Consider the following 57372-nt stretch of genomic DNA (forward strand, 5'->3'; position numbering starts at 1 on the left):
GCGCAGCATCCCGAAGAAAAGTGCGACGGCGGGCAGGGCGCAGATCGCGAACATGATGCGCCAGACGCCGCCGACGTTGCCGAAGACGTTGCCGATGATCGCGTTGACCACGAAGGCCGCGAGCTGGCCGACCACGATCGCGAGCTCGTTGCGGCCCGCGAGCGAGCCGCGGATCTCGAAGGGCGCGAGCTCGGCGAGGAAGACCGGGACGACCGTCGAGGCGCCGCCGACGGCGAGGCCCAGGAGAATGCGGCCCAGCACAAGGACTTCGAAGTTCGGCGTGAAGACGACCGCGAGCGTGCCGGCGAAGAAGAGGACGGCGAGCAGGATGATCATCTTGCGGCGGCCCCACGCGTCGGAGAGGCGACCGCCAAAGATCGCGCCGATCGCGGCAGCAAAGACGAGCGAGGCGGTGACGACGCCCTCCGTGATCGGGGTCAGCCCGAGTTCGGCGGACATCGGGCTGAGCGCCCCGTTGATGACGCCCGTGTCGTAGCCGAAGAGCAGGCCGCCGAACGTCGCGACGAGCGCGACGAGGCCGAGGCGCTTGCGATGGGGGCCATCGGTCAGGGGCGGGAGCGGGGCATTCGACGCTCCGAGCTGCGTGGGTGAACTAGCCATCAAGACTCCTTTGTCGGTGCAGCGTGCGGGCCGTGACCTCGCACACAGAACAGACTAACGCGCGAAAGACTCAAATGTAAGGTCAAACTCACAAACTTTTCAGAAGGTTGTCCCCGACCCCGTGCGACGGGTGGGAGGATGAGGGCGTGACACGCCAGACCGCCAGCGATCGCCGTCGTCCTGCGACGCAGGAAGACGTCGCGCGCGCGGTGGGGGTCTCGCGCACCCTCGTCTCCTTCGCCTTCCGGGGCGCGCCCGGCGTGAGCCAGCAGACGCGGGAAGCCATTTTCGAGGCCGCGGCGAGGCTCGGCTATCGTCAGAATGCGGCGGCGGCGGATCTTGCGAGCAAGAGCGCATCCGCCATCGGCCTCTATCTCCTCGACATCAGGAACGAGACGTATGCCGAGATCCTGACCGGGATTCGCGATTCCCTCGAGGACGTCCGCAACCGGCTCGTCCTGAGCGTCGCGCATTCGCGGGGCGGAACCGAGCAGGCCGGGATCGAATCCCTCATCGAAGCGCGCGTGGGGATCGTCATCGGCGCAACGCTCCTCGATTCGGACGATCACGTGCGCGAACTCTCGCGCAGCGTGCCGGTCGTGAGCGTCGCGCGCCGCATCGAGGGCGTGGACAGTGTGTACTCGGACGATCGCCTCGGCGCGCGGGCCGCCATGGAGCACCTCCTGAGCCTCGGCCATACTCGCATCGCCCACTTCACGGGCCCTTCTCCCTTCGGCTATCAGGATCGCGAGCTCGCGTACGAGCAGGCAATGCGCGAGGCTGGGCTGTCGCCGTGGGTCGTCGTGGGGGACGACTACACCCAGGAGGCTGCAGAGCGCCTCGCGCTGCGCCTGTTCGAGACAGAAAGCCGTCCGACCGCCGTCTTCGCCCACAACGACCAGATCGCGCTCGGGATCCGCGAGGCAGCCTACGCGAAGGGCCTCCGCGTGCCCGAGGACCTCTCGCTCATCGGCTACGACGACTCTCGGCTGGCGCGGCTCCGGGGGATCGATCTCACCTCCGTCGACCTTGGCGCCCTTCAGCTCGGCCGCGTCGCGGGCGCGGCGGCGCTCGAGCGCCTGCGGGCTCCCCACGCACCAGCCGTCGATGCGAGGAGCGAGCCGCGCCTCGTGGTCCGCGCGTCGACCGCACCACCGCGCCCCGGCCGCCGGGGCTGACTTTCCACAGCGCTTGTCCACAGTGTGGGTAACTTACACGCCTGTAGTTATGGGAGCCCCACCCGCGTCCTGACACGTTGGGATGCGCTATAGGGAGGCCGGAGGCAGAAGGATTGTTCACAGCTGTGGATAACTTTGGGGATAGCACCTGTTGGAAAGTGCACAACTCTGGGCCGTCGGCTGGGTGCCGGGGAGGACGACGGCGGGGCGCGCCTTCGCGGGCACTCCTCGCCGCTGTGGGTCCCAGCCGATAGGCTCGGGGCCAAGGAGGCTTCCATGAGCAATCTCGAACTCGACCCCCAGGAGACGCTGTGCGGCGCCGAACATGCCGCAGCCGCGCCCGCCGTCGAACTCATCGAGCCGCGGGACGTTCCCCTGGGAGGCCCTCGTGCGATGCCGGTGCGCCGCACGCTGCCCTCCAAGGAGCGGAGCCTCATCGGCGCGTGGTGCTTCCTCGACCACTACGGCCCGGACGACGTCTCGCGCACGGGCGGCATGCGTGTCCCGCCCCACCCCCATACGGGTCTCCAGACCGTGAGCTGGCTCTTCACCGGCGAGGTCGAGCATCGCGACAGCGCCGGCCACCACGCGATCGTGCGCCCCGGAGAGCTCAACCTCATGACCGCGGGCCGCGGAATCAACCATTCGGAGTACTCGACCCCCGGCACGACCGTCCTCCACGGAGCCCAGCTCTGGACGGCCCTCCCCGAGGGATCCCGGCACGTCGATCCGGGCTTCGAGCGCTACGTGCCCCCCGCCGTCGTCCTCCTCGGGCGTGACGGCGAGACGGCCGGGGAGGCGAGGGTCTTCCTCGGGGACCTCGCAGGCAGCGCGTCCCCCGTCCGGACCCACACGCCGCTGCTCGGCGCCGAGATCCTGCTCGAACCGGGCGCCGCCGTCGTCCTCGCTCTCGACGAGCGCTTCGAGCATGGCGTGCTTGCGGACAACGCCCCGGCGGTCGTCGATGGCGCCGACGTGCCCGAGCGGTTTCTCGCCTACGTTTCTCCGGGCCGGTCGGCGCTGCTGCTCGCTAACCCGGGCGGGGAAAGGCTCCGCCTCCTGCTTCTGGGCGGCACCCCGTTCGACGAGGAGATCACGATGTGGTGGAACTTCGTGGGGCGCGGGCACGAGGAGATCGTCGGCTTCCGGGCCGCGTGGCAGCGGCAGATCGGCGCGGAACCGGGGGCGACCGCGGACGACGGCGAGCCCTTCGGCCCGGTCGTCGAGGCTACGGGCGGCGACTCCGCACTCCCTGCTCCCGAACTCCCCCATGTTCGCCTCCGCCCGCGCGGTGGCTCGCGAGAAAGGAACGCCCGGTGACGGACCGGATCGAGATCGTCCACGTGCCCGACCACCATCGCTATGAGCTGCGGGATGCGGGCCGGCGCATCGGGATGACGCTCTACCGAGTGCAGGACGAGGGCGCCGTATACGCGTTCGACCACACGGAAGTGGACGAGGGCTACTCGGGCCTCGGGCTCGCGGGACGGCTCGTGACGTTCGCGCTCGACGACGTGCGCGCGAGAGGCCTGCGGATCCGGCCCTACTGCCCATACGTCCGTGCCTTCCTCCGGCGCCACGCCGACTACCGGGACCTTGTCGTCGACGGCTTCGTGGCACCCGAGGACTGACCGATCCACAGCCGTTTTCCACAGGGATTTCCCCAGGTGGATAACTTACAGCGATGTGATTTGGCGGCGGAGGTCGGGGAAATCTCCTCCTCCACAGGCGGCGCGGGGAGCTTTGTGGAGTAATCATCCCCAGTGAATCCACAGGCTGTGGATAATTTGTCGCACAAAGTTCACACACTGTGGACGTCGGCGGCATGTACGGCACCGCTTCCGGTGCTACGGTGCTCTCCGGTGACCCGGCCCTCCCGCCCCAGAGGAATCCCCATGAGCATCGTGTGGAAGCCCATCGAGCCCTCGGACACGCCCTCGTGGGCCGAGCTCAGCAACCTCCTGGCCACGGCCGACGGCTCGGACGAGCATTACGCGCCCGAAGACCTCGCCGAGGAGCTCGAGGAGCCCGGAGTCGACCCGATCCTCGACACCCTCGGGGGATGGGAAGGCCGCGACATGGTCGCGTACGGGCAGCTCCGGGTGGGGGCCGGATTGCGGGATGGCATCGCGAAGGCATTTCTGGGCGGCGGGGTGCACCCAGGGTGGCGCGGCCGAGGACTCGGCCGCGCCGTCATGGACTGGATCGAGCCGCGCGCGGCCCAGCTCGCGGGGACCCGTCATCCCGGGGCGCCCGGCCTGCTCTCGGTCTGGGCGGGCACGCCGGGCTCGGCGTCCTCTAGGCTCGCGGCCGCTCGGGGCTATCGGCCGGCCCGGTACCTCCAGGATCTCCAGCTCGACCTCGCTGATTGGTCGCCCCAGCTGACCGATCTCGGCCACAGCGGCGGACTGCGGCGCCACGCGACGGGGCCGGGCGTGCCGTTCGACGTCGCCGATGGAGACCTCGCCGAGGGGACGCGCCGCGCGCACAACGAGGCCTTCGCCCAGCATCGCGGCACAACCGAGCGGGATCAGGGGCTGTGGGCGGCGCAGCTCTCGGGGTCGACGTTCAGGCCAGAGCTCAGCCGTGTGGCCCTGAGCACGGACGGCGCTCTCGCGCCCCGCGACGCCGTGGACGGCTACGTGCTGTGCGGCGAGTACGTCCCGGGCGAGCTCTACGTGTGCTTCGTCGGGACGAGGCGGCGAGCCCGCGGGCGTGGCGTCGCCACAGGCCTCCTCGTGGACGTGCTTACGGCCGCGAAGGAGGAGGGATTCCGGGTCGCGGCACTCGGGGTCGACGCCGAGAGCCCGCTCGGCGGCGTCGGGCTGTACGAGCGGATCGGGTTCAGGCGCGTGCGCACCGACGTGGTGTACGAGAAGCCGCTCGCGGCCCACGCCGAGATCGCCTGAGCCTCCCGCCCTGTCTGTACTGGCCGGGAGGCTCAGGCGGATGCCTAGTGCGCGGACTGTGCTGTTTCTGCCCCTTCGGCACCCGCCTCGACGGCGCCGTCGGCACCCAATCCCTCGGTGGCGGGCCGGTTGCGCAGGAAGGCCGCGAGCACGATCGAGGCGATTGCGACGCACGCGGCCATGAGGAACGCCCCGCGGAACCCGGCCATCTGGGCCTCGAGCGGCGAGGACACCGAGCCGGACGTCGCGGCGGCCTGCGACTGCGCCGCCATCACCCCGACGAGGAGCGCGGTCCCCGCAGCGCCCGCGACCTGCTGGAGCGTGCTCAGAATGGCCGAGCCGTGGCTGTACAGATGGGGCGGAAGCGGGTTGAGCCCGCTCGTGAACGAGGGCGTGAAGAGCAGGGCCAGGCCGAGGGACATCGCGACGTGGAACGCGAGGATGAGCCACACGGGAGTGTCCGTCGTGAGCAGCGCCAGCAGGAACAGGACCGCCGTCATGAGGATCGTTCCGGTGAGCGTGAGGGGGAGCGGCCCGACGCGGTCGAACCACTTCCCGACGGTCGGCGAAAGGAGTCCCATGACGAGGCCGCCCGGGAGGAGCAGAAGCCCCGTCGAGAGGGTGTCGAGGCCGCGCACCTGCTGCAGGTAGATCGGCAGGAGGATGATGACGCCGAACAGGGCGATCATGCCGACGACGAGCAGCGCCGTCGCGATCGTGTACATCGGGTAGGTGAAGGCCCGGAGGTCGAGAAGCGGCGAGCCCGAGCGCTGGAGCATGAGCTGGCGCCCCACGAACAGCGCGAGGCACACGACGCCGACGGCGAGCGGAATGACGGGGCCGAGGCCGCCGTGGCTCTCGCCCCCGAGCTGGCTCAGCCCGTACACGACCCCGCCGAACGCGGGCACGGTGAGGACCACCGAGAGCAGGTCGAGGTTCGGCTTCTCTCCCTCGGGGGAGCCCACGAGCTTGCGCGCGCCGAAGACGAGCGCCGCGAGCGCGATCGGCAGCACCGTGAGGAACATGAACCGCCAGGAGAGGAACTGGAGGATGAGACCCGAGAGCGTCGGCCCGATCGCGGGCGCGACGGAGATCACGATGCTGACGGTTCCCATGACCTGCCCGCGCCGCGCGATCGGCACGAGGGTGAGCACCGACGTCATGAGCAGCGGGAGCATGATCGCCGTCCCGCACGCCTGAACGACGCGGGCGAGGAGCAGCACGCCGAATCCGGGCGCGAGGGCCGCGAGCAGGGTCCCAGCGCTGAAGAGGCCCATGGCGAGGATGAAGACCGTGCGGCGGGAGAGCCTCTGGAGCAGGAAGCCGGTCGTCGGGATGACGACAGACATGGTGAGCATGAAGGCCGTCGCGAGCCACTGCACGGTCGGTGCGTCGATGCGGAGTTCGGCCATGAGGCGTGGGAGGGCGACGTTCATGATCGTCTCGTTGAGGATCACAACGAAGGTCGCCGTCACGAGGGCCGTGATGATGAGACGGTTCTCGCGGGAAATCGGATGAGCGGACGCGGGCGTCACGGGATTCTCCTGTGGGAGTTCGGGCGCGGAAAAGTGAAGGTGTAAACACTGGTCGTCGTGCAGAACCGGTGCGGCAAAGAGGGACGTGGGGCCCCCGACACAACAGTCCAACAGCCCAGTCTGCCGGAATGTTCCGGGGCACGCCAGAGGACACGAAGCCCGCCGTTCCGTCCGATTCATTTTTCCCAATCAGTCGGGCTAACGGCGTGTCGCGGGGTATCGGCGTGTCGCGTCCTGAGAAGCGGACTGGAGAGGGCGGCGGTCGCGAGAGTCACAGTCGTAGTGAACCTTTGGCCAACTCTGTCTTGCTAAGCTCTTAAGGCTCGGCCGCGGTGGCGGCCGAACCCATCCCCCACCTCCCTCATCCGGGACGTGCCCCCGCGCGCCCCTTGGATGCCCGCGCCGACCTCGAGGAGAACCTGCAGCTCATGACAGTCCTGGCCTCGCGCTCCGCCTACGACGACTACGACGAGGACTACCGGTCCGACCTCGATTCCAAGTACGAGGAGGGCTTCGGCGAGGCACCCGAGCTGGACTACGACGACGGCGACACCCTCGACGATCTCTTCGCGGGGCTCTTCGACGACCTCGATGACGAGGACGACGACGAGCCAGCGACCGAGCGCAAGGCACCCAAGGCGAAGGGCGCGGCAGCGGGGACGGCGAAGCGGACGACGACGAAGCGGACGACGGCGGCAGCCTCGCCCGTCGTCGTGCGCACCGCGGAGACCGCGGTCGAGTCGCGCGGATCCGTCAAGGAGAAGGACGCGACGGCGACGATGGTCGGGACGAGCCGCGTCTCGGCGTCGGGCGTGGTTGTGACGCTCGCCTCGCCGACTCGCCTCATCGTCACGAAGGCCGATCCGATGACGGCTCCGCCCACGCCTTCCTCGGGCGCGGTGAACCTGGCCGACGCGAGCCCTGCGACGGACCACATTGTCGACGAGGCCGACGCCCCGGAACCCGAGAACCCCGTGGATCCCGCGCTCCTCGCGCTCGCGGAGGCCGCGTCTCGAGCCCGGGTGGCGGCCGAGACGGCGGCGAACGCGGCGAAGCGTGCCGTGACCGAGGCGGTCGCGAAGGCGGCGGCGGCGAAGGCCGCGGCGGCGGAAGCGTCGGCCGCGGAGGAAGCCGCCCAGGCGGCGCTTGCCCGCTCGGCCGAGGCCGAGACTGCGGCGCGGGCGGCGGCCGATCGCCTTGCCGAGGCTCAGCTCGCGCACGGGAGCCAGACGACCAGTGCCGTGCAGGTGCGCGAGGACGCTGCCGCTCAGGAGGGTGAGCTGGTCGAGGCCGCCTCCGTTGAGGCGCGCAGGGGCGAGCCGGGTGCCGGGACCGAGGCTGGCCGCCTCACCGAGGCGAGCACCCACGAGACGGGCGCGCCTGCCGGAGCCGGCACTCCCACCGAGGCGGGTGGCACCGAGGCGGGTGGCACTGAGGCGGGTGGCACTGAGGCGCGGGTCGAGACCGAGCCGAGCGGCGCCGTCGTCCCTGAGCCCGCCCTCGTGACGGACCCCCTCTTCGCCCCCGCGATCGCGCCGGTCAACGAGCACGTCGAGTTCCTGCGCAAGCTGCGCCCCGACTTCGACGTGCCCTACGTCGACCCGATGCATTCGGTCGAGGAGTGCCGCATTGTGAGCCTCTTCTCGAACACGGGCGAGGCGAGCCCGCGCGGCTTCGTGTGGGCCGGCGACGACGCCGCGTCGACCCGCCTCCTCGGCCTCCAGTTCCAGCTGGGCCTGCGCCCGGAGTGGATGATGCCGTGGAACGTGTACCCGTGGTTCACGCCTGGCGAGGCCAACGGCAAGCTCGCCCCCGAGCAGGTCAACGCCGGCCTCAAGCCCCTCCTCGCGCTGCTCAAGCTCCTCCCGCGCGCGTCCGCGATCGTGGCCCACGGGCCCGAGGCGAACCGCCTCGCCCAGATGCTCCTCAAGACGGACAACCCGCTCATCTGGCGCCGCGGCCTCAAGGTCTACAAGGCCCGCTCGCTCCACGGCCGCGCGTTCGCCGGCTCGAAGGAGCGGCAGACGGAATGGCTCATCGAGATGGGGAAGTCGTACGCGGACGCGATGGCGCGCGCGGGCCTTCAGCTCCGCCGCGCCTGACCCGGGCCTCACAGGAACGCCCCGGCCTGCGTGCAGCAGGTCGGGGCGTTGACGGGCGGGGTCAGCGGCTGCGCGGCTTGCGGAGGTGAGCCACCGGGTCGGCGTTGAGGCTCGTCTCGCGCTTCGCCTTCTTCTCGGCCCGCTGCTCCTTGATCGATTTGGACGGCTTCTTGTGCTGGTCCTGGTGTGGCGACTTGTCAGGCATCTCGGCTCCTCAGGCTCTGCCTCCATGGGGGTTTCCCCCATGACCCGACGATACGCCGCTAGACTTCTGGGCACCATGGCCTCTTCGCATGCCCCTGCTTCCTCGAACTCGACGGTCCGGATCGACGCGTGGCTGTGGGCGGTGCGCGCCTATAAGACCCGTTCGGCGGCGACCGAAGCGTGCCGCGCGGGGCACGTGCGCCTCAACGGGAACCCCGTCAAAGCGTCCCAGACGGTGGTTCCCGGCGACACGATCCGCGTCCGGCAGCCGGGATTCGAGCGGGTCCTCGAGGTGCATGTCCTGATCGCCAAGAGGGTCGGCGCCGAGGCGGCGTCCCGCTGCTACACGGACCACACTCCTGAACGCCCGCCGGCGCCGTTCCTCGGCCTCCCGCAGCGTGACCGCGGCACAGGGCGCCCGACGAAGAAGGACCGTCGGGACATGGAGCGGCTGCGCGGCCACCGCTGAGAGCGGCTAGACCTCCAAATGCGGCGGAATCTTCGTCACGTTCTCGATGTCCGCCGCAGTCGCCTCGATGAGCTGGTGGGACAAGTCCGCAAGGGCGCGGGCCACGGCCAGTTCGTCCCCGATGGCGGGGACGTCGAGGTCGGTCGGATTCAGCCTCGCCAGGCCAACGCCAACCATCTCCGGGTGTCCGTCCCCGAACAGCTGCGCCTTGGCACGCGTCCGGCCTTCGTGTTCGTCGATGGCGATGCTCACCGACCAGCCCTTTTCTGCCTTCATGGTCGCCTCCTCGAATGAGAGCCCATGGCTTCGATTCTCGGCGTCGGACGGCCGTGGTGCCAGAAGCGGAGCCGCCCAACCTTCGCCTCACGCACTCTGGAACCGCAGGATGCGTTCGACGGCGGCGCTCACCGCCGCGGGACCGGCGGCGAAGCTCAGGCGCACCGAGCGGTGACCGGCCCGCGCGTCGAAATCTGTGCCCGGTACCAGGGCGACGCCCTCGGCCTCGAGCAGCGCCCGGCAGTACTCGCGCGAATCGCCGAAGCGCTCGAGGTGGCCGCCGAGCTCGGCGTAGAGGTAGAACGCGCCGTCGGCTGGCGCTGCCGGTCCCCAGCCGAGGGCGCCGAGGCTTCCGAGCAGCGTGCGTCGCGTCTCGGCGTATTGCGCGACCCACGCGTCCGCCTCGGCGTAGGCGCCGGGCGAGAACGCCTCGATCGCCGCGAGCTGCGACGGCGCGGGCGGGCACAGGGCGACGTTTCCCGCGAGGGCGTCAACCGCGGGGACGAGCTCCTCGGGCAGGAGCATCCACCCGAGCCGCCACCCCGTCATGCCCCAGTACTTCGAGAAGCTCGAGATCACGATGGATTCAGGGTCGAGTTCCCAGGCGCACACCCCGCGTGGGCTGTGCTCGTCGAGGGGCGCCTCGGGGTACGCGATGCCGTGGTAGATCTCGTCGCTCACGAGCCGCGCGGCGTGGTCTGAGCACCAGTCCGCAATGGCCGCGAGCTCGGTGCGGCTCACCATCGTCCCGGTCGGGTTCGCAGGCGAGGCGAGCACGAGCCCCGCGAGCGGGCCATGCTCGCGGGCGGCCGCGTCGAGGAGCTCGGGCGTGGGCTGGTAGCGGGTCTCGGGCCCGCAGTCGACCTCGACGACGTGGCACCCGAGTGCCGCGAGGATGTTCCGGTACGCGGGGTAGCCGGGGCGGGCGAGCGCGACGCGGTCGCCGACTTCGAACGCCGCGAGGAAGCCGAGGAGGAACGCGCCCGACGATCCGGTCGTGACGGCGACGCGCGCCGGGTCGACATCGAGCCCGTACCAGCGGCGGTAGTGGCCCGCGATGGCTGCGCGCAGCTCCGCCGTCCCGAGCGCGGGCGTGTACGTGAGCGCGCGGCCCGAGGCGTGGATCTCGGCGGCCTTCGCCGACACGGCGGACGGCGCGCCGCCGGACGGCTCGCCCGCGCACAGCGAGACGACGTCGCGGCCCGCGGCCCGGAGCTCGTCGACCCGCGCGAGGATGTCCATGACGGCGAACGGCGGGACCTGGGAGCGCGACGAGGCTGAGAGGCTCATGGCCTCCAGCCTGCCACAGTGCGCCGGCGGCCTAGCGTCCGCGGCACTTCGGATCCGCCGGGCCTGCCGGCGCGGGGGAGGCGTCGGGTAGCGTGAAGGCATGCCCGCGAAGCCCACCCAGCAGACCGCGCTCGTGACGGGCGCCTCGAGCGGCATCGGAGCGGCCACCGTCCGCGCGCTCATGGCGGCGGGCTACACCGTGTACGCGGCCGCTCGCCGCATCGAGCGCATGCAGGACCTCGCGGACGACGGCGCGCGCGTCCTCGCGATGGACGTCACCGACGACGGGTCGATGGTCGACGGAGTCGCGCACGTTCTCGACGAGGCCGGCCGCATCGACGTGCTCGTCAACAACGCGGGGTATGGGGCCTACGGCTCGCTCGAGGACGTGCCGATCGACGAGGCGCGGAGGCAGTTCGAGGTCAATGTGTTCGGCCTCGCGCGCCTCACGCAGCTCGTGCTGCCCGGCATGCGCACGCGCGGCGTGGGCACGATCGTCAACGTCTCCTCGATGGGCGGGAAGTTCTACGAGCCGCTGGGCTCGTGGTACCACGCGACCAAGTTCGCGGTCGAAGGGCTCTCGGATTCGCTCCGGATCGAGCTGCGGCCGTTCGGCGTGCGGGTTGTGCTCATCGAGCCCGGGCCGATCCTCACGGAGTGGAGCGGGATCGCGCGGGACTCGCTCGTCGACGCCTCGATGGGGACGGCGTACGAGGCGAACGCGCGCAAGGTCGCGAGCGTGCTCGAGGCCTTCGACCGCCCGGGCCGTGCGTCGGAGCCCGAGGTCGTGGCCCGCGCCGTCGTCCGCGCGGTCCGCTCGAAGCATCCGGCCGCGCGGTACCCCGTGGGCGGGAACGCGGGCCTCGTCCTCGCCGCGCGCAAGGTGCTTCCGGACAGGGTGTTCGACGCGATCGTCGGCTCGATCTACGGCCATTGAGGACTTGAAGAGATCGGGCGGCCAGGGGGAAGGAACGCGATGGAAGAGCTCGACGGCCAGTACAGCGAGGAGGACGGCCGCGCGTCGGTCACCTTCGTGCGCTCCTACCCCGTGCCCGCGTCCGAGGTCTGGGCCGCGGTCAGCACGCCGGAGGGCTTCGCGGGCTGGTTCCCTTCCGCCGTCGTCATCGATCACGACGCCGGAACCGTGACCCTCACAGGCGACCCCAACCTGCCGCCCGCCGTCGAGCGCATCACCGAGTGGGAGCCGCCGCTGCGCTGGGCCTTCGAATGGGGCGAGGACACGCTCGAGTTCCGGGTTGAAGGCTCCGACGCGGACGCCGAGCTCACACTGCGGAACTGGCTGGGCGACCTCAATGCCGCCGCCCGCAACGCCGCCGGGTGGCACGTGTGCCTCGCCGAACTCGCGGTCAAGCTCGGCGGGGGCGAACCGGGAGGGCCCCACAGTGCCGGCGCCCTCGCGTGGCAGCCGCTCTACGACGGCTACGTGCGCGAGGGCCTTCCGTTCGGCGCGCCCATCCCGGGGCAGGGCTAGGGCACCTATTTCGTCAATGCGCGGTGAGGGCGGGCTCGTCGCCCGCAGGCGCCGGGGCAGGTCGGGGGAGGAAGAAGACCGCGGCCGCCGCGACGAGCACCACGACTCCCACTCCGAGGTACAGGCCTGCGGGCGTCCAGCCTGCGTCGAGGAGAGCCCCCGTGGCTGTCGGCGCGAGGATCGCGCCGGCCCTGCCGATTCCGATGCCCCAGCCCACGCCGGTGCTCCTGATGGCCGTCGGGTAGACCGACGGCGTGATGACGTACAGGCCCGCGATGCAGCCGTTGATGAGGGCACCGAGCACGACGCCGACAGAGAACGCGAGGGCGAGGATGCCCGCGGCGGAGATGAAGACGGCGGTCGCGAGGGCGCCGAGGACCGTGAACCAGATCATGACTGACCGGCTGGCCCATCTGGCTGCGAATGCGCCGAAGAGGACCGAGCCGACGGTGCCTCCGAGGGTGAGCGTGAGGCCGCCCACTACTCCTTGACTCTCGGTCATCCCGGCTGTGACGAGAAGCTTGGGAGTCCAGCTGTTGACGAAGTAGAAGCCGAACATGACGGCGAAGAAGGCGAGCCACACCACGAGCGTCGTGCGGCGGTTGGCGACGTCGAACAGGCGCACGAGCGGATTGCGAGGCGGGGCGCCCGAGGCGAGGGGCGTCGTCGTCGGGCTTTCTTCTGCCACGGCGCCGTCCGCAAGCCGGAGACGGCGCGCGAGCCGCTCAAGCTTGGCCTCGTGCCCGCGCGGCCGCCGCGTGACGAGGAAGTCGACGCTCTCCGGCGCGAATCCGAACGTGAGGGCTAGGAGGACGAGCGTCACGAGGCCGCCGCCGAGGAAGACGGAATGCCAGCCGAACTGGGCCTGGAGCCACACGGCTGCGCCGCCGCCGAGGGTCGCCCCGACCCCGTAGCCCGCCGTGACGATGCTGATGGCGAGGCTGCGCGAGCGCTTGGACGAGAACTCGCTCACGAGCACATTGGTGCAGGCGAGGATGCCGCCGACGCCGAGCCCCGTGACGACCCGCCACAGTCCGAGCGGGACGGCGCCGACGGCGGTCGCGGAAAGCAGCATGCCTGCCGCGGAGGTCCCGACGGAGACGAGGAGCATCGGGCGCCGCCCGGTCCTGTCGGCAATAGGCCCGATCAGCAGGGAGCCGAGGGCCATGCCGACGAGCCCGGCGCTGAGCAGGAGGCCGAGTTGGCTGCCGTTGAGGCCGAAGTCCTTCGACACGCGCGCTGACGTGAACGCCATGGCGAGGACATCGAACCCGTCGACGGCGTTCAGCAGCGTGCAGAGGACGACGACGGTCCACTGGCCCGCGCGCATGGGCGACGCCTCGATGCGCGCCCGGATATCAGTGGTCATGGTTCAACTCACCTCGATGGTGACGACGGCGCGACCGTTCTCGCGAGCGACGGTGCCGGAACCGATGGGGTCTTTGGGGATGACGCGGGAGACGCAGCAGCACATCTTGGCCGAGGCCTCCTGTTGGCGCTGGCTGTAGAAGACGTCGCGGTGGTCGATGTCCCCGGTCAGCTCGAGAACGTCCACCTCGCACAGGCCGCATTCGCCCTTGCGGCAGTCGAACATGAGGTCCGCCCCGGCCGCTTCGAGGGCCTCGAGCATGGAGCGGTGCTTCGGCACCACGGCCTCGAGGCCGAGGCGGGGGATCCGGACCACGAACTCCTCGGGGTCGAACCAGCCGCTGTTCCCGAAGGTCTCGTAGCGGAGGTTCGGCAGGTCGAGCCCGGAGTCCCGCCAGGCGCGCCGCACGGCGTCCATGAGCCGGATCGGGCCGCACATGTACAGCTCTGTGTCGACGTCGAGCCCGCCAACGAGGGACGCGACGTCGAGCGGGGTGCCCTCGGCGTCGACGTGGACCTCGATCCGGTCGCCGTGCTCGGCGACGAGCTCGTCGAGGTACGCCATCGCGTCGCGGCTGCGCCCCGCGTAGACGAACCGGTAGTCGGCACCGATCCGGGCCAGCACGCGGGCCATCCCCAAGACGGCCGTGACGCCGATCCCGCCCGCAAGGACGACGTAGCGGGCGGCGCCGACGCGCAGGGGGAAGTTCTGCATCGGCTGGGTGAGCTCGACCTCGTCGCCCTCGGCCAGCCCGTGCATGAAGACCGAGCCGCCACGCGACGCCGGCGTCCGGAACACGGACAGCGCAAGGCGCGTGCCGCCGTCGTCCGAATCCACGACGGAATAGGAGCGCACCTCGCGCGCGCCGTTGAGGACGACGGCGACGTCGACGTGGGTGCCGGGAGCGGCCCGGACCGGGGTCTCGGGCTCGATGACGATGCGCCGGATGTTCTGGGCGACGTCGCGGAGCTCGACGATGCGCCCGCGCTGCCAGACCGTGCTCGAATTGGCGGCCATGGCTCAGGCGCCGACTCGAGCCGGCTGGGGCTCCTGGGTCGCGGCGAGGCGTCCCTCGGCCTCGAGCATGCGCTCGATGAGCCTGCGGACCCACATGCCACCCGCGTCGATGTTGAGGCTGTAGAACTCGTAGTCCGGGTTCGCGTCGATGGCTTCTTGCTGGGCCTTGAGCATGGCCTCGTCCTCGCCGAAGACCCCGTGCACGCCGTTTCGGAGCTGCGTCGTGATGAGCTGGCTGTCGAGGCAGTAGTTGCGCATGAACGCCCAGAAATAGTGGCACGTCTTGTCCGTCTCGGGAGAGATGGTGTTCATGACGTAGCCGTTGACGCCCTGGCCGCGGTCGCCGTCGGCCGCTCCGGTCCCGGCCTTGGCGACGCCGACGTCGATGGTGATGGTCGACGGCGCCTCGAAGTGGATGATCTGCCAGCGGTCCACGCGGCCCTCGAAGCCCGGGAACTTGTCCCGCATGTTCTTGAGCCAGAACGGTGGGGCCTCGATGTCGAACATCCAGCGGGCAACGGTCACGGTGCGCTCGTCGTGGGTGACCTTGAAGTCGGAGGCGCTCAGCTCCTCCTGGCCGATCGAGGAGGAGTGGACGAACTCCTCATGCGTGAGGTCCATGAGGTTGTCGAGCACGAGCTGGTAGTTGCAGGGGGCATAGATGGTCTCGCCGTCGCCTGCCCATTCCGGCGAGCTCATCTGGTGCATGTCCGGGATGAGCGCGGGGTCGGCCTTCTCGGGGTCGCCGAGCCAGACCCACGCGAACCGGTAGCGGTCGACGATCGGGAACGAGGGCACCGTGGCCGAGGGGTTGATGGTCTCCTGCGCCGGCATCGACGTGCAGCGGCCCGCGGAGTTGTAGGTGATGCCGTGATACGGGCATTGGATCTCGTCGCGGCCCACGGTCTTGCCCATCGACAGGGGTGCGAGGCGGTGCCAGCACGCGTCTGCCAACGCGACCGGCCGCCCGTCCTCGGTGCGGAAGAGCGCGAGAGGCCGGTTGGCGATCGTGCGTGCGAGGGGTTTGCGGGTGAGTTCGTAGTCCCAGCCCGCGACGTACCAGGCGTTGAGCGGGTGCGAGAGGGTCTTGTTGGTCGTGGAGGTCGGGTGAGACATGACGGTCCTTCCTGCCCGCCGCCATTGGCGGGCAAACAACTATCTATCTCCATAGATAGATGGTGAGGTGAGACACACTCTATCTATGGAGATAGATAGTTTCAAGAGGCAGATAAGGTAGCCGGGTGAGCCTCAGGAACGCCCTCCTGGCGATGCTGACGTCGCAGCCCATGACCGGCTACGACGTCTACAAGAACTTCCAGACCTCGGTCGGCTACGTCTGGCACGCGCCGGACTCGCAGATCTACCCCGAACTGCGGCGGATGGAACAGGACGGACTGATCAGTGGTGAGACCGTGCCGTGGGGCAAGCGCGGCACCAAGAAGCGCTATTCGATCACGGACGCGGGCGTCGAGTCCTTCCAGGAGTGGCTCAACACGCCGCCCGAGTACCAGCGCGAACGCGATCCCGTGCGGCTGCGCGCCGCGTACCTCGAATGGGCCGAGCCGGCGGCGTCAGCGGACTTCTTCCGCGCCCACATTGAGTACCACTCGGCTCGGATCGCCGACTGGGAGGAGATGATCCGCACGCTCCGCGACCACTCCAACCCGACCCTCGCCAGGCGGATCGAGGGCAAATCCGATGAGGAGGCCGAGCGGATCACGGCCTACAAGGTCTTCGCCTACGAGGGCATGATCGCGCGGGCAGAGGTGGAGATCGCGTGGGCCGAGAAGGGGCTCGAACTCGTGGAGAGGCTCGGGGGACAGAGCTAGGCACCAGCCCGGACGCAACTGGACCGCGCTACGAACTCGACCGCGGGTGCATGATCCGCAGTTGATCCCATGCGCGCTCGGACGCGGCGATGTTCTGGTTTGACTTGTCGCGGTCCAGCGTTGCCAGTTCCACGGTGATCGCCTGTGCTGCAGATACAGCTCCCGTCAATGATGGGAAGAAGCCCGCGCTCTCCGTGGGCACGACGATCCGGTGTGCGGCGTGCGCAGCCACTGGTGAACCTGCGCTGTCCGTGATCGAGGCAATGGGTGTGCCGACGTTGTGGGCAAATTCCACGGCGCGGAGAGTGCTGTCGTAGACGCGCCACAGGCTGATAGCAATCACAAGATCGTGCGGGGTAAGCCGGGCCACGGCGTTCGTCAATGCCGCTACGTCGGCGTCCAGCAACCTGACGTTGTACCCGGCAATGATGGCGTTGTGTTCCAGCGCCTTTCCGGGAATCGCGTAGCTTCCCGCGGCGATGATCAGCGTCTGCCGAGCGCCTGCGATGGCCTGTGCAATGGAGTGCACGGTGTCCATGTCGAGGGTCCGCTCGAGATGCGCCAGGTTGGTGCGGTCCGTCGTTATTGCCGTCTGGGCTGGGCTGCTGATGTGCCCGTTGTGCTCCGCCGCCACTTCCACGGCACTGAGGGACGCCAGGAAGCGGGAGCGCAGCTCGAACTGAAAGTCCGCCCAGCCCTTGAACCCCAGCGTTTGCGCGGTTCTTGTCACGGTGGATGCGTTTGAGGAAGCCGCGGCCGCGATGTCGCTGACAGATCCGTAGGACGCCAGCCTGGGCTGGGAGCGGAGGATGCCGATGACCTGTATCTGCCGTGCCGCCAGCTTGCGGCCCTGCACACGGCTGTCCAACCACTCGGTCAACGTCGAAGCGTTAACTTCGTGTTTCACCTATTGACCTACCTCACACCCGGGACATACCTTCAAGACGTCTGCACAGACTTGTGCATATTTCTAAAAATGTACAACTCCGCCCAAACTGGCAGGAATCACATGTCCCTTACCGCACGACTGGACCGGTTGTCACTCAGTCGACCACACTACAAGCTTCTCCTCATTGGGGGCTTTGGCTACTCCTTTGACGGCATAGATGGCGCGGTGGTGGCGTTCCTGCTGCCGCGCATCCAGGAACTCTGGGGCCTCAGCAACGCCAGCCTCGGCTTGGTTGGTTCAGCCGCCCCGCTTGGCTTCTTCTTCGGCGCCATCCTGGCCGGCTGGCTCGGCGACCGCTTTGGCCGCAAGCAAGTGATGATGTGGGCCCTGGCCTTCTACGCAGTGATGTCCGTAGTTGCCGCGCTGGCTCCGAACTTTGGAGTCTTCCTGGTTGCACGGGTCCTTGCAGGCTTGGGCGCCGGTGCCGAGAGCGTCATCATCGCTCCATTCCTGTCTGAGTTCATCCCGCCCAAGCGCCGCGGCTGGTTCATCGGCACCCTCGCCGGCTTCTTCTCCTTCGGCTTCGTGGGCGCGGCCTTGATCGGCCGGTTTGTGGTCCCGATGGGTGCCGACGGCTGGCGTTGGGCCCAGGTCATCACGGCCATTCCCATCTTGCTGCTCCTGTGGTGGCGTCGCAGCCTTCCCGAATCTCCCCGCTACCTGATCAGCCAAGGCCGCACGGAAGAAGCCGAGCGCGTGGTGGCGCGCTTCGAGGACAGCGTGGCCAAGGCCACCAACAAGCCGCTCACGCCGTTGGAGCCAGCCGCGGAGGACATCGCCACGCACCAGCAGAAGATCACAGTGTGGAACGCGCTCAAGTTCATGTGGTCCCGTGCCCTGCGTCGCCGTACTGCGGTGATCTGGCTGATCTGGTTCGTGATCACGTTTTCCTACTACGGTTTCTTCTCCTGGATCCCCACGCTTCTGGTGGGCCGCGGCATTACGGTGACCAAGAGCTTCGAGTTCTCGATCATCATTTACCTCGCGCAGATCCCCGGTTACTTCTCCGCCGCGTGGCTCTGCGACCGAATTGACCGCAAGAACACCATTGCCCTCTATCTGGCCGGCTCCGCGGTCAGCGCCTTTTGGCTTAGCCAGTCCAGCGATCCCGGCATGATCCTGCTGGCTGCGGCAACGCTGTCTTTCTTCCTCAATGGAACCTACGCAGGGGTCTACGCGTACACACCCGAGTTGTTCCCCACGTGGATGCGTGCCACCGGCGTCGGGCTGGCGAGCGCGGTTGGCCGCATCGGAAGCATCCTGGCGCCGTCGATCATCGGCATCTTCTCTGTCGCCTTGGGCTTCGGCGGCGTCTTCACCATGACCACCGTGGTTCTCATCGTCGGCGTCCTGGGAGTCGTCATTTTCGGCGCCTCTACCGCGGGCAAGTCGCTTGAGGACATCAACGCCCGTGCCGAGCATGACGCAACCCCGGTGGAATCGAGCGGCAAGTGACAACTGCATTCCAAAAAGCCTTCGAATCCCTCCAACAGGACCCCGGAGTGATCCTTTTCACGGCCCTCCAATGGATCCCCGAACGATCGGCGCTCCGCAGGGTCTTCACCAGCCACCCGGACGCCTATCCGCTGGGTGCGGAGAAGACGGTGGAGATGTCCCCGGGATGGCTCGGCACAGTCATCGCTGACAAGAAGCCCTTCCTGGCGGCAGATCTCGACGGACTCAGGGAGGTCTTCACCGACGTCGAACTCATCCAGTCGCTCGGCTGCGGCGGTGTCATCAACATCCCCGTCCTCAAGGAAGGCGACGTCGTTGGCGTCCTCGCGCTGCTGGACGCTGAGGGCCGCTACACGCCGCAGAGCGTAGAAACAGCGACGACGACGGTGGCCGCCAGTGCGGCGGAACTCGCCGCCGCCTTCAGCCACCAAGTAGACACCAACGAAGCAACACGGAAGGACGCCCTTCAGTCATGAGCGGCACCACCCCGATTGTCATCCGCAACGCGGGCGTCCTGGACGTGCACGCGGGCACCTACTCAACAGCCGACGTCGTCAGCGTTGACGGGAAGATCCGCAGCGTGGCGGCAGATGCCGACGCCCCAACGGACGCCAGGGTCATCGACGGCTCCGGGAAGTTCGTCATCCCTGGCCTCATCGACGCCCACGTCCACGTCGTGGCATCCAGCGCTGACTTCCGCTCCCTGACCTGGACCCCGGCGTCGTACGTGTATGCGCAGACGGCCAAGATCATGGGCGAGATGCTCCGGCGCGGTTTCACTACCGTTCGCGATCTATCCGGAGCGGATTTCGGCCTCGCGCTGGCCCAGAAAGAAGGCTTGCTGGAAGGCCCCAAACTGCACTTCTGCGGCAAGGCACTCAGCCAGACCGGCGGTCATGGCGACATGCGCCTTCCTGGCGAGGACCATGACCCCAATGGCCGCGGTTGCTGTGGCATTGGCCGAGTGGCGGACGGCGTGGACGCGGTCCGCGCGGCCGCCCGCGACGAGCTGCGCAAGGGCGCCCACCATGTCAAGATCATGGCTTCCGGAGGTGTGTCGTCACCCACGGACCGCATCGACTCCACCCAGTACTCCATGGAGGAAATGCGCGCTGCCGTGGAAGAGGCGGAAGCGGCTAACCGCTATGTCGCCGCCCACGCCTACACTGCGCGGGCTATTAATAGGGCGCTCGAAGCCGGCGTGCGGTCAATCGAGCATGGCAACCTGCTCGACGAGGAGAGTCTTCGGCTATTCCTCGAAAAGGACGCCTTCCTGGTTCCAACCCTGGTCACGTACTGGGCACTCAAGGAGGAGGGCAAGGAATTCGGCCTGTCCGAGGAGATGTGGAACAAGGTTGACACCGTCCTGACCACGGGACTGGAAGCCATCGCGTGGGCGCATGAAGCCGGCGTCAAAATGGCCTTTGGCTCAGACCTGCTCGGTGGCATGCATCGGCATCAGAACGAGCAGTTCCGCCTCCTCGGCAAGGTCCAACCCGCCATTGACGCCATCCGCTCGGCCACGACGACGGCGGCCCAGCTGCTTGAGCGTGAAGGCGAGATCGGCGTTGTCGCACCGGGTGCCGATGCAGACATGCTGGTGCTGGATGCCGACCCGCTGGCTGACGTTTCTGTGCTCGCAGACATCAGCGAACATCTTGATTACCTGATTCAGGACGGCAAGGTGGTGGCAACTTAGTGGGCGAGGAGCCCTTGATCAGCTACCTGTCCTTTCCTTCCTTGGCGAAAAGCAGCGCGACGGCGGTGAGCGCCGAGAACCCGATCCACGCCCCAGCGACCATCCAGAGCGAGCCGCCGGCGGCGATCACGAGACCGGTTGCGATGAGCGGGGTGAAGCCCGCTCCCAGGGTGCTGGCCAGCTGGTAGCCGATGGACGTGCCGCTGTAGCGGATGCTGGCGGGATACAGCTCGGCGGCGAACGCGCCATACGGGCCGGCGGTGAAGCCCTGGATCACGCTCAGACCCAGGAACAGGGCCAGGAGGAAACCCCAGATGGATCCCGCCTCGATGAGCCACATGATCGGGAACGCGAGAATCATGGCGGCGACGGTGCCGCCGAGCATCACCTTCTTGCGTCCAATCCGGTCGCTCAGGCGCGCGGCGGCGATGATCATGACGATCGTGGCCACGCCGGTGAGCGCCTTGACGTTCAGAACCGAAGTCTGGGCGAGGGTGGCCTGCTCCACGGCGTAGGAGATGGCCCAGGCTCCCATGAGGCCCTGCGCGGCCTGGCCTGCGATGCCCGCGAAGACGGAAATGAAGAAGCTGCGGGGGTGCTTGGTGATGACCTCGGCGGCCGGGACCTTGACCGGCTTGGCCTTGGCCAGTTCCTTGAACGCGGGGGACTCGGACACCTTGAGCCGGATGATCAGCCCCACCGCCACCAAGACGGCGCTGAAGAGGAAGGGAACGCGCCAGCCCCAGGCCAGGAAGTCGCCCTTGGGCAGGGTGGACATGGCGCTCAGCACGAGGGTCGCGATGATGGTTCCGGCGGGCGCGCCCATGTAGGCGAAGGAGGCCGCAAAGCCGCGGCTCTTCTTCTTGGAATGCTCGAAGGCCAGCAGCATGGCGCCGCCCCATTCGCCGCCCACGGCGATGCCCTGCACAACGCGAAGGAACACGAGCAGGATGGGTGCCGCGACGCCGATCTGGGTCGTTGTGGGAAGCATGCCGATCAGCACGCTCGCCACGCCGATCATCACGACGGTGACCACCAGCATGGCCTTGCGGCCGAGCTTGTCGCCGAGATGGCCGAAAATGAAGCCTCCCAGCGGGCGGGCCACGTACCCGGCGGCCAGGGTGGTGAACGAGAGCATGAGGCCCAGGCTCTCGTCCACGCCGGTGAAGAACACCTTGTTGAACACGAGGCTCGCTGCCGTGGCATAGAGGATGAAGTCGTAGTACTCGATCGCGGTGCCGAGGAAGCTCGAAGTCAGGATCTTGCGCATTTCGCGGGGATCGACCCCTGATGGGTCAGGGACCGGCGCCGTTGGCGCAATCGGGTGCTGCGTGCTGTCTGTCGTCATGAGATGGCCTTTGCGGGTTCGACGGCGGTGTCGGAGGTAGTGCGGGGTGCTGCGGCGAAGGAGATGGCTTCAAGGTCGTCCGGCACAAAGATCTGGCCGGCGAAGGTCTCGCGCGCCGTGAGCCAGGATTCGGCGGGGGCGGACGCGGGAACCAGGTGGTGCAGCGCGAGTGAACGGGCGCCGGCTTGTGTGGCGAGGTCACCGGCCTGCCGTGCGGTCGTGTGGGCGCGGCGGTGGTGGTCCATGGTGGCCTTCATGAGGGCCTGGTCCGTGTACTGGGCGGCGATGATCTCGAGGTCGATGGCCTCGTGCATCAGGAGGTCCGTGCTCTGGGCGAGGCGGACGAGGTTCCGGCAGGGAGCGGTGTCCCCGGAGATGGTCACGGAGCCCTCGGCAGAGTCGAAGCGGAAGGCGAAGGCCGGGGCCGTGGGGTGGTGGGACACGAGGATCGCGGTGACTTCCACGAGATCGTCCTCGAAGATGGTGAACGGCTCCATGTCCGGACAGACGTTGTCGTTCGGGTCGAAGCCCGTCCCTTCCGGGAGCACGATGTCGTGGACATCGAAATGCGTGGACGGGGGCCGGGTGAGGGAATCGAAAATCCGGTCGTTGATGTCCGTGGCGTAGGCGGCGGACAGCAGGTCAAACAGCTCCTCGATGCCGGGGCCGGGATTGGCCGGCGCCACCACGTCCGGGACGGACTCAGCGCGGGTGGAAAGCGGGGGAAGCTTTCCGCGCGGGCCGGGCCCGAACACCCGGATGGGCTCGAGCGCAGGATTCTTCCGCTCGAACTGGCCGAACAGAATCATGGACGCGAGATCGACCGTGTGGTCCGAGTGCAGATGCGTGATGAAGAGGCCCCGCACTTGGTCCATGCCCAGGCCGGCGTTTTTCAGCTGCCGCCCCGTGCCCTGCCCGCAGTCCACGAGGTAGACGCGTTCCTGGATGACGACGGCGGTGCTGATCCCGCTGCGCTGGCTTCCGCCGGGCGAGTTCCACCAGCGGGGGCCTCCGGCGGTGCCCAAGGCCACCACATGTGGCCCAAGTCGTGGGTTGGACGCGTTCACGCCACTCCTTCGTGTGCTGTAGATGGTCCGTGCGTCCAGCGTGATCTACGTCCCATGAGATGTAAAACAAATAGATTTCGGAGACAACCTAAGATTTCCTTATGAAGGAAATGACGCTGCGCCAGCTCGAGTACTTCGTGGCCGTCGCGGAGTCCCAATCCATCACTCAGGCCGCCCTCAAATGCCACGTCTCGCAGGCAGGCATCAGTCTGGCTCTCAAGGAACTGGAGTCCGCCCTCGGCGCGCAGCTCATCATCAGGCGCAAGTCCAAGGGCGTGTACCTCACGCCCGTCGGCAGTATCGCCGCAACCCGCGCCCGCGCCCTCCTCGGCGAGGCCCGGCATCTGATCGACGCCGTGGACGCCGGCGCCGAAGGCTACTCCGGCACCTTCACGGTGGGCTGCTTCAGCACGCTCTCGACACTGGTGCTTCCAGAGATGGCGGAGTTCTTTGCAAGCAGGCATCCGAACGTGACCCTGGACTTCGTGGAGGGCTCCGGCCCCGAGATCCAGGAGAAGATGCTGCGCGGCCAGATCGATGTCTGCTTCATCTACGAAGCCCAACGACACCCGGAGGCTGAGACCGTGCTGCTGCGCAGGCGGGAATTCCTCGTGGCGCTCTCGCCCGACCATCCGCTGGCGAGCAGGGCCACCATCGACTTGCGAGAGCTCGCGCCCTACCCGGCGGCCCTGCTGAACGTGGAGCCCGCCTCGTACCTGAATGAGGCCATGCTGCGACGCTTCGGCGTCGAGCCGAACGTCGTCTACCGCAGTTCGAGCGTTCACACGATCCGCGCCATTGTGGGCCGGAATCTGGCCTACTCGCTGCTCATGGAGCCAGTGGACGAGAGCAGCGAACACCTGCCGCTGAGGTATCTTCCGATTGCCCAGGAAACCGGAACCAATTCAGTGCTCGTCGCGCACCCGCGGGGCGTCACGATATCGGGCCTGGCGAAGGACCTGATCGAGCACTGCGTCTTGCATCTCGGCGCCCCCGGCCGGGGCGTATCCGATCCGGGCGGCGAGGCTTAGCCCCAGAGGGCCTTTCGCAGGAGCGCTCTGACGGTTGCGAGTTCATCCGCAGTAAGCGTCGAGAACTGCCTGGCCTCGCATTCCTGCATCGCGGCCTCGGCCGTGGCGTGGAGGCGCTCGCCCTCGGGCGTCGCGAGCACGATCTTCTGCCGCCGGTCCGTCCGTCCCTGCTCCCGGGACACGAGCCCGCGCCCCTCGAGATCGTCCACGAGGGCCACGATCTGGCTCGGGTCCAGCGCGAGGAAGTCCGCGAGCTCGCGCTGGGTGGGCTCGAGGCCGCTGCATGCGAGCCGCAGCACCGAATACGACCGCTCGCGCAGCCCGAACTCGGCCAGGGCCTTGTTGTTGAATTCGGACCCCGCGGCCCTCAGCTTCGCGAGCAGGAGTCCGATGTCGTTGGCCACAGCTCCCTCGGCGAGCCGCGGAATCACCACCTCGTCGTGACCGCTCACAGGCCCACCTCCAACAGGTTCAAAAAATAACTCATTGACATTTTCAACGATCGGTCTTTTCATGGACTGTGACAAAGGGTCTCACGTCCGGAACGCCGGGCGCCAACGGCTGAGCAGCACGAGTGCAAGGGAGCACGGAATGAGCCTGGCAGGCAAGGTAGCGATCGTCACCGGAAGCGGGCAGGGCCTCGGCCTCGCCTACGCCCGGGAGCTCGCGCGGCAGGGCGCCGCCGTCGTCGTCAACGACGTCAACGAGGAGACCGCGGCCGCCGCGGTGACGCAGATCGAGGCCGACGGCGGCAAGGCGACCGCCGTCGTCGTCCCGGTCGGCTCGTCGGAGGCGGCGAAGGCGCTCGTCGATGGCGCGGTTGCCGCGTTCGGCCGCCTCGACATCCTCGTGACGAACGCGGGAATCCTCCGCGACAAGAGCCTCCTGAAGATGACGGACGAGGACTTCGACCTCGTCATCAACGTCCACCTCCGCGGCACGTTCACGTGCGTCCGCGAGGCGTTCGCGTACTTCAAGGCCAACAACGTCCAAGGCCGGATCATCACGATCGGCTCTCCGACGGGCCAGCGCGGCAACTTCGGCCAGACCAACTACGCCGCCGCCAAGGCGGGCATCGTCGGCATGGTGCGCACGTGGGCGCTGGAAATGAAAAAGAGTGGCGTGACGGTCAACGCCGTCATCCCCGTCGCCGCGACCGCGATGACCAAGACGGTCCCGTACTTCGCCAAGGCCGTCGAGGCCGACGAGCGCGGCGAGGCCATGCCGCGGTTCTTCCGGCATGACCTCGGCTTCGGAACGTCCGACGACGTCGCGGGCCTCATCGCGTACCTCGCCTCCGACGAGGCCGCCCGCATCACGGGCCAGGCGATCGGGACGGGCGGGGACCGCCTCCAGGTCTGGACCCACCCCGAGCCGGCGACGACGGACTACCGCGAGGGAGGCTGGACGTACGAGGTGCTCCAGGAGCAGGGCGCGGAGATCATCGGCGCCCACCTGCAGAGCGTGGGCGAGGAATTCCTGCCGCTGCCGGAGGACCTCCAGCCCGCGCCCGCACAGGTTCGCTGACCATGCCTCGCTACGAGCTGGGGATCGACGTCGAGAAGCTCGACGCGATCGACATGCACGTCCACCTCGAGGTGGACTCCTGCGGCCACGCCTCCCTCCCGGCCGCGCTGACCGAGGCCTCGGCGAAGTACTTCAAGGCCGAGGACCGCTCGCCCAGCCTGGACAAGATCGCGGACACGTACCGCGAGCTGAACATGGCCGCCGTCGTCTTCACCGTCGACGCGCGGACCCAGCTCCGCCACGAGCCCAACAGCATCAAGGAGCTCATCGAGGGCGCGGCGCGTCACAACGACGTCCTCATCCCGTTCGGGTCCGTGGACCCGCGCATGGGGGAGGAGGCGATCGCCCGCGCGAAGCACCAGGCCCTCGAGCTCGGCGCTCGCGGGTTCAAGTTCCACCCGTCCCTGCAGGGCTTCGACCCCTCGAGCGAGGAGTTCTACCCGCTGTGGGACGCGCTCCAGGACCTCGGCCTCCCGGCGATCTTCCACACGGGCCAGAACGGCATGGGCGCGGGGCTTCCGGGCGGGCACGGGATCAAGCTGCGGTACTCGAACCCGCTCCTGCTCGACGACGTCGCCGCCGACTTCCCCGGCCTCACCCTGATCATGGCGCACCCATCCGTGCCGTGGCAGGAGGAGGCGAACTCGATCGCGACCCACAAGGCGAACGTCTTCATCGACCTCTCCGGGTGGTCGCCGAAGTACTTCCCGGAGTCGCTCGTGAAGGCCTCGAACTCCGTCCTCCAGGACAAGGTCCTCTTCGGCACCGACTTCCCCCTCATCACCCCGCAGAAGTGGCTTGGCGCGTTCGCCGACCTCCCGCTCAAGGACGAGGTGCGCCCCATGATCCTCAAAGGCAACGCCGTGCGCGTGCTCGGGCTGGGGGCATGAGATGAGCACGACGACGCTTGCCTCGGGTCAGGAGACTCGCCTTTACGAGGTGGCGGACTGGTACGACGCCGAGTCCCTCCTCACGGACGACGAGCGCCGAGTGCTCGGCCGACTCCGGACGTTCCTCGATGAGAAGGCCCGACCGCTTCTGGGCGAGTATTGGGAGCGCGGCGAGTTCCCCGAGGAACTGCGGCAGCCCCTCATCGATTTGGACCTCATGGAGCCGGCGGAACTCACCTCTGACGGACAGTCAGCAAGGGGCATCTACCACGGCTTCAGGATCTTCGAGCTCGCCCGAACGGACGCGTCACTCGCGACGTTCTACACCGCTCAGGCCGGCCTCTTCCGCACGGCGATCCGCGTCGGAGCGTCGCCGGAGCAGCAGCGCGAGTGGATGCCGCGCGTCGTCGACTTCTCGCTCAAGGGGGTCTTCAGCCTCACCGAGCCCGAGCACGGCTCGGACATCGCGGGCGGGCTGGCGACGACGGCCCGGCGTGACGGCGGCGAGTGGATGATCGACGGCGCGAAGCGCTGGATCGGCGGGGCCGCCACCGCGGACGTCCTCGCGGTCTTCGCCCGCGACGTCGCCGACGGCCAGGTCAAGGCGTTCCTCGTCCCGCGGGAGGCGCGCGGCGTCGCCGTCGAGAAGATCCACCGCAAGACGGCCCTGCGCATGATGCAGAACGCGCACATCACGCTCAGTGGCGTGCGTGTCACCGAGTCGGATCGGCTCCACAACGTCAACTCGTTCAAGGACGTCGCCGCGATGCTCCGGGCCATGCGCTCGGACGTCGCGTGGATCGCGACCGGCATCCAGGCTGGCGCGTTCGAGGCCGCCCTGAAGTACGTGCGGGAGCGCGAGCAGTTCGGGCGGAAGCTCGGCTCGTTCCAGCTCGTCCAGGAGAAGCTTGCCCGTATGCTCGGCAACGTGACGGCGAGCCTCTCGCTCGTCGTCAGGCTCACCGAGCAGCAGGAGCGCGGCATCTACCGCGACCAGGACTCCGCCCTCGCGAAGATGCAGACAAGCCTCGCCATGCGCGAGACCGTTGCCCTCGCCCGCGAGGTTGTGGGCGGCAACGGCATCACCCTCGACACCGACGTGGCCCGCTTCCACGCCGACGCCGAGGCCGTCTACTCGTACGAGGGCACCCACGAGATCAACGCCCTCATCGTCGGCCGCGCCCTCACCGGGGTCAGCGCCTTCACCACCTAACCCAACCCGTGGCCACCTCCCACCGAACCCCTGGCCACCTCCCACCGAACCCGTGGCCACGTCCCACCGACGAGTGGCCACGTCTCACCGAACCCGTGGCCATGTCTCACCCGACGAGTGGCCACCTCCGTAAAGCTGGCCACGCGTCAGTCGAGATGTGGCCACTCAAGGGGGATAGGTGGCCGCGCGTCGGCGAGAGGTGGCCACGCGTTCGGCGAGACCTACCCCACATCTACCCGCCCGAGAACCCTCAGGAGACCCCTCATGACCACCCCCCGCGTTATCGAGCCCCGTTCCATCGAGCCGCGGCTCGTCGTCGACTTCGACAAGCTCCTCACGATGTCCGGCGCTGATCTCGGCGCAACCGAGTGGCTCGAGATCACCCAGGAACGCGTCAACCTCTTCGCCGACGCAACCGACGACCACCAGTGGATTCACGTCGACCCCGAGCGTGCCAAGGAGGGCCCGTTCGGAGCCGCTATCGCGCACGGCTTCCTCACGCTTTCGCTGCTCATCCCGTTCTGGGGAGAGCTCTTCGACGTCGAGGGCGTCACCACGAAGGTCAACTACGGCCTCGACCGCGTGCGCTTCACGTCGCCGGTGAAGGTTGGCTCGAAGGTCCGCATGGTCGGCCAGATTGCCGAGGTGGCCGAGGTCAAGGGCGGCGCCCAGATCAAGGTCAACGCGTCCATCGAGATCGAAGGCCAAGAGCGGCCCGCCGTCGTCGCCGAGTTCCTCGCACGGTTCTACAAGTAGGCACCCTAGCCCACCCCACCCTTCTTCTCACCCACCCCACCCTTCTTCTCACCCACCCCACCCTTCTTCTCACCCACCCCGCCACCCATAGGAACCACCATGTCTGGAACCACCCAGCTCACGCAGATGAGCCAGACCGCGCAGCGCAAAGAGGCGCGCACGGTCGTCCTGTCCAGCTATCTGGGCAGCACGATCGAGTTCTACGACTTCCTCCTCTACGCGACGGCAGCGGCCGTCGCCTTTCCGACGGTCTTCTTCGCAGGCGCCGACCCGTGGGCCGGGGCCGTCGAGGCGTACGCGACGTTCGCCGCCGGCTACCTGGCCCGCCCCCTCGGCGGCGTGATCTTCGGCCATTTCGGAGACCGCATCGGACGCAAGGGCATGCTCATCGTCTCGATGACGGTCATGGGCCTCGCCTCGACGGCGATCGGCCTCATCCCGGGCGCGAGCCTCATCGGGCCGTGGGGCGCCGTCATCCTCGTCCTGCTCCGGGTGCTGCAGGGGATCGCCGTCGGCGGCGAATGGGGCGGCGCGGCGCTCATGGCACTCGAGCACTCCGACCCGAAGCGGCGAGGATTCTCGGCGTCGTTCGTCAACGCGGGCGCGCCCACGGGCGCGTTCCTCGGCACGGTCATGATGGGCATCGTCTCGGCGCTGCCCCGCGAGGAATTCCTCGTGTGGGGCTGGCGCGTCCCGTTCCTGCTCTCGCTCGCGCTGCTCGTCGTCGGGCTTTTCGTCCGGCTGCGCGTCTCGGAGAGTCCGATCTTCGCCGCCGCCATCGCCGCGGAGGAGAAGCAGAACACGGCGGTGAAGCGGAAGGTGCCGCTCTTCGAGGTGCTCCGCCGGCCCAAGGCCCTCGTCTTCGTCATGCTCGCGGGTGCCGCCGCCTTCGGCCTCCAGGTCTCCCTGTCCACATTCGCGGTGACGTACGCGGTCTCGAAGGGCGCCCCGCAGCAAGGCGTGCTGTACGCGTTTGCTGGGGCCTCGATCATCTCGATCGCCTTCGTGCTCTTCGGTGGCCGCATCTCGGACCGCTTCGGGCGCCGCCCCGTCATGATCACGGGCCTCGTGCTGTTCGTGGCGTACCTGTTCCCGATGTTCGCGCTCCTCGGCACGGGCAACGCGTGGTTGGTGTTCCTCGCGTTCACGCTCGCGCTCGTGTTCCACTCGACGCTCTACGGGCCGTTCGCCGCGTTCGTCTCCGAGCAGTTCGGCACCACGTCGCGCTACACCGGGGCCGCGCTCGGCTACCAGCTCGCGACGCTCATCGGCGGCGGTTTCACGCCCGGCATCGTCGGCTCGCTCTACAAGGGATCGGGCCTCAATGTGGGGGCCGTCGTCGGCTTCCTCGCCGCCCTGTCCCTCGTCTCCGCGGTGTTCATTCTCCTGACCCGCGAATCGAAGGACAATGACCTTACGGCCGTCCGCTAGGAGGACAGTCCCCATGTACAACAACGGAGTTGGTTCCTGGCTCGAGCGGCGTCGGCCGAAGTCCGGGCCGAAGCCCGCCCTGATCTCGGGCGAACAGATCGTGAGCTACGCCGAGCTCGCGGAACGGACCGACCGCCTCGCCAATGCGCTGCGCCGCCGTGGCGTGGCACGCGGCGACAGGGTCGCGTACCTCGGCGAGAACGATCCGGCCTTCGTCGAGACGTTCTTCGCGTGCGGCCTGCTCGGCGCGGTGTTCGTGCCGCTCAACACGCGGCTCGCCGCGCCCGAGCTGCAGTTCCAGCTCGACGACGCGGGCGTGCGGCTCCTCGTCAACGCCGAATTCCTCGACGCTCTGGCCGCGGCCGCCGTCGAGGGCACGGGCGTGCAGCGTCGCCTTGTCGTCGGCGAGGCTTTCGACGCTGCGGGCCTGCCCGACGACGGCGCCGCCCCCGCTGCGCCCGGGGCAACCTCCGCGCCGGAGGCCGCCTCCGCCGTCGAACGCTATGAGCGCGCGCTGCGGGCCGCGCCCGCGGAGCCCATCGACGAGACCGTGACGCTCGACGACGGCGCGATGATCCTCTACACGTCCGGCACCACTGGGCGGCCCAAGGGGGCGCTCCTCACCCACGGCAACATCACGTGGAACTGCCTCAACGTTCTCGTCGACATGGACCTCAGCTCGACGGACATCTCCCTCATGATCTCGCCGCTGTTCCACGTGGCCTCGCTCGACATGGGCCTCCTGCCGATCCTCCTCAAGGGCGGCACGGCCGTGCTCGAGCAGAAGTTCGAGCCGAGCCGGGCGCTCGAGCTCATCGAACGCCACCGCGTCACGACGCTCAACGGCGTGCCCACGACGTTCCAGATGCTCGCCGAGCACCCGTCCTGGGCGACGACGGACCTCAGCTCGCTCACGAAGCTCACGTGCGGCGGCTCGGCGATCCCGGCGAGCGTGCTGGCCGCGTATGAGGCGCGCGGGATCGGGTTCTCCAACAATTACGGGATGACCGAGACCGCGCCGGGAGCGACCACGCTTCCGCTCGGGCGTGCGCAGGAGAAGATCGGCTCGGCGGGGCTGCCGCACTTCTTCACGGACATCCGCGTGGTCGACCCGATCGGCGAGGTCCTCGCGGCCGGGGAAGTGGGCGAGATCCAGATCTCGGGGCCGAACGTCATCAAGCAGTACTGGAACCGGTCCGACGCGACGCGGGATTCGTATGCGGACGGGAGCTGGTTCAAGTCCGGCGACATGGGCTATCGGGACGAGGAGGGCTTCCTCTACGTGTCGGACCGGCTCAAGGACATGATTATCTCCGGCGGCGAGAACATCTACCCGGCCGAGGTCGAGGCCGTGATCGTGGAGCTTCCACAGGTCGCGTCGGTGGCGGTGATCGGGGTGCCGGATGAGAAGTGGGGCGAGGTGCCGAGGGCGATCATCACCGTCAGGGAAGGGGCGCAGCTTTCCGACGACGACGTGCGCGCGCACCTCGACGGGCGGCTCGCGCGGTACAAGATCCCGAAGTCGGTCGTGTTCGTCGAGGAGATGCCCCGGACGGCGAGCGGCAAGATCCGCAAGGCCGAGCTCCGGAGGCAGTACGCCTTCTAGAGTCGCCGCTCGGCGGGTCGGCTATCCGCCGAGGACGATGGCGGCGACGGTCGCGGCACCCAAGGCGACGATCGCCGTCGTCGCCGTCCGGACGAGGAGCGTTGGGGGCGCGGCCGCCGCGCGAAGGCTCGCGCCGCGGTAGAGGATGCAGCCGCCGAGGACGACGGTCGCGGCGGCGGCAACCGCCGCCCCGATGCCGAGCCCGAGCGAGGAGCCTTCGATGTCCCCGCCGTGGTGCGCGAGCGATCCGGTCCAGGCGCGCCAGATGAGGAAGTCCGAGACGATCAGCGCGAGGAAGGTCCGGCGCCAGGCCAGGGAGGTCCGCTCGGGCTGGAGCCCCGGATCGCGCGGCGCCGCGCGGGTCTCGTCGGGAGGCGCGGTCACCGTACGAGGATGAGGACGGCGATGACGGCACCGGCCGCCGCGACGACGACGGTCATCGCGACGAGCAGCCACGCGTGCGGAAGCTCTTGGCGATGGCGCATGGCCCGTTCCTGGAGCGACCAGCGGCGGTAGGCCTCGACGGCGAGCAGCGCGCCGATGACGGCGAGCACGAGGCAGAGCACGATCCGGACGGGAGTCGGGGCGATCTGCGGGGCGAGCTGGTCGACCGCGATCGCGCCCGCGAGGATGGCCGTCGCCGTGCGGATCCACGCGAGGAAGGTGCGCTCGTTGGCGAGGGAGAAGCGGTAGTCCGGCATCTCGCCTTCGCGTCGCCACTGGGGTTCTTTGAGCTTCATGCGAGGGCCCGTCGTCATGATTCTCCCCCGGACGCATGGGGCTCCGGGAGCTGCCCGTCGTCGTCGGACGGGCCGCCGGGCGCAGGCCCGAACGGCCCCGGAACGGTCTGGCCGATGGTCACTTCCCGTTGGTGCAGCGTGCCTGTCAGGCGCAGGACGATGCTGCGGGTGGTTCCCCGGGTCAGGTCGGCCGCGGTGGTCGCGGCCCAGGCAACAGGTTCCCTACTGGGCATCCTCGACCCCCTTGGCGAGGCGGTCGATGTCCTCGCGGGTCAGGGGGCTGCCGGGGAACGCGGCAAGCCGGGCCAGAGGGAAGCTGCCGATGAGCGCCCGGCCCTCCGGTTCCGCGAGCAGCGTGGCGAAACGGCTCCCCGCCGCCGCGGCCTCATGGAGGACCGCGCTCAGGGCGGGCCCGCCGGCGGGGTGGGCGAGCCACTCGACGAGGGTCGACTCCGCGCTGAGCGGCGCGGTGACGTCGTCCCCGGCAAGACGGACGACGGCGGCCTGCCGAAGGTCGCGGGACGAAGCGCCCACCTCGACCGCGTAGTCGCCGCCCTCGAGGATCCAGCGGCCCAGCGCGGGGTGGTAGATGGCGAGGTCGTCGCGGTCGAGCCGGATGCTCGTCGTGGCCGTCTGGCCCGGTTCGAGGCGGACGACGGCGAATCCCTTGAGTTCGCGGCGGGGCCGCGCGAACGCCGAACCGGGCAGGGACGTGTAGGCCTGCACGACCTCGTGGCCCCCGCGCCCGCCCGTGTTGGTGACGTCGACGCTCACTGTGATGCCGCCGTCGTCCGCGCTCAGGGCGAGGTTCTCGTAGGCGAACGTCGTGTATGAGAGCCCGTGCCCGAACGGGTAGGCGACCTCGAGTTCGCGGCTGTCGTAGTGCCGGTAGCCCACGAAAAGGCCCTCGCCGTAGCGGACGTGGGAGAGCTCGCCCGGGAAGTCGAGGTAGGCCGGGGTGTCCTGGAGCCGCGCGGGGATGGTCTCCGCGAGCCTGCCAGAGGGGTTCGCGCGCCCGAACAGGACGTCCGCAGTCGCGGGGCCGCCAGCCTGCCCGAGGAGCCAGCCTTCGAGGAGGGCAGGAACCCGCTCGTCCCAGCCCTCCGTCGCGACGACGCCGCCATTGGAGAGGACGACGGCGGTGCGCGGATTCGCGTCGAGTACGGCGGCCAGGAGCGCGCGGTGCGCGGCCGGCAGGTCGATGCCCGTGCGGTCGTAGCCCTCGGACTCGAGCTCGGAGCCCAGGAATAGGATGACGGTGTCCGCTGCCGTGGCGGCCTCGGCGGCCTCGGAGATGAGCTCGGCGTCGGGGGCGTCTTCGCCCGGGCGGTAGCCGGGCGCGAAGGCCACGCTCGCGCTCGCCGCGGCGACGATCGCATCGAGAGCGTTCTCGAGGCGGGTCGGGTTCACGAGCGAACTGCCGCCGCCCTGATAGCGCGGGGTGCGGGCGTACTCGCCGATCACGGCGAGCGACCCCGCGGCCTTCGGATCGAGGGGCAGGAAGCCGCCCTCATTCTTGAGCAGCACGATGCTGCGCCGGGCCGCCTCGAGGGCTAGCTCGTGGTGGGCGTCGACGTCGTAGGCCGATCCTCCGTCCCGCGCCGGCATTGTGCGGTCCGCGAGCTTGAGGACGCGCGCGACGGCGCGGTCCAGGACCGCTTCGTCGAGGGTCCCTCCCTTGACTGCCTCGACGATCTGGGCGTCCGTGGCGCCGCTGCCGGCGGGCATCTCAAGGTCCAGGCCCGCCGCGAGGCCCTTCACACGGTCGTTGACGGCGCCCCAGTCTGAGACGACGACGCCCGTGAAGCCCCATTCGCCGCGGAGCACGTCCGTCAGGAGCCACCGATCTTCGGAGGCATAGACGCCGTTGATCCGGTTGTACGAGCACATCACCGTCCACGGCTCGGCTGCGGTGACAACCTTCTGGAAGCCGCGCAGGTAGATCTCCCGCAGCGGCCTCGGGTCGACGTCGGCGCTGACGCGCAGTCTGTCGTTCTCCTGGTTGTTCACGGCGAAGTGCTTGAGCGACGCGCCCACGCCCTGGGACTGGATGCCGCGCACGAGCGCGGCGCCGAGCTCGCCGGTCAGGACGGGATCCTCGGAGAGGTACTCGAAGTTGCGGCCGCCGAGCGGGGATCGCTTGATGTTGATCCCCGGGCCGAGCAGCACCGAGACGCCGCCCGCGCGCGCCTCCTTGCCGAGGGCATCTCCGATGCGCCCGAGCAGCTCGGGGTCCCACGTCGAGCTGAGGGCGACCGCGGGTGGGAAGCACGTGGCCGGCACGCTAGCGTTGAGCCCCACGTGGTCATCGCCCTCCGCTTGCCGCCGCACCCCATGCGGGCCATCCGTGAGCAGCATGGCCGGGACATTCGCCCCGCGGACGGCCTTGGTGTTCCAGAAGTCCGCCCCAGAGGTGAGGGAGGCCTTCTCCTCGAGCGAGAGGGAGGCGAGCTTCGCGGCGTGCGATTCAGGCAAGGTTGCCACAGTGTTCCTTCGATTCGATGTTGACGGCGACTTCGGGGCTTGCCTCGAAACCGAGCCGGAAGGCGCGGAACCACACGGTGCCGGCCTCGGCTCTGACGGGGCCGGTGTACAGGCGCCATCGGCGTCCGTCGTCCTGGGGGAGGCCCGCGATCTTCTCAAGCGGAGTCTGCTCCCGCGCCTCCCGTGGCGGGACCGTGGTCCACGCGATGGAGGACCCCGCCGTCGCGCATTCCGCGGCGAGGCCTTCGGGGGAGGCGACGACGGCGGGCGCCGCGGTGGCGTGAGGACGGCCGCCGGGGCGCCAGCCCTCGATGATCTCGGCTTCCGGCCTGAGGCCGAGGTCGCCGTAGCGGCCTTGCCATGCTTCGAGGGCCTGCCGCATCCTGGCCAGCACCGCGGTGTGGTGCGGGTCGGTGGCGAGATTGCGGGTCTCGTGCGGATCCGCTGCGAGGTCGTAGAGCTCGTCGGCGGGGCGGGAACCGGCGACGAGGCTGCGCTGCAGCGGGGTCAGCTTGTCGGGCCGGAGGCCCTGGGCGAGCTGCTTGGCCTCCTCGGCGTGCAGCCGTCGGAGCTCGGACCACGTCTCGAGGTGGTCGGGGTACTGGATGTGGGGCATGCCCGAGCGGTCCGGGTGATAGTGGCGGATGTACCGGTAGCGGGGGTCGCGGACGGTGCGCGAAGTATCTTCGGCCTCGTCCATGCGGTCGCGGCCCGCGAAAGTGTACTGGTTCGGCGCCTCGGCGAGGGTGCCTTCGGCGTCGAACAGCGGCACGCCGTGCAGGTGCGAGGGCACGGGCAGCCCGGCGGCGGCGAGCATCGTCGGGGCGAGGTCCATCGTGTGCACGAGGTCGGTGACCACGGTTCCGGGTGAGATCCTGCCGGGCCAGCGGACGATGAGCGGCTCCCGCAACCCGGCCTCGTTCGGCCAGCGCTTGGCCCGCGGCATCCCGCGCCCGTGATCGGACCAGAACACGACGATGGTGTTCTCGGCGAGCCCGTCCTCGTCCAGCTGCGCCAGGATGTCCCCGACCCAGTGGTCCATCTCCGTGATGAGGTCCGCGTAGCGTGCGATCGCGGTCCGGAACACATCGGTGTCCGGGTAGTACGGCGGCACCGGCGCCCGCGATGGGTCGTGGCGGTCGACGTCGTCCACGTGCGGCGTGGCGGCGGCGAAGGCCTCGGGCTCGAGGTAGAGCTGCGACTCGTGGGTAGCCATCCCGTGGAAGGCTGCGAAGAACGGCTGGTTGGGGTCGGGGCGGTTGCGCCAGTGCGCGTCGGGGGAGCATTCGTCGAACACCGTGGGCGGGATCTCGACCTGGAAGTCGGTGAAGACGTTGTTCGTGGTCCAATACCCGGCGGCCCGGAAGTACTCCGGGAGCAGGCGCACCTCGGGCGGCGGGACCGCCTTGGTGCGCATGTGCATCGTCCCGATCGCCGTCGGGAAGCACCCCGTCATGATGGCCGACCGCGCCGGGGCGCACACCGGGGCCGAGGCGAACGCGGCATCGAACCGCGCCCCCTCGGCCGCGAGCCGGTCCAGATGCGGCGTCACCGCGTACTCGGCCCCCGGCCACACCCCCGCGTAGCACCCCAGATCCGGGTTGATGTCATGCGTGGAGATCCACACGATGTTCGGCCGCTTCACGCGGGCGTTCCCCTTCACGGGACTAGGCCTTGGCCGAGAACGCGCTCAGGAGGGGGTCGCCTGTCTCGGTCATCCACTGGGCGAGCGTTGACCGCTTGTCCGCGAGGATGTCCGAGAACTCCGGACTCTCGGCCAGGTTGTGGAGGCAGTCGGCGTCGACCGTGAGGTCGTAGAGCTCCTCAGGCGAACGCGTGAGGTAGAAGTCCGACCGAGCCTTGACGGCGGCATCGCTCGCCGAGGCCTCGAGCATCGCGTTCCACGTCAGGCCCAGCATGTTCTCGGCCTTGTAGTTCGTCTCGCCGTCGGCCCACGCGTTCCAGATGTAGCCATAACGGGCGTCCTGGACGCAGCGCATCTCGTAGCGGTTCTTGGCCGAGGTCTCGTGGAAGACGGTGAAGACCCTGTCCCGGCCCTCCTCGTTCTGGCTGCGGAGCAGGGGCGCGAGGGATGACCCGTCGAGGCCCTCGGGCACCTCGGCGCCGGCCGCTTCGCAGAACGTCGGGAATAGATCGAGCATGTTCACGAACGATTCCGCGTCCTCCGAGCCGGCCGTGGTGACGCCGGGCCAGCGCACGATGAGCGGCGTGAGCGTGCTGCGCAGGTAGCAGTTGGCCTTCGCGAACGGGAAGGCCATGCCGTTGTCGGAGAGGAAGACGACGAGGGTGTCCTGCGCGGTCCCCGAGCGCTCGAGCGCGCCCAGGACGGCGCCGACGACGTCGTCGCACCTGCGCGCCGAGCTGAGGTATTCGGCGTACTCGGTCCGCACGTCGGGCAGGTCCGGGAGGAACCCGGGCACCTTGACCTCGTCCGCGGTGAAGACCTTCGACGGCGCCGGGTACAGCGCGCGCTGCTCCTCGGTCCAGCGCTCCCGCTCGACCTCGCTCCCGTGGAACGGCCGGTGCGGATCGTGGGCGTTGGCCATGAGGAACCACGGCCGGCCCTCCGCGGCCGCCCGCTCGAGGAACTCCGCGGTTCCGCGCTTGTAGGCTTCTGGGTTCCGACCCATGCCGAGTTCCGCCATGTCGACGGCGGTGTCCCAGCCGAAGCGCTCCACGGGCTGGAGGTGCTTGACCTTGCCCAGAATGCCAGTGAGGTATCCCTGGGCCTTGAGCAGATCGTTGATGACCCCAATCCCCTCGTTGATCGGCTCGAATCCCTCTGCCCCGTTGCGATGCGGCCAGAGCCCGGTCATGAGGGCCGAGCGGCTCGGCTGGCAGACCGCGGCCGGCACATGGCCGCGCCGGAAGATCATGCCTTCCGCGGCCAGCCGGTCGAGGTTCGGCGTCGCGTCGTTCGGGCCGCCGAAGGAACCGGGAGTGTTCCCGTCCATGTCGTCGGCCGTGATGAGCAGGATGTTCGTCAAGGGTTCTCCTCTTAGGGATCAATTGCTCCGTAACTGTCGTTTTGCGGGCTCAAGACGACAGTTACGGGGAGCCGATGGGGACAGTCGATGGAGGTGGCTCAGGCGCCTTGCGCTGCGAGCAGGCGGTGGCGTTCTTCGCGGCGCTGGGCCTGGGCGTCCGGGTCGGCGATGGGCGCGGCGAAGAACAGCCTCTGGGTGTAGGGGTGTTGCGGGCGCGCCGTGACCTGGTCGCCGTTGCCGAATTCGACGATCTCCCCGTGGTACATGACGGCGACGCGGTGGCTGATATGCCTGACGACCTCGAGGTCGTGCGAGACGAAGAGGTAGGCGACGTGGGTCTGCTCCTGGATGTCCTTGAAGAGCTCGAGCACGCGGGCCTGGGTGGAGAGGTCGAGGGCGGAGACCGGTTCGTCGCACACGATGAGGGCCGGCTTGAGCGCGAGAGCCCGGGCGATCGCGATGCGCTGGCGTTGGCCGCCCGAGAACTCGCGCGGGAGGCGGGAGCCGGCGTCGGCGGGCAGCCGGACCATCTCGAACAGGTCCCGGATGCGCTTCTGCGCCTCCGCGCGCGGGGTGTTCCGCACGGTGAGCGGCTCGGCGAGGATCTGCTCGACTGTCAGGGACGGGTTCAACGAGGTGTAGGGATCCTGGAAGACGACCTGGATATCCGCGGCGAGCTCGCGCCGTCGTCCGCGGTGCGCATGGGCGATGTCCTGCCCACGGAAGAGGATCTTGCCCGCGGTGACAGGGGCCAGGCCGAGCACGGCACGGCCGAGGGTCGTCTTGCCCGAGCCCGACTCGCCGACGAGGCCCACGCACTCCCCGCGGTGCACGTCGAGGGAGACTTCCTGCAGGGCCCGGAACGGCCTGGCGCGGAACCGGCGGGACGGGTAGTCGACGGCGACGTTCTGGATGTCCAGCAGCGGCTCGTTCATCGGATCGCCTCCTTGTGGGACGGTGCGGCAGCGGGAGCCACGGTTTCGAGCGGGCCGCGCGGGGTGGCCTCGGAGAGGATCGCGCCGAGGAGCTCACGGGTGTAGGGGTGTTGGGGGTCCTTGAAGATGGCCCGAGTGGGCCCGGTCTCCACGATCCGCCCGAGTCGCATGACCGACACCCGGTCGCACAGGTCGGCCACGACGCCGAAGTTGTGCGTGACGAGGATGACGGCCATGTTGAGCTCGGACTGCAGGTCGCGCAGCAGGTCGAGGACCTCGGCCTGGACGGTGACGTCCAGGGCCGTGGTGGGCTCGTCGGCGATGAGCAGGTCGGGTTCGCACGAGACCGCCCCCGCGATGAGGACGCGCTGGGCCATGCCGCCCGAGACCTGGTGCGGATAGGAGTCGAAGGTCCGCTGCGGGTTCGGGATGCCCACTTTTGCGAGCAGCTTGAGCGCCCGCTCGGTGGCCTCCTTCTTCGAGATGCCGAGACAGATCGTCATGGGTTCGACGAGCTGGGACCCGATGGTGAACGAGGGGTCGAGGTTGGACATGGGCTCCTGCGGGATGTAGGCGATGCGACGCCCACGCAGCTTCTCCATCTCCCGCTCGCGCAGACCGGCCAGATCCTTGCCCTGGAAGATGATCGAGCCGCCCGCGATGCGCCCGCCCTCGGGCAGCAGGCGCAGCACCGACCACGCGGTCTGGGTCTTCCCGGACCCGGACTCGCCGACCAGGCCGTGGACTTCCCCCCTGGCGACCGTGAGAGAGACGCCCCGCACCACGGTCTTGGTCCCGCCGCCGTGTGCCGGGTACGCGACCGAAAGGTTCTCGATGGTCAGCACGGCCTCGCCCGCGGCGCCGCCGTCGTGCCGGATGGTCTCGTCGCCCGCGGTGGCGGAGGGCGCCGTCGTGCTTTTCTTGCCGGCGTTCGCCCGGCTGCGCTTCGCGGGCCCGCTCGCGCGCTCGAGCTCGTCGCGCAGCGCGTTGGCCAGCAGGGTCAGGGCGATCAGGGTGAGCCCGATTGCGGTGGCCGGCCAGACGATCAGCAGCGGGTTCGTGTACAGGTTCTGGAACCCGTCGGAGAGCATCTGCCCCCACGTGGGGACGTTGATGTCGCCCAGGCCCAGGAACTCGAGCCCGGACTGGATCGCCAGGCCCACGCCGCCCACGATCGCCGACTGGATCACAATTGGCGCCCGCACCACGGTGAGGATGTGACGGGAGATGATCCTCGCGTCGCTCAGGCCCGAGACCCGCGCCGCGTCCACGTACAGCTCGTTGCGCACCGCGGTGACCGAGGCGTAGACGAGGCGGAAGAACGCGGGGGAGAGAATGATCCCGAAGATCACCATCGAGGCCCACAGCGAAGGGCCGACGACGGCGCGCGCGGCGAGGAGCACGATGATGGCCGGCAGGGCCATCAAGAGCGAGATCACCCACGTCCACAGGGTGTCGATCCACTTGCCGAAGTAGCCGGCCAGCAGGCCGCCCGTCACGCCGATCACCATCGCGGTCACGAGCGCTACGAGGGCCCCGGCGAGGCTGAACTGCGCGCCGAACAGCAGTCGCGAGAAGACATCACGCCCCGCTCCGTCGGCGCCCAGGAGATGGGATCCTCCGGGGGCGGCTAGCACATCCGAGATGACGGCGGTGGTCGGGCGGAACGGGGCGATGAGCGGCGCGAACACGGCGCCAAGGATGATCAGGGCGAGGAAGGCCAGGGAGACCAGCGCGAGCGGGTTGCGCAGGACGCGCCGCGCCAGCGCCGCCTGGGCGCCCATCTCAGGGGCCGTGGGGATAGCGAGTTCGGGATCCGGTGCGTGGAGTTGTGCTGTCATGACAGGCGCACTTTCGGGTTGAGCCAGCCTTGGGTGAGGTCGACGAGGAGGTTGAAGACGATGACGATGACGCCGGTGGCGACGAGCAGGCCCATCACGAGCGGGATGTCGCCCTGGGTCGTGGCCTGCACGGCCACCTGTCCCAGGCCCGGGATCGCGAAGACCTGCTCGACGATCACGGCCCCGCCGAGCAGGCCAACGAAATGCACGCCCAGCACGGCCAGGGCGGGGCCGGCGGCGTTACGCAGCACGTGCTTGAGCACCACCCGGTGCGCCGGGATCCCCCGGGAGCGCAGCGTGCGGACATAGTCGTTGCGCAGCGCGTCGATCATCGAGCCGCGTACCTGCTGGGTCACGTTCGCGATCCCGCCGATGGCCAGGGCCGCGACCGGCAGGGTCACGGTCTTGGCCCAATCCACGGGCGAATCCAGGAACGGCACGTACCCGGTCGGGTCGAACCAGTGCAGCGTCAGGGCGAACACCAGCACGAGGCCGACGGCGAACAGGAACCCGGGAATCGCATGCCCCACCACGGCCAGGAACTGCGCGAGCCGGTCGATCCAACCCCGTTTTGTCGCCGCGAGCACCCCAAGGATGACCGAGACGACCGCGATCAGCACGATCGCCCCCGTGACCAGCGAGAGCGTTACTGCCAGACGTGAGGTGATCGCATCGGCCACAGGCTGGCCGCTGAACCACGAGGACCCGAAGTCCCCACCGAAGGCGTGGCCCACCCAGGACCCGAACTGGGCGTACAGCGGCTGGTCTAGGCCCAGCTCGTGGGCCTTCGCCGCGACAGTGGCCTGATCAGCACTCTCCCCCAGGATCTTCCGGGCGATATCCCCGCCCCCCAGATACAGCAGGTTGAACCCCAGCACACTGATCGCCGCCAGCAGCACGACGCCGCTGGCCAGCCTCCGAACGATGAATCCAAGCATCTCTATTCCTCGATCCGCTTCAGCCGCTCAGGCCTTCGGCTTGATGTCCCAGAGGTTCGGCCAGGCGTTGCCCTGATTCAGATCGACGGTGGTCTTGCTGTCCGTGGCGAAGTAGTTCGTCTGCGAGTACCACGGGTCGAACCACGCCTGGTCCACGATGTACTTGTTGAGCTCTTTGACCGCCGCGTTCTTGTCCGTGTCACTTCCGGTGCGGATCTTCTCCATGAGCGCGCTGACCGTCGGGTCCTGGTATTTGAACGTGTTCCACGTTCCGTTGGGGGCGATCATGTTGCTGATCAACATCCAGTCATTCGCGTCACGCTGGAGGGTGAAGTAGGAAAGGCCATACTTCTGGCTCTGCAGGTCGGCGATGAGATTCTGCCCCGTGTCGACGAACTTGGTCTTGATGCCAACGTCGCCGAGCTGCTGCTGGAGCAGGGGCCACAGCGACTTGGGGAAGCCCGGCGACGTCGGGATAGTGAGCTCGAGCCCGTTGGCAAAGCCCGCCTCGGCTAGGAGCTGCTTGGCCTTGGCCGGGTCGAACTTGTAGACCGCGTTGAGCGAGGCGTCATAGCCGGCGGACGACTCGGGGAAGACCTGGCGTGTCGGCACGCCTCGCCCCTGGGCGACCGCCTTGAGCATCGCGTCGGCGTCGATCGCGTAGTTGATCGCCTGGCGCACCTTGACGTTCCCGAGCGCGGGATTCGTCTTCCCGGACCGGTCGAAGAGGAGGAGGCCGGCGAAGTTCAGGTTCTGGCCGTTCGCCTTGAAGCCCGCGGCCTCGACCTGGGACACGATCGACGGGTCGTTGATCGCGGCAGCGGTGAGCTGCTTGCCGCGGAGGGCGTTGAGCTCGGACGTGGAGTCGGCGTAGACGTTGATGGTCAGCGTGTCGTACTGGACGCTCTTCGCGTCCCAGTACTTCGGGTTCTTGTCGAAGACGTATGAGGTCCCCACGACGGTCTTGCTCGTGTTGAGCGTATAGGGCCCAGAGCCGACCGGCTTCGTCTGAACATCGGACTTGCCGAATTGTGCGGGGCTCTCCATGAGGCCGGCCGCCTGGCCCAGGTAGAGGAGGAAGGCAGGGTTGGCCTGCTTGAGCGTGATGACGAGCGTGGTCTTGTCCTGTGCTTTCGCGTCCACCATGTCGGCAACCTTTGGCTTCTGCGGCGAGGTCCCGTCCCGGAACCGCAGCAGGTTCTGCGCGGCGACATCGGCGGTGAAAGGCGTGCCGTCGGAGAACGTTACGTCGTCGCGGAGCTTCATGGTCAGCACGGTCTTGTCCGCGTTGTACTCCCACGAGGTGGCGAGCGACGGCTGGAGATCGTGGCCGCTCGAGGAGATCTTCACGAGCGTGTCATAGACCGCCTGGGCGTAGACCGATTGGTTCCCCCAGTTGAAGTTCCGCGCCTCGAACGTGGCCGGGGCAAGAAGGTTGCCGAGGGTGATGTTCTTCTGAGCCTGCGCAGAGCCGCTCGCCCCACCCGAGCATCCGGCGAGCGCGAGGCCCGCGGCGACAGTCGCACACAGGGCCGTCTTCTTCAAACGCATCATTACGTCCTTTCAGCTGCGGCGGCCGCGGGCCTCTCCGGGACCGCCAGCCGTCTGTTCCGCGATGAACAGCTACCTCGAGGATGGCACGCACGTGACGGCGAGCACAAGAGGGAGATATCAAACTTTGCACATAGAGTGAGTCGGCAATCGCTTGTATTTTGCGAATCACAGTGTTCCACTATTGATACAACCCATGAAGCTGCACGAGATAGGAGTCGGTCGATGAAGATCCTCTACGTCGACGTGGATTCATTGCGCCCCGACCATACGGGTCCTTACGGGTACTCCCGGGACATCACCCCGAATCTGGACGAGATGGCCCGCGAGAGCGTCATGTTCGACCGCTACTACTGCTCCGACTCCCCATGCCTGCCCTCGCGCACCGCGCTCACGAGCGGCACCCACGGCATCACGAACGGGGTGATCGGGCACTTCGGCAACGACGCCCGCTTCCGTCTCGATGCCGGCCACGCTCCCCACCCGACCCGCCCGCTCCTCGGCCAGGCCCTCAATGCGGCCGGCTACACGTGTGCCGCCGTCTCATCCTTCGCCGAACGGCACCGTGCCTACCACTTCATGGGCAACTTCCGCGAGAACGTCCAGGTCACGCCGGACATGGGCGACGAGCCCGCAGACATGATCACGGACGCGGCCCTTGACTGGATCGAGCGTCATCGCGATGTCGAGAACTGGTACCTCCACGTGACGTACTGGGACCCGCACACGGACTACCTCCAGGACGAATCGTGGACGGCGAAGGCCGCGGCCGCCGGACCCGCGCCCGCCTGGCCCGACCAGGAGGCGATCGACGCCCACGCCGAGGTCTACGGGCCGCGCAGCGCGCTCGACCTCCACTATTCGGGCGCTCCGCGGAAGTCGCGCGTGCCGCACAACATGCCGGACGAGATCCGTACCCGCGCAGATTTCGAGCACCTCATCAATGGGTACGACGGCGCCATCCACTTCTGGGACCACGAGTTCGGCCGCCTGCGCCGCCAGATCGAGGCAATGGGCCTGGCCGACGAGGTCGCCATCGTCGTCTCCTCCGACCATGGCGAGTCCTTCGGCGAGCTCGGCCTCTACGCCGAGCACGGCCTGGCCTCCGAGCCGGTCCACCGCCTGCCCATGGTCGTGCACTGGCCCGGGATCACCGACCAGCCGGGCGTCGCGGGAACCCGCAACGACGCGCTGCTGTACAACATCGACTACGCCCCGACCATCCTCGACCTCCTCGGCTTGGACCGGCCCGAGAAGTGGCAGGGCGCCTCCTACGCCGACGCCGTCCGCGGCGAGCGCATCGAGTCGCGCCCGTATCTCGTATGGGGCCACGGCGCCCACACGTACCAGCGGGCCGTGCGCACCCGGGACCACCTCTACATCCGCACGTATCACCCCGGGTGTTTCCGCGCCGAGCTCGAGTCGCTCTTCAACGTGACCCGGGATCCGTACCTGACGAACAACCTGATCGACATCGAACCCGACCTCGCCGCTCAGATGCGCTCCCACCTGTTCGAGTGGCTCGGCTTCTACGCAGGCTCGCCGGGCGCCCTTCCCGATCCGATGCAGGGCGCCCTCCAGGTGGGGCCGACGCTGTACAACCAGCCCGAGGCCTACGCCGAGCATCTCCGGAACACGGGCCGCGCCCACCTCGCCGACGATCTCATGGGGCGTCTCCATCCGCACAATGGCGCGACCCACGTCTCGTGGCACGCCCAGGTGCCCATCTCGCAAGAGGACCGGGCGCGCATGCGGCGGCGCTTCGAAGCCATGATGAGCACGTCAGAGTGACTGCTACACCACGTATCCTCCTCAATAGCACTGCCGACGAGCGGCCAAGGGAGGTAAGAGTGACACTGGCCCGGCTCGACGTCGTCCTTCTGGGGCTGCTCTCCACGGGGGATCGCACCGGCTACGACGTCTGGAAGTGGCTCGAGGCGCACGGGCCCTGGGTGGGGTATTCGGCGCGTACGTCGCAGATCTACAGGCAGCTCGGCAAGTTCGTCGAGTGGGACTGGGCCCAGCCGATCCTTGATCAGCGCGACTCAGGCCCCGACGCGAAGCTCTACCGCATCACGGCTGAGGGCCGGCGCAGGCTCGACGAGTGGATCGACTCCCCGTACGTGCCGTCCCGCCGCCCGCTCGATCCGGACTTCCAGGTCAGGCTCCGGTTCGCCGGCAGCACGAGTCCCGAGAAGGCGCTGGAGCTCGTCCGCATCGAACTCGAGTACCGCAAGCGTGCGGAGGAGACGTTCGATCGCTCCTTCGATCCAGTCCTCGTTCCCGCTGACGCATCAGCGGAGGATCTCGTCTGGCAGAAGGAATGGCATCTGATCCAACAGGACCGAGGCCACTACATGGTCTCGAACCTCATTGCGTGGCTCGAGGCGACCGAGCGGCGCCTCCAGGCCCAGATCCAGTCGCAGAGCAAGTAGACAGACGAGAGAAGCCATGGAACACAGCCCCAGCTGCTGCGCCGCGCCGCGGGCGCCGCAGCGGCTCCCGCTCTCACTGCATCCGAGGACGACGGCGGTTCCCCCGCCCCACGCGGTGCACCACGATGACGTCGACCTGCCGGGGGGCGCGTTCCTCATGGGCGACGCCTTCGGCGAAGGGTACCCATCCGATGGCGAGACTCCCGTCCACGCCGTCCGCCTCAGCGCATTCCGGATCGATGCCACCCAGGTGACCACCGCGCAGTTCGCGAAGTTCGTGGACGCAACGGGCTACCGCACCGAAGCGGAGGCCTATGGCTCCTCGGCGGTCTTCCATCTCCTCGTCAACGCGCCGCAATCCGACATCCTCGGCCGCGCCGCGGGAGCGCCCTGGTGGCTCAACGTCCGCGGCGCGGACTGGGCGCATCCGGCGGGGCCGTCGTCGCACTGGTCCGAGGTTCCGGATCACCCTGTTGTCCACGTCTCGTGGAACGACGCACAGGCGTATTGCCGGTGGGCGGGACGACGGCTTCCCACCGAGGCCGAATGGGAGTTCGCGGCGCGCGGCGGGCTCGCGGGGAAGCGCTACGCGTGGGGCGACGAGCTTCTGCCCGACGGCGAGCACCGCTGCAACAAATGGCAGGGAACCTTCCCGACGGTGAACACCGAGGAGGACGGCTTCCTCGGCACTGCTCCCGTGAAGTCGTTCCCCGCCAACGGGTTCGGCCTCTACGAGGTCGCGGGGAACGTGTGGGAATGGTGCAACGACTGGTTCCAAGTCAAGTACTACCGCAACTCGCCCGAAGAGAACCCCCAGGGCCCCACCATCGGGGCCGGCAGAGTCATGCGCGGCGGCTCCTACCTGTGCCACGAGTCGTACTGCAACCGCTACCGCGTCGCGGCCCGCACCTCGAACACCCCCGAATCGTCGAGCGGCAACTGCGGCTTCCGCACGGTCGCCCTGACCCCACAGCCTGACCCCACAGCCTGACTGCTAAGGACCCCCGTGAAGGCCATCGTCGTCCTCTTCGACACGCTCAACCGGGCCTATCTCCCGAATTACGGGTGCGATTGGACCCATCTCCCCAACTTCCAGCGCCTGGGGCGGAGGACGGCGACCTTCGATACCTGCTACGGCGGCAGCATGCCGTGTATGCCCGCCCGGCGCGAACTCCACACCGGTCGGTACAACTTCCTCCACCGGTCGTGGGGACCGCTCGAGCCGTTCGACGATTCGGCTCCCGAACTGCTGAGCGAGCACGGCGTCTATACCCACTTGGTGACGGACCACCAGCACTATTGGGAAGACGGCGGCGCCACGTATCACTATCGATTCAACTCCTTCGAGTTCTTCCGCGGGCAGGAGGGAGACCGCTGGAAGGGAGAGGTCGAGACCCCCGAGATCCCCGCATCCGTGAGCTGGCGGGGCAACGCGGCGTGGCGGCACGACTGGGTCAACCGCAAGTACATGTCTCGTGTGGAGGACCACCCGCAGACCAAGACGGTCAACGCCGGGCTCGAGTTCATCCACACGAACCGCGACGCCGACAACTGGATGCTGCAGATCGAGTGCTTCGACCCGCACGAGCCATTCCTCAGCTACGCCGAGCACAAGCAGCACTATCTCCATGATTACGCGGGCGATCACTTCGACTGGCCGGACTATCGCCGCGTTGTCGAGGACGATGCCGCCGTCGACCACGCCCGCCGCGAGTATGCCGCCCTCCTGACGATGTGCGACGCCTCGCTCGGCCGCGTCCTCGATGCCATGGACGAGCACGGGCTCTGGGACGACACGCTGTTCATCGTCATGACCGACCACGGGCTCCTGCTCGGCGAGCACGGCTGGTGGGGCAAGAACATCCAGCCGTGGTACGAGGAGAACATCCACACGCCGCTGTTCATCTGGGACCCCCGAAGCCAGATTCAGGACGAACGTCGGTCAGCACTCGTTCAGACCATCGACATAGCCCCCACGCTCCTGAGCTTCTTCGGGGCGCCAGTTCCGCGGGACGCGCAGGGACGCGACCTTGCCGTGACGGTCGCGACCGATGAGCGCGTGAGGGAAGCCGGCCTCTTCGGAAGCTTCGGTGGCCACGTCAACGTCACAGACGGCCGCTACGTCTACATGCGCACGTGCGATCGCCCGGACAATAAGCCCCTCTTCGACTACACGCTCATGCCGACGCACATGAACAGCCGGTACGCGCCGCGGGAACTCGAGGGAGCCAAGCTCGTCCCGCCGTTCGGCTTCACCAAGAACGTCCCGCTGCTCGAACTTGCGGGCCAGGGGATGGGTAACCCGCATTCGTTCGGCTGCCTCCTGTTCGACCTCGAGGACGACCCCCGCCAGGTCAATCCCGTCATCGACGACGAGCTCGAGCTGCGGATGATGGGCCTCCTCGTCGAGCAGATGCGCCTCAACGAGGCGCCGGCCTCCCAGTTCGAGCGCCTCGGCCTTCCCGCCGACGGGCCGGTGGGGCCAGAGCACCTGCAGGTGAGGAGACTCTGGGCAAAGGTCGCGACGAGCCAGGAGGTCCCGCCGGCTGCGGAGAGCTTCGCCTCGCCCCACGCCGGAGTCCTCACCCCGATTCGGGAACTGCTCGCGGACGAGGCGAGCCGCGCCGTCGTGCTCAAGAGCCTCCCCTTCGTCGAGGCACCCATGTTCCTCAAGCGGAACGGGGGCCTCTCGCCGTGGCAGCTCGCCGTGGTGATGCCGAGCATCAGCGCCAACGACCTCGCGAGCCTGCACGAGGAACTGATCTCGGGAGAGGCCGCCTCATGAGGCTCAACGTCCTGTGGATCATGAGCGACGAGCTCCGTGCCGACGCGATCAGCGCGTACGGAAACAGCCACCCCGAGATCCAGACGCCCAACATCGACAGGCTCGCGCAAGCCGGAGTGCTCTTCGAGTCGAGCTACACGGCGTCCCCGGTCTGCGTGCCGGCGAGGACGAGTCTCATGACGGGGCGGGGGCCAGACGAGACGGGCGTGTGGGGCAATGAGGCGTACGGAGACGGAGCGCACCCCATGGCGCCGGACCTCGTGACGTTCCCGGAGGTTCTCGCGGCGGCCGGCTGGACCACCCGGGACTTCGGGAAGGAACACCTCCCGCCCGGCATCTCACCGTGGCAGTCCCAGGATCCAGCGGGATCCAGCATGCGCGAACTCGTGCAGGGAGCACGGGAAACCGGGGAGAAGATCGTTCGGACTCCGGGTCTGGGGTTCCCCGTCGCGGGAACGTGGCCGGCCGGCAAGGACTATCCGCCCGAGGCGATCACACAGCGCGCCATCGCCGCCATGGCCGAGAGCGAGGGGCCGTTCCTCGTCAGGGCGTCCTACCTCCAGCCGCACACGCCCGTGATCGTTCCCGAGCCCTGGGCCAGCCGGTATGAGCACGTCGACTTCGCGGATGCCCCGGTCTTCACCGAGGGTACGAGCAGATTCGAGTCGCGGTTCGCGGAGGTCAACGCGGGGCATGCCATGGACGCCGGCGAGTTCCAGCGGGCGCAGGTCGCCTATCACGGCGCCGTCGCGTGGCTCGATGATCAGGTCGGCCGCCTCCTCGACGCCCTCGAGCTGCACGGCATGGCGGATCGCACCGTCGTCGTCCTCACTTCGGACCACGGCGCCCACCTCGGCGAGGACGGCGCTTTCGGCAAACACACGTTCGCCCCTCAGAGCCATCGGGTGCCGCTCATCGTCGTCGACCCTCGCCGCGCGCAGCCGGGAAGCCGCCGCTCTGACCTAGCCCACGGCACTGACCTCGCCCGGACCGTCCTCGGTTCGTGCCGCGTTCCCGCGCCCCGGCAGATCGGCGGCCGGGATCTCCTGGCCGATCCCGCGCCGGACATGATCATCAGCGCGATCGGCTACGGTGCGGCGGAGAGCCGCGCCTTCCCGAACCGCGGGATGGGAACAGGCCACGACGGCGGTGGGTGGCCTCAGCGGTTCTGCGTGCGGACCCGCCGCTATCGCCTCGACATGACGACGAGGGTCGATGGCCGGCGAGCCCGGCCGGGCGAGAGCGACGTGTTCTTGGCCGACTCCTGCGTGGACCCCCTCGAGCGGATCAACTATGCCGACGATCCGCGCTATCGGCCCGTCCGCGAGCGGCTCGAGGCCGCCGTTCGAGAACGCGCCGAGCGTGCCTTCCAGCCCGAAGACGACGCCGTGTATCGCGCCTTCACTCCTCCCGCTGCGGGTTAGATCCAGCGGGGGACTTGTGTGGCACCCATCACAGCTGTTAGTTTCTTTCTTAGAAAAAGAAATTATCCGATGTGCCCCCACCCTCTTCCTGTATCCCAATGGAGTGACAGAATGACCCAGCAGACCGCCGCCCTGTCTTCGGCGTCTGACAGACGTTTCCGCACCGTTCGGCCGGGCGTCGTCTTCTTCTTCGGTTCCCTCGGGGCCCTGATCTGGGGCTACGACAACGGCGTGCTCGCCGGTGCGCTGCTCTACATCAAGCCGGACTTCCATCTGACTCCCGTGGACACGGGCCTCATCGGCTCGTTCCTCTCCATCGGCTCGGCCACGGGCGCTTTGCTCAGCGGCCTGCTCGCGAACGCCCTCGGTCGCAAGAAGCTCATCTTCATCTCCTCGTTGGTCTTCATGGTCGGGATCCTGCTGGCCGTGATCGCACCGAACGCGGCCGTGCTCATGGCGGCCCGGGCCGTCCTCGGCTTGGGCATCGGCATCGTGGCGCTCTCGATCCCGCTCTTCCTCGCCGAGATCGCCCCGGCGCGGATCCGTGGGCGCATCGGTGCCCTCACGCAGCTCATGATCGCCTGCGGAATCCTCTCCGCCTACCTGACCAACTACGCCTTCTCCGAATCCCACGCATGGCGCGAGATGTTCGCCGTCATGCTGGTCCCGGCCGTCGTCCTAGCGGTCGGCGTGTGGGTCCTTCCCGAGAGCCCGCGCTGGCTGCTCAGCAGGGGGCGCGAGGATGAGGCGCGGGCCCAGCTCGCGCGCCAGGTGTCCGCGGAGGAGGTCGAGACGACGATGGCGGAGATGCGCGTGACGCTCGCCCATCGTTCGACTCCCTGGCGGCAGATGCTGCAGCCGGGCGTGCGGAAGGTCATCCTCCTCGCCATCGCGCTCGAGATGCTCACGCAGCTCGTCGGCATCAACACCATCACCTACTACGCACCGCTGATCCTGCAGAAGATCGGCTTCAGCGCCTCCGCCTCGATCCTCAACACGATCGGCTTCGGTGTGATCTCTGTGATCTTCACGGTCATCGCCGCGCGGGTGATCGACAAATGGGGTCGCCGCCCCATGCTCTACACGGGAGCTCTCGTGATGGCGGCGGCCATGGCGACCATGGCCATCCTGTCCTGGACGGTTGGCCTCACGGTGGGCGTGAGCGGCTTCATCGCGATCGCCGCCCTGTCCGTGTTCAAGGCGACCTACTCGCTCTCCTGGGGAACGGCGACGCGCATCGTCGTTTCGGAGCTCCTGCCGACCCGCATCAGAGGATCCCTGCAGGGCGTGGCCCAGCTGTTCAACTACGCCTCGACCTTCACGTTGTCCCTCGTGTTCCCCATCCTGTTGGCTGAGGGCAGTGGCCTCGCCTTCTCGTTCTTCGCGGTCATGGGGGTCGTGGCTTTCTTCGTGGCCTTCTTCGCCCAGCCGGAGACCAGCCGGCGGACACTTGAGGAGATCGAGATGGGCCTGGAAGCTCAGGCCGTCGCCGGCGCCCCCACGCCGTAGTAGAACTCCTCCAGCGCAACCGACGCCGCCCCGACAACGCCGGCTTCCGCGCCGAAGGAGCTCGGCTCGATCTGCAGGGCTTCGCGGAGCAGGGGGAACACCTGTTCCCTCGTCTCGGACCGCAGATCGGAGAGGAAGGCCTCGGACGCTTCGGACAGCGCGCCGCCGACCACGACAAGATCGGGGCTGAAGAGATTGACGGTACTGGCAAGCGCGGTTCCGAGGCCGGCAAGGGCCCGCCTCCGAATCTCCTGCACATCCTCCCTCTCGATCGCGAGGCGCTCGATCAGCGGGAGGGGATGTTCCCCGTCCGCCGGCTCGACGCCGAGGGCTCGCAGCTGTCGGAGCAGCGCTGGCTCCGAGACGATGGTCTCGAGGCAGCCGGTGGAGCCGCACGAGCAGCGCTCGCCCGACTCGAGGACGTGGATGTGCCCGAGTTCGCTGACGCCGTGGCTCCCGCCCCGGAACGGGGTGTCATGGAGGACGAGCCCCAGGCCGACGCCGGTCCCGACATAGACGAAGGCGAGGTTCGCAGCGCCAGCACCGAATCGGTTCTCCGCCAGCGCCATGGCTCGGACGTTGTGGTCGACGGCAGTCGGGAGGCCAGTCCGCCTCTCGAAGATCTCCGCCATGGGCACGTCGTGCCAGCCGAGATTGATGGAAAGCGAATTGGTGCGGTGATCCGCTTCCACCGCGCCGGGAGCCGCAATGCCCACGGCCATCAAGGGAGCCGGGGAGGCCTCAAGGACCTCGTTCTCCACCCTGTCCGCGATCTCGTCGAGGACGCTCTGGGCGTCTTGTCCGGGGTCGAAGGCGAATTCCACGGAGCCGGAAGAGCGGCCGATGGCATCAACGAGTCCGGCTCGGGCAAAGCCGACTCCAATCTGAACACCGCAGACGAGGCGAGCGTCCGGGACGAGGCGAAGGTCGATGGCGGGCCGGCCGATCCTGGCGGCTGCGTCGGTTCCGACCTCTTCGACAAACCCTCGATCGAGCAGTGGGGTCACTGTCTTGGTCACCGTCGTCGCGGAGAGTCCTGTCACGGAGGAGATTGCGCTCCGCGACATCCGGCCGCGCCTGCGGAGGAGCGAGAGGATGAGCCCGTCGTACCTGCCCTCGAGGGGCGGTTCCACGACGAAGCGGCCGCTTCGGAACCGGCGAGGGTTCTGGTTTTGGGCAGTGACGGTCACCACTTGAGTGTATCGCCCCGAGCAGTTATTTTTGTTAGTAGAGAAATTAAAGCAGATGCCCCCAAGTGCGGCCTCTGCCCCTACCTCGAGGTGGACGCCATGAGCATTGTGAAGCGACCAAATGTCGTGATGATCTTGACCGACGACCATGCCGCGCACTCCATCGGTGCCTATGGATCGATCGTGAACCAGACGCCCCGAATCGACGAGATCGCCGAGAACGGCTGGCGGTTCGAGAACTGCTTCGCCACGAATGCGCTGTGCTCGCCCTCGCGTGCCTCGATCCTCACCGGTACCTACAGCCACATCAACGGCGTCTCCACCCTCGTGACCCCGATCGACGCGTCCCAGCCCACCTTCATCAGCCAGCTCAGGGCCGCGGGCTATCGCACGGCGATGATCGGCAAGTGGCACATGGGCGACGGCGACGGGCACGATCCGCAGAACTTCGACTACTGGGACGTGGTCATCGAGCAGGGCGAGTACTGGAACCCCCGCTTCCTCTCCAAGGACGGGCTGCGCACCGAGAAGGGCTACGCGACGGAGATCATCACCGATCTCGTCCTGAACTGGCTCGAGTCCCTCGAGGGCGACGACCCGTGGTGTGTCCTGGTCTACCACAAGGCCCCGCACCGGCCGTGGCAGCCGGACGAGAAGTATGTGGGCAAGTACGCCGGCACGCCAATCCCCCTGCCCAAGACGTTCGACGACGACTACGCCACCCGATCCGCTTCCGCGCGCCGCGCGGCCGTGCGGCTCGCGGAGAACCTCAACCGCGAGGACCTCAAGGTCGACCCGCCCGCAGGGCTGACCTACGAGGAGGCCGCAGTGTGGAAGTACCAGCGCTTCATGGAGGACTACCTCGCCTGTGTGGACAGCGTCGACGACAATGTCGGCCGAGTCATCGACTGGCTGCGCGAGCGCGGCGAGTTCGAGGACACCCTGCTCATGTACGCCTCGGACCAGGGCTTCTTCCTCGGCGACCACGGCTGGTTCGACAAGCGGTTCATGTACGAGGAGTCGCTCCGGATGCCGTTCGTGCTCTCCTACCCGCGCAGGCTCTCCGGCGGCAAGGTGTTCGAGGGCATGGTCACCAACGTCGATATGGCCCAGACGATCCTCGACGCGGCCGGCGTAGGCCACCACCCGCGCATGCAGGGCCGCAGCTTCTGGCCCGACCTCCTTGGTGCACCCGAGCAGCCCCCGGCCGAGGGCGTCTACTACCGCTACTGGGAGCACGACGACGTCTACCACAAGGCCCCGGCCCACTATGGCTACCGGACCGAGCGCTACAAGCTCATCTACTTCTACAACGACGGCCTCGGCATCCCCGGCACCGGCCCCTTCACCTACCCGCCGGAATGGGAGCTCTACGACCTGCAGGAGGACCCCGAAGAGCTCCGCAACGTCTACGACGACCCCGCCTACGCCGAGATCCGCGAACAGCTCAAGGCGCAGATGTGGGCCGAGCAGGCGCGCCTCCTCGACCAGCCCCACCCGAGCCAGCCTGTCCCCGCCCTGCTGGCCGAAGCGAACGCACGATGAGCGCCCGCCCCAACATCGTCCTCATCCTCGCCGACGACCTCGGATTCTCGGACCTGGGCTGCTACGGCGGTGAGATCCGCACACCGAACCTCGACCGCCTGGGCCGGGCCGGCGTCCGCCTCTCGTCGTTCTACAACACCGCCCGGTGCTCGCCGTCGCGCGCCAGCCTGCTCACGGGGCGCCACCCGCACGAGACGGGAATCGGCATCCTCACGGACGACCAGCGCCCCTGGGGCTACCCCGGGAGCCTGAGCCCCGACGTCCCGACCGTCGCCGAGCACCTCCGCGCCGCCGGCTATGCCACGTGCCTCTCCGGCAAATGGCACCTCGCCGCCGACACCGCCGTGCCGAACGCCAGCTGGCCGACACGCAAGGGCTTCGACGAGTTCTATGGCATCCTCGGCGGCGCCGACGACTACTTCCACCCCCGCGGCCTCTTCCACAACGAGGAGCGGCTGGCCCCGCCCGGCGCGGGCTTCTATCTGACGACGGCGATCGGCGACCACGCCGCTGAGTTCGTCTCGAAGACGGCCGACGACGGAAAGCCCTTCTTCCTGTACCTCGCCTTCAATGCCCCCCACTGGCCGCTCCACGCCCCCGAGGACGTCGTGGCACCCTACGAGGAGCTGTACGCGGCGGGCTGGGACGCCTTGCGGCAGGCGCGGTACGCGCGCCTCCGCGAGGAGGGCATCCTCGGCGAGGAATCGGCGCTGAGTGAGCGCGACCCGTCGCAGCCGGCCTGGGGCGACGTCGCCGAGAAGGCCTGGGAGGCGCGCCGGATGGCCGTCTACGCGGCCCAAGTCGAGCTCATGGACACAGCCATCGGCCGCGTCCTCGACTCAACCGAGGCCGCCGGGGCGGCCGAGGATACCCTCGTCGTGTTCCTCTCCGACAACGGCGCCTGCGCCGAAGAGCTTCCTCCGGCGGACGCCCCGAAGTTCAGGGAGCGGCAGCCCCAGACCACCCTCGATGGGGTGCCGATGCAGCTGGGCAACGAACCGGTCATCTGGCCCGGAGCCGAGGACACCTTCAGCAGCTACGGGCAGGCCTGGGCCAACCTCTCGAACACGCCCTTCCGGCTCTACAAGCGCTGGATCCACGAGGGCGGCATCTCCACGCCCTTCATCGTCTCCTGGCCCGCGCGCCGCCTGGCCGAAACCTCGATCCGGCACACGCCCCAACAGCTCACCGACGTGCTCCCCACCATCCTCGAGGCAGCCGGAGTCGCCGTACCCGGCGACTTGCCCGGTCAATCGATGCTGCCGTCCCTGGCCGCTGGCCAAGCGCCCGACGACGGCCATCCCCTCTTCTGGGAACACATCGGCAACGCGGGGACGCGCGAAGGCCAATGGAAGCTCGTCCGCGAAGCTGAACAGGACTGGGAACTCTACGACGTCCGGACTGACCGCTCCGAGCTGCATGATCTTGCCGCGGACCACGCGGACGTGGTCTCATCGCTCGCCGAACGGTGGGAGGCCTGGGCACAGGAGGTCGGAGTCATCCCGTGGCCGCAGGTCAAGGCAGGCGCGGCCCCCTCGCCGAGTACCGAGCCGGCCGGCGTCGAACCGAGGAACATCGGGCGACCGCGATGACCTCCTTTCGGGAGAGGGTGAGCCCCCTATGCTGGGAGGGGGTTAGGAGAGCGAGCACATGGACGGACGCAGTCGGGGGCAGCGTGGCGAGGGCCGCGTCACCCTGACAGAGGTCGCCGAGCGCGCTGGCGTCTCGCGGTCCGCCGTCTCCTTTGTGCTCAACGGCCGAACCGATCTGCGGCTTTCGGCTGACACCTCGGCCCGCGTCCGCCGTGCCGCCGAGGAACTCGGCTACAGCCCCAATGCGACCGCCAAGACGTTGCGCACCGGAAAGTCGGGTACCGTCGCGCTCGTGTCCGACTTCATCGGCACGACGTCGGTCGCGAACTCGATGGTGCGCGGCGTCCTTGAGTCGCTTCACGACGCCGACACGCTGCTGTACATGGTGGACAGCCAGGGGGAGCCGTCCCTCGAGGAGAGGCTCTTGCGGAGCCTCATTGACCGAGACGTCGACGGGATCATCTACGGGTCCATGTTCACCCGCACTATCGCCGTGCCGACACTGCTCCGAAATGCGCCGTTTGTCCTCCTGAACTGCGTGTCGGAGGACTCCGACACGACGGCGGTGATTCCCGACGAGGTCGGTGCCGGGACGACGGCGGCGACGGCCCTGCTCTCTGCCGGCCACCGCGATCGCATCTGGTTCGTCGGAGTCTTCCCTCCGGGAATCACGGGGGGCGGCTCCTGGCACGGCTGGAGTCCCCTCGCCCTCACCGAGAGGCTTCGGGGGATCGACGCGGCACTTGCGGCGGCTGGCACCGCGCTCGCGGGCAGGGCTTCAGTCGACGGCGACTGGGATGTGGCCGGCGGGCGAAGCAGTGTTGCCAAGCTCCTCGCTTCGGGCGCCGCCCCGTCTGCCCTCATCTGCGTCAACGACGCGGTGGGGCTCGGCGCCTATCAGGCGCTCCAGGATGCCGGGCTGCGGGTGCCCGACGACGTCTCCGTGATCGCCTTCGATGGCAGTCCTCTCGCGACGGCTGTGCGGCCCGCCCTGACTTCCGTGGCCCTGCCCCACGAAGCGCTGGGCAGGCTCGCGGCTCAGCTGCTGCTCGACCGCGAGGCCGCGCCGCGCATTCATCGTGTGCCCATGCCGCTGGCGCCCGGAGGATCAGTCTCCGCGCCGCGGTCGGTGCGCTGAGCCCTCCAACGCAATCCGTTGATTTTTACAAACATTGATCTTGACACGTGCTATATCGGTATAGCACGATGATGTGACGCCGACGCAACTCTCTGGTTCGTTCTTGGCGCTCCACTCGGCAATCCGACTACAAGGGAGTATTCGCATGTCCACATTGGGTACAGCCAGACCTACCCCGAATGCGTGGTGGGTCGGCGTCGTCTGCGGCCTGGCCACCTTCGTTGACACCGGCATCACGACCGGGATTCCGATCGCACTCGTGCTGTTCCAGGCGCTCAAGCCCGACATGCCTGGCCTCTCGCCCACCGAGGTCGGCCTGCTCACGGGCGCGCTTACCGCGGGCGTGGCGATCGGATCGCTTGCAGGAGGCCGGCTGGGCGACCACTGGGGCCGCCGCACCGTCTTCCTCATCACGATGGCGCTCACCGCGGTCGGCGCCGCGATTCCTCTTCTTGGCGTGGCTCTTCCGACCCTCCTCCTCGGCGTCTCCCTCATCGGCGTCGGCGTGGGTGCCGACCTCCCCGTGGCGCTCGCGACGATCTCCGAGGCGGCCAACGACCGCAACCGCGGCAAGATCCTCGTGTTCTCGAACCTGCTGGGCGGTTTCGGCATCCTCCTCGCCGTGCTGCTCGCCATCAACTTCGGCGCCGCCGGTCCCGCGGGCGGTCTGGTCATCTTCGGAACCTTCGCGGCGGTGGCCCTCGGAGTGCTCCTGCTCCGCCTGACGATCCCCGAGTCGGCGTCCTGGCTCGCCGCGCGCGACGAACGCCGCGCCGGAATCCACACCGTTCGCGCCGAGCGAGTCCGCCTCCGCGACTTCGGGCATGCCCCGTACCGTCGCCCGTTCTTCACCCTGATCGGCTACTACACTCTTGCCGCGATGGCCACGAGCGTCGCGGGGAGCTTCGGCACCTTCGTCGCGGTCAACGTCACGGGCGCCTCGATCGCGGAATACAACTCATGGACCACCCTGGCCATGCCCGCCGCCATCGTC

At 68.3% G+C, this 57372-nt stretch carries 52 protein-coding genes (2 of these 52 cut by a window edge); 29 read left to right on the plus strand and 23 right to left on the minus strand.

The features are described 5' to 3' along the window. Positions 1-621, minus strand: the beginning of a protein-coding gene (locus SPF06_RS12690) for a sugar porter family MFS transporter (protein WP_323279438.1). It extends 828 nt beyond the left edge of the window; the window shows 621 of its 1449 coding nt (coding positions 1-621); it begins with the start codon at positions 619-621; the stop codon falls past the left edge of the window. A gap of 146 nt (positions 622-767) precedes the next feature. Here SPF06_RS12690 and SPF06_RS12695 point away from each other — a divergent pair, with 146 nt between their 5' ends. The 4 genes from SPF06_RS12695 to SPF06_RS12710 all read left to right on the plus strand — a co-directional run bounded on the left by SPF06_RS12695 (position 768) and on the right by SPF06_RS12710 (position 4708). Next, positions 768-1799, plus strand: coding sequence for a LacI family DNA-binding transcriptional regulator (locus tag SPF06_RS12695; protein ID WP_323279439.1), 1032 nt, complete (start codon positions 768-770; stop codon positions 1797-1799). 276 nt (positions 1800-2075) lie between these two features. Further along, on the plus strand, positions 2076-3119 hold the full coding sequence (locus SPF06_RS12700; RefSeq protein WP_323279440.1) for a pirin family protein: 1044 nt from the start codon (positions 2076-2078) through the stop codon (positions 3117-3119). Then, entirely contained in the window at positions 3116-3430 is a 315-nt protein-coding gene (locus tag SPF06_RS12705) for a GNAT family N-acetyltransferase (RefSeq protein WP_323279441.1), read from the plus strand. The genes SPF06_RS12700 and SPF06_RS12705 overlap by 4 nt, the downstream gene beginning before the upstream one ends. A 264-nt stretch (positions 3431-3694) precedes the next feature. Continuing rightward, on the plus strand, positions 3695-4708 hold the full coding sequence (locus SPF06_RS12710) for a GNAT family N-acetyltransferase (protein WP_323279442.1): 1014 nt from the start codon (positions 3695-3697) through the stop codon (positions 4706-4708). 44 nt (positions 4709-4752) lie between these two features. On the opposite strand, the gene SPF06_RS12715 is transcribed toward SPF06_RS12710, so the two are convergent. Continuing rightward, positions 4753-6243, minus strand: coding sequence for an MDR family MFS transporter (locus tag SPF06_RS12715; protein WP_323279443.1), 1491 nt, complete (start codon positions 6241-6243; stop codon positions 4753-4755). A gap of 1604 nt (positions 6244-7847) precedes the next feature. On the opposite strand from SPF06_RS12715, the gene SPF06_RS12720 reads away from it, so the two are divergent. Further along, the gene (locus tag SPF06_RS12720; RefSeq protein WP_323279526.1) at positions 7848-8345 is read left to right on the plus strand and encodes a uracil-DNA glycosylase; all 498 of its coding nucleotides are present in this window, start codon (positions 7848-7850) and stop codon (positions 8343-8345) included. Positions 8346-8406: 61 nt separating this feature from the next. Here SPF06_RS12720 and SPF06_RS12725 read toward each other — a convergent pair whose 3' ends face one another. Next, a complete protein-coding gene (locus SPF06_RS12725) occupies positions 8407-8550 on the minus strand; it encodes a hypothetical protein (RefSeq protein ID WP_323279444.1) in 144 nt (47 codons plus the stop codon). Between the two features lie 75 nt (positions 8551-8625). Between SPF06_RS12725 and SPF06_RS12730 the strand changes: the two genes are divergently transcribed. Continuing rightward, complete coding sequence (locus SPF06_RS12730) at positions 8626-9018, plus strand: RNA-binding S4 domain-containing protein (RefSeq protein ID WP_323279445.1); 393 nt, start codon at positions 8626-8628, stop codon at positions 9016-9018. Positions 9019-9024: 6 nt separating this feature from the next. On the opposite strand, the gene SPF06_RS12735 is transcribed toward SPF06_RS12730, so the two are convergent. Then, the gene (locus SPF06_RS12735; protein WP_323279446.1) at positions 9025-9294 is read right to left on the minus strand and encodes a DUF1876 domain-containing protein; all 270 of its coding nucleotides are present in this window, start codon (positions 9292-9294) and stop codon (positions 9025-9027) included. 87 nt (positions 9295-9381) lie between these two features. Then, positions 9382-10584: an aminotransferase class I/II-fold pyridoxal phosphate-dependent enzyme gene (locus tag SPF06_RS12740; RefSeq protein ID WP_323279447.1), complete on the minus strand. Its 1203-nt coding sequence runs from the start codon at positions 10582-10584 to the stop codon at positions 9382-9384. A gap of 100 nt (positions 10585-10684) precedes the next feature. Between SPF06_RS12740 and SPF06_RS12745 the strand changes: the two genes are divergently transcribed. Together SPF06_RS12745 and SPF06_RS12750 are read left to right on the plus strand one after the other, a co-directional pair. Continuing rightward, complete coding sequence (locus SPF06_RS12745; protein ID WP_323279448.1) at positions 10685-11521, plus strand: oxidoreductase; 837 nt, start codon at positions 10685-10687, stop codon at positions 11519-11521. A 39-nt stretch (positions 11522-11560) separates the two neighbouring features. Further along, complete coding sequence (locus SPF06_RS12750; RefSeq protein ID WP_323279449.1) at positions 11561-12076, plus strand: SRPBCC domain-containing protein; 516 nt, start codon at positions 11561-11563, stop codon at positions 12074-12076. A gap of 13 nt (positions 12077-12089) precedes the next feature. Here SPF06_RS12750 and SPF06_RS12755 read toward each other — a convergent pair whose 3' ends face one another. The 3 genes from SPF06_RS12755 to SPF06_RS12765 are packed head-to-tail and all read right to left on the minus strand — an operon-like array spanning position 12090 to position 15578. Continuing rightward, positions 12090-13445 carry an MFS transporter gene (locus SPF06_RS12755; protein ID WP_323279450.1) on the minus strand — a complete coding sequence of 452 codons (1356 nt, stop codon included), beginning with the start codon at positions 13443-13445 and terminating at the stop codon, positions 12090-12092. A gap of 3 nt (positions 13446-13448) precedes the next feature. Next, entirely contained in the window at positions 13449-14462 is a 1014-nt protein-coding gene (locus tag SPF06_RS12760) for a PDR/VanB family oxidoreductase (RefSeq protein ID WP_323279451.1), read from the minus strand. 3 nt (positions 14463-14465) lie between these two features. Further along, entirely contained in the window at positions 14466-15578 is a 1113-nt protein-coding gene (locus SPF06_RS12765; protein WP_323279452.1) for an aromatic ring-hydroxylating oxygenase subunit alpha, read from the minus strand. 125 nt (positions 15579-15703) lie between these two features. Here SPF06_RS12765 and SPF06_RS12770 point away from each other — a divergent pair, with 125 nt between their 5' ends. Next, complete coding sequence (locus SPF06_RS12770; RefSeq protein WP_323279453.1) at positions 15704-16291, plus strand: PadR family transcriptional regulator; 588 nt, start codon at positions 15704-15706, stop codon at positions 16289-16291. 28 nt (positions 16292-16319) lie between these two features. On the opposite strand, the gene SPF06_RS12775 is transcribed toward SPF06_RS12770, so the two are convergent. Beyond that, on the minus strand, positions 16320-17198 hold the full coding sequence (locus SPF06_RS12775; protein WP_323279454.1) for a MurR/RpiR family transcriptional regulator: 879 nt from the start codon (positions 17196-17198) through the stop codon (positions 16320-16322). 102 nt (positions 17199-17300) lie between these two features. Between SPF06_RS12775 and SPF06_RS12780 the strand changes: the two genes are divergently transcribed. The 3 genes from SPF06_RS12780 to SPF06_RS12790 are packed head-to-tail and all read left to right on the plus strand — an operon-like array spanning position 17301 to position 20394. Continuing rightward, a complete protein-coding gene (locus SPF06_RS12780; RefSeq protein ID WP_323279455.1) occupies positions 17301-18695 on the plus strand; it encodes an MFS transporter in 1395 nt (464 codons plus the stop codon). A 47-nt stretch (positions 18696-18742) separates the two neighbouring features. Then, positions 18743-19171, plus strand: a complete 429-nt coding sequence (locus SPF06_RS12785) for a GAF domain-containing protein (RefSeq protein WP_323279456.1) — start codon at positions 18743-18745, stop codon at positions 19169-19171. Further along, complete coding sequence (locus tag SPF06_RS12790; protein WP_323279457.1) at positions 19168-20394, plus strand: metal-dependent hydrolase family protein; 1227 nt, start codon at positions 19168-19170, stop codon at positions 20392-20394. Before SPF06_RS12785 ends, SPF06_RS12790 begins: the two co-directional genes overlap by 4 nt. Before the next feature lie 22 nt (positions 20395-20416). Here the strand turns inward: SPF06_RS12790 and SPF06_RS12795 are convergent, their stop codons facing one another. Both SPF06_RS12795 and SPF06_RS12800 read right to left on the minus strand, forming a co-directional pair. Then, positions 20417-21742 (minus strand): MFS transporter, encoded by a 1326-nt coding sequence (locus SPF06_RS12795; RefSeq protein ID WP_323279458.1) that lies wholly within the window; start codon positions 21740-21742, stop codon positions 20417-20419. Then, entirely contained in the window at positions 21739-22809 is a 1071-nt protein-coding gene (locus tag SPF06_RS12800; protein WP_323279459.1) for an MBL fold metallo-hydrolase, read from the minus strand. The genes SPF06_RS12795 and SPF06_RS12800 overlap by 4 nt, the downstream gene beginning before the upstream one ends. 110 nt (positions 22810-22919) lie before the next feature. Between SPF06_RS12800 and SPF06_RS12805 the strand changes: the two genes are divergently transcribed. Then, positions 22920-23840 (plus strand): LysR family transcriptional regulator, encoded by a 921-nt coding sequence (locus SPF06_RS12805; RefSeq protein ID WP_323279460.1) that lies wholly within the window; start codon positions 22920-22922, stop codon positions 23838-23840. On the opposite strand, the gene SPF06_RS12810 is transcribed toward SPF06_RS12805, so the two are convergent. Beyond that, the gene (locus SPF06_RS12810) at positions 23837-24292 is read right to left on the minus strand and encodes a MarR family winged helix-turn-helix transcriptional regulator (protein WP_323279461.1); all 456 of its coding nucleotides are present in this window, start codon (positions 24290-24292) and stop codon (positions 23837-23839) included. The two genes, SPF06_RS12805 and SPF06_RS12810, sit on opposite strands and share 4 nt — an antisense overlap. Before the next feature lie 139 nt (positions 24293-24431). Between SPF06_RS12810 and SPF06_RS12815 the strand changes: the two genes are divergently transcribed. From SPF06_RS12815 to menE, 6 genes are all read left to right on the plus strand, one after another. Further along, positions 24432-25367 carry an SDR family NAD(P)-dependent oxidoreductase gene (locus SPF06_RS12815; protein ID WP_323279462.1) on the plus strand — a complete coding sequence of 312 codons (936 nt, stop codon included), beginning with the start codon at positions 24432-24434 and terminating at the stop codon, positions 25365-25367. Positions 25368-25369: 2 nt separating this feature from the next. Beyond that, positions 25370-26257: an amidohydrolase family protein gene (locus SPF06_RS12820; RefSeq protein ID WP_323279463.1), complete on the plus strand. Its 888-nt coding sequence runs from the start codon at positions 25370-25372 to the stop codon at positions 26255-26257. A gap of 1 nt (position 26258) precedes the next feature. Further along, complete coding sequence (locus SPF06_RS12825) at positions 26259-27470, plus strand: acyl-CoA dehydrogenase family protein (protein ID WP_323279464.1); 1212 nt, start codon at positions 26259-26261, stop codon at positions 27468-27470. 264 nt (positions 27471-27734) lie between these two features. Continuing rightward, positions 27735-28226: a MaoC family dehydratase gene (locus SPF06_RS12830; protein WP_323279465.1), complete on the plus strand. Its 492-nt coding sequence runs from the start codon at positions 27735-27737 to the stop codon at positions 28224-28226. A 99-nt stretch (positions 28227-28325) separates the two neighbouring features. Further along, positions 28326-29657 (plus strand): MFS transporter, encoded by a 1332-nt coding sequence (locus SPF06_RS12835; RefSeq protein ID WP_323279466.1) that lies wholly within the window; start codon positions 28326-28328, stop codon positions 29655-29657. 13 nt (positions 29658-29670) lie between these two features. Then, positions 29671-31263: an o-succinylbenzoate--CoA ligase gene (menE, locus tag SPF06_RS12840; protein WP_323279467.1), complete on the plus strand. Its 1593-nt coding sequence runs from the start codon at positions 29671-29673 to the stop codon at positions 31261-31263. Positions 31264-31284: 21 nt separating this feature from the next. Here menE and SPF06_RS12845 read toward each other — a convergent pair whose 3' ends face one another. From SPF06_RS12845 to SPF06_RS12890, 10 genes are all read right to left on the minus strand, one after another. Further along, a complete protein-coding gene (locus SPF06_RS12845) occupies positions 31285-31647 on the minus strand; it encodes a DUF202 domain-containing protein (RefSeq protein ID WP_323279468.1) in 363 nt (120 codons plus the stop codon). After that, a complete protein-coding gene (locus SPF06_RS12850; protein WP_323279469.1) occupies positions 31644-32021 on the minus strand; it encodes a YidH family protein in 378 nt (125 codons plus the stop codon). Before SPF06_RS12850 ends, SPF06_RS12845 begins: the two co-directional genes overlap by 4 nt. Continuing rightward, the gene (locus tag SPF06_RS12855) at positions 32018-32236 is read right to left on the minus strand and encodes a hypothetical protein (protein ID WP_323279470.1); all 219 of its coding nucleotides are present in this window, start codon (positions 32234-32236) and stop codon (positions 32018-32020) included. The genes SPF06_RS12850 and SPF06_RS12855 overlap by 4 nt, the downstream gene beginning before the upstream one ends. Further along, positions 32226-34487 (minus strand): glycoside hydrolase family 3 C-terminal domain-containing protein, encoded by a 2262-nt coding sequence (locus SPF06_RS12860; RefSeq protein ID WP_323279471.1) that lies wholly within the window; start codon positions 34485-34487, stop codon positions 32226-32228. The genes SPF06_RS12855 and SPF06_RS12860 overlap by 11 nt, the downstream gene beginning before the upstream one ends. Continuing rightward, positions 34471-36150 carry a sulfatase family protein gene (locus SPF06_RS12865; RefSeq protein WP_323279472.1) on the minus strand — a complete coding sequence of 560 codons (1680 nt, stop codon included), beginning with the start codon at positions 36148-36150 and terminating at the stop codon, positions 34471-34473. The genes SPF06_RS12860 and SPF06_RS12865 overlap by 17 nt, the downstream gene beginning before the upstream one ends. A 4-nt stretch (positions 36151-36154) precedes the next feature. After that, positions 36155-37495, minus strand: a complete 1341-nt coding sequence (locus SPF06_RS12870) for a sulfatase family protein (RefSeq protein ID WP_323279473.1) — start codon at positions 37493-37495, stop codon at positions 36155-36157. Positions 37496-37593: 98 nt separating this feature from the next. After that, positions 37594-38430, minus strand: coding sequence for an ATP-binding cassette domain-containing protein (locus SPF06_RS12875; RefSeq protein WP_323279474.1), 837 nt, complete (start codon positions 38428-38430; stop codon positions 37594-37596). After that, positions 38427-40271 carry a dipeptide/oligopeptide/nickel ABC transporter permease/ATP-binding protein gene (locus SPF06_RS12880; protein ID WP_323279475.1) on the minus strand — a complete coding sequence of 615 codons (1845 nt, stop codon included), beginning with the start codon at positions 40269-40271 and terminating at the stop codon, positions 38427-38429. The genes SPF06_RS12875 and SPF06_RS12880 overlap by 4 nt, the downstream gene beginning before the upstream one ends. Then, positions 40268-41209, minus strand: coding sequence for an ABC transporter permease (locus SPF06_RS12885; RefSeq protein WP_323279476.1), 942 nt, complete (start codon positions 41207-41209; stop codon positions 40268-40270). The genes SPF06_RS12880 and SPF06_RS12885 overlap by 4 nt, the downstream gene beginning before the upstream one ends. Positions 41210-41236: 27 nt before the next feature. Then, a complete protein-coding gene (locus SPF06_RS12890; RefSeq protein WP_323279477.1) occupies positions 41237-42760 on the minus strand; it encodes an ABC transporter substrate-binding protein in 1524 nt (507 codons plus the stop codon). Positions 42761-42985: 225 nt separating this feature from the next. Between SPF06_RS12890 and SPF06_RS12895 the strand changes: the two genes are divergently transcribed. The 6 genes from SPF06_RS12895 to SPF06_RS12920 all read left to right on the plus strand — a co-directional run bounded on the left by SPF06_RS12895 (position 42986) and on the right by SPF06_RS12920 (position 50913). Continuing rightward, on the plus strand, positions 42986-44551 hold the full coding sequence (locus tag SPF06_RS12895; protein ID WP_323279478.1) for a sulfatase family protein: 1566 nt from the start codon (positions 42986-42988) through the stop codon (positions 44549-44551). Positions 44552-44610: 59 nt separating this feature from the next. After that, positions 44611-45195, plus strand: coding sequence for a PadR family transcriptional regulator (locus SPF06_RS12900; protein WP_323279479.1), 585 nt, complete (start codon positions 44611-44613; stop codon positions 45193-45195). Positions 45196-45211: 16 nt separating this feature from the next. After that, on the plus strand, positions 45212-46186 hold the full coding sequence (locus tag SPF06_RS12905; protein ID WP_323279480.1) for a formylglycine-generating enzyme family protein: 975 nt from the start codon (positions 45212-45214) through the stop codon (positions 46184-46186). A 15-nt stretch (positions 46187-46201) separates the two neighbouring features. After that, positions 46202-47980, plus strand: a complete 1779-nt coding sequence (locus tag SPF06_RS12910; protein ID WP_323279482.1) for a sulfatase — start codon at positions 46202-46204, stop codon at positions 47978-47980. Continuing rightward, entirely contained in the window at positions 47977-49404 is a 1428-nt protein-coding gene (locus tag SPF06_RS12915) for a sulfatase-like hydrolase/transferase (protein WP_323279483.1), read from the plus strand. Before SPF06_RS12910 ends, SPF06_RS12915 begins: the two co-directional genes overlap by 4 nt. A 111-nt stretch (positions 49405-49515) precedes the next feature. Beyond that, entirely contained in the window at positions 49516-50913 is a 1398-nt protein-coding gene (locus SPF06_RS12920) for a sugar porter family MFS transporter (RefSeq protein WP_323279485.1), read from the plus strand. Here the strand turns inward: SPF06_RS12920 and SPF06_RS12925 are convergent. Then, positions 50883-52103 (minus strand): ROK family transcriptional regulator, encoded by a 1221-nt coding sequence (locus SPF06_RS12925; protein ID WP_323279487.1) that lies wholly within the window; start codon positions 52101-52103, stop codon positions 50883-50885. The two genes, SPF06_RS12920 and SPF06_RS12925, sit on opposite strands and share 31 nt — an antisense overlap. 99 nt (positions 52104-52202) lie before the next feature. Here SPF06_RS12925 and SPF06_RS12930 point away from each other — a divergent pair, with 99 nt between their 5' ends. The 4 genes from SPF06_RS12930 to SPF06_RS12945 all read left to right on the plus strand — a co-directional run. Further along, positions 52203-53648 carry a sulfatase family protein gene (locus tag SPF06_RS12930; protein ID WP_323279488.1) on the plus strand — a complete coding sequence of 482 codons (1446 nt, stop codon included), beginning with the start codon at positions 52203-52205 and terminating at the stop codon, positions 53646-53648. Beyond that, positions 53645-55240: an arylsulfatase gene (locus tag SPF06_RS12935; protein ID WP_323279490.1), complete on the plus strand. Its 1596-nt coding sequence runs from the start codon at positions 53645-53647 to the stop codon at positions 55238-55240. Before SPF06_RS12930 ends, SPF06_RS12935 begins: the two co-directional genes overlap by 4 nt. 58 nt (positions 55241-55298) lie before the next feature. Beyond that, positions 55299-56378 (plus strand): LacI family DNA-binding transcriptional regulator, encoded by a 1080-nt coding sequence (locus SPF06_RS12940; protein WP_323279491.1) that lies wholly within the window; start codon positions 55299-55301, stop codon positions 56376-56378. A 145-nt stretch (positions 56379-56523) separates the two neighbouring features. Then, on the plus strand, positions 56524-57372 hold the 5' portion of the coding sequence (locus SPF06_RS12945) for an MFS transporter (RefSeq protein WP_323279492.1). 477 nt of this gene lie beyond the right edge of the window; the window shows 849 of its 1326 coding nt (coding positions 1-849); it begins with the start codon at positions 56524-56526; its stop codon lies beyond the right edge, outside the window.

Source organism: Sinomonas terricola, from assembly GCF_034931225.1.
Lineage (GTDB): Bacteria > Actinomycetota > Actinomycetes > Actinomycetales > Micrococcaceae > Sinomonas > Sinomonas terricola.

Bases quoted from the DNA above. Each gene is read 5' to 3' on its own strand.
- SPF06_RS12905 (WP_323279480.1), top strand. From the start codon at position 45,212: ATGGAACACAGCCCCAGCTGCTGCGCCGCGCCGCGGGCGCCGCAGCGG.
- SPF06_RS12930 (WP_323279488.1), top strand. From the start codon at position 52,203: ATGAGCATTGTGAAGCGACCAAATGTCGTGATGATCTTGACCGACGAC.
- SPF06_RS12795 (WP_323279458.1), bottom strand. From the start codon at position 21,742: ATGACGACAGACAGCACGCAGCACCCGATTGCGCCAACGGCGCCGGTC.
- SPF06_RS12935 (WP_323279490.1), top strand. From the start codon at position 53,645: ATGAGCGCCCGCCCCAACATCGTCCTCATCCTCGCCGACGACCTCGGA.
- SPF06_RS12920 (WP_323279485.1), top strand. From the start codon at position 49,516: ATGACCCAGCAGACCGCCGCCCTGTCTTCGGCGTCTGACAGACGTTTC.
- SPF06_RS12915 (WP_323279483.1), top strand. From the start codon at position 47,977: ATGAGGCTCAACGTCCTGTGGATCATGAGCGACGAGCTCCGTGCCGAC.
- SPF06_RS12710 (WP_323279442.1), top strand. From the start codon at position 3,695: ATGAGCATCGTGTGGAAGCCCATCGAGCCCTCGGACACGCCCTCGTGG.
- SPF06_RS12745 (WP_323279448.1), top strand. From the start codon at position 10,685: ATGCCCGCGAAGCCCACCCAGCAGACCGCGCTCGTGACGGGCGCCTCG.
- SPF06_RS12815 (WP_323279462.1), top strand. From the start codon at position 24,432: ATGAGCCTGGCAGGCAAGGTAGCGATCGTCACCGGAAGCGGGCAGGGC.
- SPF06_RS12940 (WP_323279491.1), top strand. From the start codon at position 55,299: ATGGACGGACGCAGTCGGGGGCAGCGTGGCGAGGGCCGCGTCACCCTG.
- SPF06_RS12885 (WP_323279476.1), bottom strand. From the start codon at position 41,209: ATGCTTGGATTCATCGTTCGGAGGCTGGCCAGCGGCGTCGTGCTGCTG.
- SPF06_RS12725 (WP_323279444.1), bottom strand. From the start codon at position 8,550: ATGCCTGACAAGTCGCCACACCAGGACCAGCACAAGAAGCCGTCCAAA.
- SPF06_RS12780 (WP_323279455.1), top strand. From the start codon at position 17,301: ATGTCCCTTACCGCACGACTGGACCGGTTGTCACTCAGTCGACCACAC.
- SPF06_RS12875 (WP_323279474.1), bottom strand. From the start codon at position 38,430: ATGAACGAGCCGCTGCTGGACATCCAGAACGTCGCCGTCGACTACCCG.
- SPF06_RS12880 (WP_323279475.1), bottom strand. From the start codon at position 40,271: ATGACAGCACAACTCCACGCACCGGATCCCGAACTCGCTATCCCCACG.
- menE (WP_323279467.1), top strand. From the start codon at position 29,671: ATGTACAACAACGGAGTTGGTTCCTGGCTCGAGCGGCGTCGGCCGAAG.
- SPF06_RS12735 (WP_323279446.1), bottom strand. From the start codon at position 9,294: ATGAAGGCAGAAAAGGGCTGGTCGGTGAGCATCGCCATCGACGAACAC.
- SPF06_RS12895 (WP_323279478.1), top strand. From the start codon at position 42,986: ATGAAGATCCTCTACGTCGACGTGGATTCATTGCGCCCCGACCATACG.
- SPF06_RS12790 (WP_323279457.1), top strand. From the start codon at position 19,168: ATGAGCGGCACCACCCCGATTGTCATCCGCAACGCGGGCGTCCTGGAC.
- SPF06_RS12850 (WP_323279469.1), bottom strand. From the start codon at position 32,021: ATGACGACGGGCCCTCGCATGAAGCTCAAAGAACCCCAGTGGCGACGC.
- SPF06_RS12805 (WP_323279460.1), top strand. From the start codon at position 22,920: ATGACGCTGCGCCAGCTCGAGTACTTCGTGGCCGTCGCGGAGTCCCAA.
- SPF06_RS12750 (WP_323279449.1), top strand. From the start codon at position 11,561: ATGGAAGAGCTCGACGGCCAGTACAGCGAGGAGGACGGCCGCGCGTCG.
- SPF06_RS12830 (WP_323279465.1), top strand. From the start codon at position 27,735: ATGACCACCCCCCGCGTTATCGAGCCCCGTTCCATCGAGCCGCGGCTC.
- SPF06_RS12820 (WP_323279463.1), top strand. From the start codon at position 25,370: ATGCCTCGCTACGAGCTGGGGATCGACGTCGAGAAGCTCGACGCGATC.
- SPF06_RS12825 (WP_323279464.1), top strand. From the start codon at position 26,259: ATGAGCACGACGACGCTTGCCTCGGGTCAGGAGACTCGCCTTTACGAG.
- SPF06_RS12730 (WP_323279445.1), top strand. From the start codon at position 8,626: ATGGCCTCTTCGCATGCCCCTGCTTCCTCGAACTCGACGGTCCGGATC.
- SPF06_RS12700 (WP_323279440.1), top strand. From the start codon at position 2,076: ATGAGCAATCTCGAACTCGACCCCCAGGAGACGCTGTGCGGCGCCGAA.
- SPF06_RS12855 (WP_323279470.1), bottom strand. From the start codon at position 32,236: ATGCCCAGTAGGGAACCTGTTGCCTGGGCCGCGACCACCGCGGCCGAC.
- SPF06_RS12890 (WP_323279477.1), bottom strand. From the start codon at position 42,760: ATGCGTTTGAAGAAGACGGCCCTGTGTGCGACTGTCGCCGCGGGCCTC.
- SPF06_RS12755 (WP_323279450.1), bottom strand. From the start codon at position 13,445: ATGACCACTGATATCCGGGCGCGCATCGAGGCGTCGCCCATGCGCGCG.
- SPF06_RS12835 (WP_323279466.1), top strand. From the start codon at position 28,326: ATGTCTGGAACCACCCAGCTCACGCAGATGAGCCAGACCGCGCAGCGC.
- SPF06_RS12720 (WP_323279526.1), top strand. From the start codon at position 7,848: ATGCATTCGGTCGAGGAGTGCCGCATTGTGAGCCTCTTCTCGAACACG.
- SPF06_RS12740 (WP_323279447.1), bottom strand. From the start codon at position 10,584: ATGAGCCTCTCAGCCTCGTCGCGCTCCCAGGTCCCGCCGTTCGCCGTC.
- SPF06_RS12760 (WP_323279451.1), bottom strand. From the start codon at position 14,462: ATGGCCGCCAATTCGAGCACGGTCTGGCAGCGCGGGCGCATCGTCGAG.
- SPF06_RS12765 (WP_323279452.1), bottom strand. From the start codon at position 15,578: ATGTCTCACCCGACCTCCACGACCAACAAGACCCTCTCGCACCCGCTC.